55 protein-coding genes and 1 pseudogene (1 of these 56 only partly in view) are annotated in these 55,898 nt (G+C 64.5%); 33 read left to right on the top strand and 23 right to left on the bottom strand.

Annotated features, from left to right (window positions below; translation table 11 throughout):
* Positions 1–601: the 5' portion of a transketolase gene (locus ABCW42_RS17600; RefSeq protein ID WP_423182394.1), read on the bottom strand. Its footprint begins 305 nt before the window's first position; the window shows 601 of its 906 coding nt (coding positions 1–601); it begins with the start codon at positions 599–601; its stop codon lies beyond the left edge, outside the window.
* On the bottom strand, positions 601–1,938 hold the full coding sequence (locus tag ABCW42_RS17605) for an MFS transporter (RefSeq protein ID WP_423182395.1): 1,338 nt from the start codon (positions 1,936–1,938) through the stop codon (positions 601–603). The genes ABCW42_RS17600 and ABCW42_RS17605 overlap by 1 nt, the downstream gene beginning before the upstream one ends.
* Before the next feature lie 217 nt (positions 1,939–2,155).
* On the opposite strand from ABCW42_RS17605, the gene ABCW42_RS17610 reads away from it, so the two are divergent.
* From ABCW42_RS17610 to ABCW42_RS17630, 5 genes are all read left to right on the top strand, one after another.
* Entirely contained in the window at positions 2,156–2,980 is an 825-nt protein-coding gene (locus ABCW42_RS17610) for a sugar phosphate isomerase/epimerase family protein (protein ID WP_423182396.1), read from the top strand.
* Positions 2,981–3,018: 38 nt separating this feature from the next.
* Positions 3,019–3,792: an SDR family NAD(P)-dependent oxidoreductase gene (locus tag ABCW42_RS17615; protein ID WP_133203649.1), complete on the top strand. Its 774-nt coding sequence runs from the start codon at positions 3,019–3,021 to the stop codon at positions 3,790–3,792.
* 32 nt (positions 3,793–3,824) lie between these two features.
* Positions 3,825–5,591: a dihydroxyacetone kinase family protein gene (locus ABCW42_RS17620; RefSeq protein WP_423182397.1), complete on the top strand. Its 1,767-nt coding sequence runs from the start codon at positions 3,825–3,827 to the stop codon at positions 5,589–5,591.
* Positions 5,588–6,079, top strand: coding sequence for an RpiB/LacA/LacB family sugar-phosphate isomerase (locus ABCW42_RS17625; RefSeq protein WP_423182398.1), 492 nt, complete (start codon positions 5,588–5,590; stop codon positions 6,077–6,079). Before ABCW42_RS17620 ends, ABCW42_RS17625 begins: the two co-directional genes overlap by 4 nt.
* Positions 6,080–6,461: 382 nt before the next feature.
* On the top strand, positions 6,462–6,674 hold the full coding sequence (locus tag ABCW42_RS17630; RefSeq protein ID WP_423182399.1) for a hypothetical protein: 213 nt from the start codon (positions 6,462–6,464) through the stop codon (positions 6,672–6,674).
* 73 nt (positions 6,675–6,747) lie between these two features.
* On the opposite strand, the gene ABCW42_RS17635 is transcribed toward ABCW42_RS17630, so the two are convergent.
* The 4 genes from ABCW42_RS17635 to ABCW42_RS17650 all read right to left on the bottom strand — a co-directional run bounded on the left by ABCW42_RS17635 (position 6,748) and on the right by ABCW42_RS17650 (position 12,857).
* Positions 6,748–7,761 (bottom strand): TolB family protein, encoded by a 1,014-nt coding sequence (locus ABCW42_RS17635; RefSeq protein ID WP_423182400.1) that lies wholly within the window; start codon positions 7,759–7,761, stop codon positions 6,748–6,750.
* A complete protein-coding gene (locus ABCW42_RS17640) occupies positions 7,758–9,020 on the bottom strand; it encodes an MFS transporter (RefSeq protein ID WP_423182401.1) in 1,263 nt (420 codons plus the stop codon). Before ABCW42_RS17640 ends, ABCW42_RS17635 begins: the two co-directional genes overlap by 4 nt.
* 142 nt (positions 9,021–9,162) lie before the next feature.
* Entirely contained in the window at positions 9,163–11,127 is a 1,965-nt protein-coding gene (locus ABCW42_RS17645; RefSeq protein ID WP_423182402.1) for an ABC transporter ATP-binding protein, read from the bottom strand.
* A complete protein-coding gene (locus tag ABCW42_RS17650) occupies positions 11,124–12,857 on the bottom strand; it encodes an ABC transporter ATP-binding protein (RefSeq protein ID WP_423182403.1) in 1,734 nt (577 codons plus the stop codon). The genes ABCW42_RS17645 and ABCW42_RS17650 overlap by 4 nt, the downstream gene beginning before the upstream one ends.
* A 129-nt stretch (positions 12,858–12,986) precedes the next feature.
* Between ABCW42_RS17650 and ABCW42_RS17655 the strand changes: the two genes are divergently transcribed.
* Positions 12,987–13,823, top strand: coding sequence for an alpha/beta fold hydrolase (locus tag ABCW42_RS17655; protein ID WP_423182404.1), 837 nt, complete (start codon positions 12,987–12,989; stop codon positions 13,821–13,823).
* Positions 13,824–14,034: 211 nt separating this feature from the next.
* Positions 14,035–14,508, top strand: coding sequence for a sensor histidine kinase (locus ABCW42_RS17660; RefSeq protein WP_423182405.1), 474 nt, complete (start codon positions 14,035–14,037; stop codon positions 14,506–14,508).
* Between the two features lie 22 nt (positions 14,509–14,530).
* On the opposite strand, the gene ABCW42_RS17665 is transcribed toward ABCW42_RS17660, so the two are convergent.
* Entirely contained in the window at positions 14,531–15,862 is a 1,332-nt protein-coding gene (locus ABCW42_RS17665; RefSeq protein WP_423182406.1) for a formimidoylglutamate deiminase, read from the bottom strand.
* A gap of 113 nt (positions 15,863–15,975) precedes the next feature.
* Between ABCW42_RS17665 and ABCW42_RS17670 the strand changes: the two genes are divergently transcribed.
* A complete protein-coding gene (locus ABCW42_RS17670; RefSeq protein WP_423182407.1) occupies positions 15,976–16,857 on the top strand; it encodes a hypothetical protein in 882 nt (293 codons plus the stop codon).
* Positions 16,858–17,110: 253 nt separating this feature from the next.
* Here ABCW42_RS17670 and ABCW42_RS17675 read toward each other — a convergent pair whose 3' ends face one another.
* Together ABCW42_RS17675 and ABCW42_RS17680 are read right to left on the bottom strand one after the other, a co-directional pair.
* Positions 17,111–18,139, bottom strand: a complete 1,029-nt coding sequence (locus tag ABCW42_RS17675) for a serine hydrolase (protein ID WP_423182408.1) — start codon at positions 18,137–18,139, stop codon at positions 17,111–17,113.
* 68 nt (positions 18,140–18,207) lie between these two features.
* Positions 18,208–18,948: a glutamine amidotransferase gene (locus tag ABCW42_RS17680; protein ID WP_423182409.1), complete on the bottom strand. Its 741-nt coding sequence runs from the start codon at positions 18,946–18,948 to the stop codon at positions 18,208–18,210.
* A 359-nt stretch (positions 18,949–19,307) separates the two neighbouring features.
* On the opposite strand from ABCW42_RS17680, the gene ABCW42_RS17685 reads away from it, so the two are divergent.
* From ABCW42_RS17685 to ABCW42_RS17700, 4 genes are all read left to right on the top strand, one after another.
* Entirely contained in the window at positions 19,308–20,660 is a 1,353-nt protein-coding gene (locus ABCW42_RS17685) for an ammonium transporter (RefSeq protein ID WP_423182410.1), read from the top strand.
* 46 nt (positions 20,661–20,706) lie between these two features.
* The gene (locus ABCW42_RS17690) at positions 20,707–21,030 is read left to right on the top strand and encodes a DUF6221 family protein (RefSeq protein ID WP_423182411.1); all 324 of its coding nucleotides are present in this window, start codon (positions 20,707–20,709) and stop codon (positions 21,028–21,030) included.
* Positions 21,031–21,225: 195 nt separating this feature from the next.
* Positions 21,226–21,423 (top strand): helix-turn-helix transcriptional regulator, encoded by a 198-nt coding sequence (locus ABCW42_RS17695; RefSeq protein ID WP_423182412.1) that lies wholly within the window; start codon positions 21,226–21,228, stop codon positions 21,421–21,423.
* The gene (locus ABCW42_RS17700) at positions 21,423–22,613 is read left to right on the top strand and encodes a type II toxin-antitoxin system HipA family toxin (protein ID WP_423182413.1); all 1,191 of its coding nucleotides are present in this window, start codon (positions 21,423–21,425) and stop codon (positions 22,611–22,613) included. The genes ABCW42_RS17695 and ABCW42_RS17700 overlap by 1 nt, the downstream gene beginning before the upstream one ends.
* On the opposite strand, the gene ABCW42_RS17705 is transcribed toward ABCW42_RS17700, so the two are convergent.
* From ABCW42_RS17705 to ABCW42_RS17720, 4 genes are all read right to left on the bottom strand, one after another.
* Positions 22,610–23,404 (bottom strand): alpha/beta fold hydrolase, encoded by a 795-nt coding sequence (locus ABCW42_RS17705; RefSeq protein WP_423182414.1) that lies wholly within the window; start codon positions 23,402–23,404, stop codon positions 22,610–22,612. The two genes, ABCW42_RS17700 and ABCW42_RS17705, sit on opposite strands and share 4 nt — an antisense overlap.
* Before the next feature lie 109 nt (positions 23,405–23,513).
* Positions 23,514–24,041: a cysteine hydrolase family protein gene (locus ABCW42_RS17710; RefSeq protein ID WP_423182415.1), complete on the bottom strand. Its 528-nt coding sequence runs from the start codon at positions 24,039–24,041 to the stop codon at positions 23,514–23,516.
* Between the two features lie 17 nt (positions 24,042–24,058).
* Positions 24,059–25,492 (bottom strand): purine-cytosine permease family protein, encoded by a 1,434-nt coding sequence (locus ABCW42_RS17715; RefSeq protein ID WP_423182416.1) that lies wholly within the window; start codon positions 25,490–25,492, stop codon positions 24,059–24,061.
* Between the two features lie 102 nt (positions 25,493–25,594).
* The gene (locus tag ABCW42_RS17720; RefSeq protein ID WP_423182417.1) at positions 25,595–26,533 is read right to left on the bottom strand and encodes a flavin reductase; all 939 of its coding nucleotides are present in this window, start codon (positions 26,531–26,533) and stop codon (positions 25,595–25,597) included.
* Positions 26,534–26,674: 141 nt separating this feature from the next.
* On the opposite strand from ABCW42_RS17720, the gene ABCW42_RS17725 reads away from it, so the two are divergent.
* The 7 genes from ABCW42_RS17725 to ABCW42_RS17755 are packed head-to-tail and all read left to right on the top strand — an operon-like array spanning position 26,675 to position 32,067.
* Positions 26,675–27,352, top strand: coding sequence for a GntR family transcriptional regulator (locus ABCW42_RS17725; protein WP_423182418.1), 678 nt, complete (start codon positions 26,675–26,677; stop codon positions 27,350–27,352).
* Positions 27,349–27,957 (top strand): amino acid synthesis family protein, encoded by a 609-nt coding sequence (locus ABCW42_RS17730; protein ID WP_423182419.1) that lies wholly within the window; start codon positions 27,349–27,351, stop codon positions 27,955–27,957. The genes ABCW42_RS17725 and ABCW42_RS17730 overlap by 4 nt, the downstream gene beginning before the upstream one ends.
* Positions 27,954–28,508 (top strand): amino acid synthesis family protein, encoded by a 555-nt coding sequence (locus ABCW42_RS17735; protein ID WP_423182420.1) that lies wholly within the window; start codon positions 27,954–27,956, stop codon positions 28,506–28,508. The genes ABCW42_RS17730 and ABCW42_RS17735 overlap by 4 nt, the downstream gene beginning before the upstream one ends.
* A gap of 12 nt (positions 28,509–28,520) precedes the next feature.
* Entirely contained in the window at positions 28,521–29,258 is a 738-nt protein-coding gene (locus ABCW42_RS17740) for an alpha/beta fold hydrolase (protein WP_423182421.1), read from the top strand.
* Positions 29,248–30,735: an aldehyde dehydrogenase gene (locus ABCW42_RS17745; RefSeq protein ID WP_423182422.1), complete on the top strand. Its 1,488-nt coding sequence runs from the start codon at positions 29,248–29,250 to the stop codon at positions 30,733–30,735. Before ABCW42_RS17740 ends, ABCW42_RS17745 begins: the two co-directional genes overlap by 11 nt.
* A gap of 4 nt (positions 30,736–30,739) precedes the next feature.
* The gene (locus tag ABCW42_RS17750; RefSeq protein WP_423182423.1) at positions 30,740–31,000 is read left to right on the top strand and encodes a tautomerase family protein; all 261 of its coding nucleotides are present in this window, start codon (positions 30,740–30,742) and stop codon (positions 30,998–31,000) included.
* Positions 31,000–32,067, top strand: coding sequence for an LLM class flavin-dependent oxidoreductase (locus ABCW42_RS17755; RefSeq protein ID WP_423182424.1), 1,068 nt, complete (start codon positions 31,000–31,002; stop codon positions 32,065–32,067). The genes ABCW42_RS17750 and ABCW42_RS17755 overlap by 1 nt, the downstream gene beginning before the upstream one ends.
* A gap of 69 nt (positions 32,068–32,136) precedes the next feature.
* Here the strand turns inward: ABCW42_RS17755 and ABCW42_RS17760 are convergent, their stop codons facing one another.
* The 5 genes from ABCW42_RS17760 to glnT form a co-directional block, all read right to left on the bottom strand.
* The gene (locus ABCW42_RS17760) at positions 32,137–32,706 is read right to left on the bottom strand and encodes a helix-turn-helix domain-containing protein (RefSeq protein WP_423182425.1); all 570 of its coding nucleotides are present in this window, start codon (positions 32,704–32,706) and stop codon (positions 32,137–32,139) included.
* Between the two features lie 66 nt (positions 32,707–32,772).
* Positions 32,773–34,092: an FMN-binding glutamate synthase family protein gene (locus ABCW42_RS17765; protein ID WP_423182426.1), complete on the bottom strand. Its 1,320-nt coding sequence runs from the start codon at positions 34,090–34,092 to the stop codon at positions 32,773–32,775.
* 10 nt (positions 34,093–34,102) lie between these two features.
* The gene (locus ABCW42_RS17770; RefSeq protein WP_423182427.1) at positions 34,103–34,801 is read right to left on the bottom strand and encodes a protein glxC; all 699 of its coding nucleotides are present in this window, start codon (positions 34,799–34,801) and stop codon (positions 34,103–34,105) included.
* Positions 34,789–35,697 carry a glutamine amidotransferase gene (locus tag ABCW42_RS17775; RefSeq protein WP_423182428.1) on the bottom strand — a complete coding sequence of 303 codons (909 nt, stop codon included), beginning with the start codon at positions 35,695–35,697 and terminating at the stop codon, positions 34,789–34,791. Before ABCW42_RS17775 ends, ABCW42_RS17770 begins: the two co-directional genes overlap by 13 nt.
* Positions 35,698–35,732: 35 nt before the next feature.
* A complete protein-coding gene (gene glnT, locus ABCW42_RS17780; RefSeq protein ID WP_423182429.1) occupies positions 35,733–37,106 on the bottom strand; it encodes a type III glutamate--ammonia ligase in 1,374 nt (457 codons plus the stop codon).
* A gap of 293 nt (positions 37,107–37,399) precedes the next feature.
* On the opposite strand from glnT, the gene ABCW42_RS17785 reads away from it, so the two are divergent.
* On the top strand, positions 37,400–38,689 hold the full coding sequence (locus ABCW42_RS17785) for an ammonium transporter (protein WP_423182430.1): 1,290 nt from the start codon (positions 37,400–37,402) through the stop codon (positions 38,687–38,689).
* A 44-nt stretch (positions 38,690–38,733) separates the two neighbouring features.
* Positions 38,734–38,961, top strand: a complete 228-nt coding sequence (locus ABCW42_RS17790) for a hypothetical protein (RefSeq protein WP_423182431.1) — start codon at positions 38,734–38,736, stop codon at positions 38,959–38,961.
* 6 nt (positions 38,962–38,967) lie between these two features.
* On the opposite strand, the gene ABCW42_RS17795 is transcribed toward ABCW42_RS17790, so the two are convergent.
* On the bottom strand, positions 38,968–39,075 hold the full coding sequence (locus tag ABCW42_RS17795) for a type II toxin-antitoxin system RelE family toxin (protein WP_423182432.1): 108 nt from the start codon (positions 39,073–39,075) through the stop codon (positions 38,968–38,970).
* A 38-nt stretch (positions 39,076–39,113) separates the two neighbouring features.
* On the bottom strand, positions 39,114–40,586 hold the full coding sequence (locus ABCW42_RS17800) for an aminotransferase class I/II-fold pyridoxal phosphate-dependent enzyme (RefSeq protein ID WP_423182433.1): 1,473 nt from the start codon (positions 40,584–40,586) through the stop codon (positions 39,114–39,116).
* A 170-nt stretch (positions 40,587–40,756) separates the two neighbouring features.
* Here ABCW42_RS17800 and ABCW42_RS17805 point away from each other — a divergent pair, with 170 nt between their 5' ends.
* The 3 genes from ABCW42_RS17805 (at position 40,757) to mctP (ending at position 43,866) form a co-directional block, all read left to right on the top strand.
* Positions 40,757–41,734 (top strand): SDR family oxidoreductase, encoded by a 978-nt coding sequence (locus tag ABCW42_RS17805; protein ID WP_423182434.1) that lies wholly within the window; start codon positions 40,757–40,759, stop codon positions 41,732–41,734.
* 156 nt (positions 41,735–41,890) lie between these two features.
* Positions 41,891–42,172, top strand: coding sequence for a DUF3311 domain-containing protein (locus ABCW42_RS17810; protein ID WP_423182435.1), 282 nt, complete (start codon positions 41,891–41,893; stop codon positions 42,170–42,172).
* Complete coding sequence (gene mctP, locus ABCW42_RS17815) at positions 42,169–43,866, top strand: monocarboxylate uptake permease MctP (protein WP_423182436.1); 1,698 nt, start codon at positions 42,169–42,171, stop codon at positions 43,864–43,866. The genes ABCW42_RS17810 and mctP overlap by 4 nt, the downstream gene beginning before the upstream one ends.
* Positions 43,867–43,920: 54 nt before the next feature.
* Here mctP and ABCW42_RS17820 read toward each other — a convergent pair whose 3' ends face one another.
* Together ABCW42_RS17820 and ABCW42_RS17825 are read right to left on the bottom strand one after the other, a co-directional pair.
* On the bottom strand, positions 43,921–44,469 hold the full coding sequence (locus ABCW42_RS17820; protein ID WP_423182437.1) for a PRC-barrel domain-containing protein: 549 nt from the start codon (positions 44,467–44,469) through the stop codon (positions 43,921–43,923).
* Positions 44,470–44,494: 25 nt separating this feature from the next.
* Positions 44,495–45,694, bottom strand: a complete 1,200-nt coding sequence (locus tag ABCW42_RS17825; RefSeq protein ID WP_423182438.1) for an SLC13 family permease — start codon at positions 45,692–45,694, stop codon at positions 44,495–44,497.
* A gap of 72 nt (positions 45,695–45,766) precedes the next feature.
* Between ABCW42_RS17825 and ABCW42_RS17830 the strand changes: the two genes are divergently transcribed.
* From ABCW42_RS17830 to ABCW42_RS17845, 4 genes are all read left to right on the top strand, one after another.
* On the top strand, positions 45,767–46,663 hold the full coding sequence (locus ABCW42_RS17830; protein WP_423182439.1) for a LysR family transcriptional regulator: 897 nt from the start codon (positions 45,767–45,769) through the stop codon (positions 46,661–46,663).
* A 117-nt stretch (positions 46,664–46,780) separates the two neighbouring features.
* Complete coding sequence (locus ABCW42_RS17835) at positions 46,781–47,878, top strand: tartrate dehydrogenase (protein WP_423182440.1); 1,098 nt, start codon at positions 46,781–46,783, stop codon at positions 47,876–47,878.
* Positions 47,879–47,919: 41 nt separating this feature from the next.
* Entirely contained in the window at positions 47,920–49,350 is a 1,431-nt protein-coding gene (gene dctA, locus ABCW42_RS17840) for a C4-dicarboxylate transporter DctA (protein WP_423182441.1), read from the top strand.
* Between the two features lies 1 nt (position 49,351).
* Positions 49,352–50,536, top strand: a complete 1,185-nt coding sequence (locus tag ABCW42_RS17845; protein WP_423182442.1) for a glycerate kinase — start codon at positions 49,352–49,354, stop codon at positions 50,534–50,536.
* 20 nt (positions 50,537–50,556) lie between these two features.
* Here the strand turns inward: ABCW42_RS17845 and ABCW42_RS17850 are convergent.
* Positions 50,557–50,634 (bottom strand): annotated as a pseudogene (locus ABCW42_RS17850) (plasmid stabilization protein); the annotation flags it as partial.
* A gap of 139 nt (positions 50,635–50,773) precedes the next feature.
* On the opposite strand from ABCW42_RS17850, the gene ABCW42_RS17855 reads away from it, so the two are divergent.
* From ABCW42_RS17855 to ABCW42_RS17875, 5 genes are all read left to right on the top strand, one after another.
* Positions 50,774–51,712, top strand: coding sequence for an ATP-binding cassette domain-containing protein (locus ABCW42_RS17855; RefSeq protein ID WP_423182443.1), 939 nt, complete (start codon positions 50,774–50,776; stop codon positions 51,710–51,712).
* Positions 51,709–52,818 carry an ABC transporter permease gene (locus ABCW42_RS17860; RefSeq protein WP_423182444.1) on the top strand — a complete coding sequence of 370 codons (1,110 nt, stop codon included), beginning with the start codon at positions 51,709–51,711 and terminating at the stop codon, positions 52,816–52,818. The genes ABCW42_RS17855 and ABCW42_RS17860 overlap by 4 nt, the downstream gene beginning before the upstream one ends.
* Entirely contained in the window at positions 52,778–53,932 is a 1,155-nt protein-coding gene (locus tag ABCW42_RS17865; protein ID WP_423182445.1) for an ABC transporter permease, read from the top strand. Before ABCW42_RS17860 ends, ABCW42_RS17865 begins: the two co-directional genes overlap by 41 nt.
* A gap of 40 nt (positions 53,933–53,972) precedes the next feature.
* Complete coding sequence (locus ABCW42_RS17870; RefSeq protein WP_423182446.1) at positions 53,973–54,776, top strand: hypothetical protein; 804 nt, start codon at positions 53,973–53,975, stop codon at positions 54,774–54,776.
* Between the two features lie 129 nt (positions 54,777–54,905).
* Positions 54,906–55,802, top strand: a complete 897-nt coding sequence (locus ABCW42_RS17875) for an NmrA family NAD(P)-binding protein (RefSeq protein ID WP_423182447.1) — start codon at positions 54,906–54,908, stop codon at positions 55,800–55,802.
* Positions 55,803–55,898 lie beyond the last annotated feature (96 nt).

Here is a 55,898-nt window from a genome sequence, read left to right on the forward strand (position 1 = left end):
CGGCCTGGAGCGCATTGATGTCCACCATCGCGGTCAGCATGCCCAACTGGTGGTGGTGCGCGCCCATGGCGGCTTCCCACGTGGAGCCTTCGTCGAGTTCGCCGTCGGAAAGGAAATTGAACACCCGCGCCGTGGAGCCTTGCTGCCGGAGGCCGAGGGCCATTCCGACGGCGATCGCGAGTCCGTGGCCAAGCGATCCGCCGGAGATTTCCATGCCCGGGGTGTAGGTGGACATTCCGGACATCGGGAGCCTGGAATCGTCCGAGCCGTAGCTTTCGAGTTCCTCGACCGGAACGATTCCGGCTTCGGCGAGGGCTGCGTAGTGGCCGATCGCGTAGTGGCCCGTGGAGAGCAGGAAGCGGTCGCGTTCCTCCCAGGCGGGATCGTCTGCGCGGAACCGGAGCTGGTCCGAGTAGACAGTGGCGAGGATATCCGCGGCTCCCAAGGCCTGGCCTACGTAGCCTTGGCCCTGGACCTCGCCCATGTTGAGGGCGTGGTGCCTGATCCGGTGGGCGGCCGCGCTGACGCGGTCGATGCGTTCCATCGTGGTTTCTCCGAGCTTTCGTGTGGCGATTTCCGGGGCGGCTGTGGCGGGACCCATCAGGCGGTTACGGACTGGGGAGTGCTTTTGGTGGCCTCATCGGCCAGTTCACGCTCGCGCTTGCCCCAGGTTTCCTTCGTGGCAATAGCTGCCCAGAGGCCGATCAGGGCGTAGGCGCCGAAGAGCAGTGCCGGGCCCACCCAGCCGAAGGCGACGAACAGGAGGGTGGTGATGAAGGGGGTGAATCCGGAGATCATGGCCGAGATCTGGTAGGCCAGGCTGGCGCCGGAAGCGCGGGTCTTGGCCTGGAATAGCTCGGGGAACCAGGCGCCTTGGGCTCCGGCGAGGGAGTTCTGGCAGATCGCGTAGGAGACGACGATCGTGGCGATGACGAAGAAGAACAGGCCTGTGTTGACCAGCAGGAACATCGGAATCGCGAAGAGGACGGCGAAGGCGCAGGACCAGATGTACACCGGGCGGCGGCCGATCCGGTCCGTGAGCGCTCCCCAGGCCTGGGTTGCGAAGATGCCGATGGCGGATGCGATGCACAGGGCGACGAGTGTCTGGGTCTTGTCCGCGAGGTGCTGGCTGTTGAGGTAGGAAATCATGTACGTGATGGACACGGCGTAGCCGGCGGTCTCGGCGATGCGGAGGCCGATGCCCTTCACGATGTTGCGCCAGTCGGTCTTGAGGACCTCAACGATGGGAGCCTTCACGATGTCGCCGGATTCCTTGACTTCGTCGAAGACCGGGGATTCCGGGACCTTGGAACGGATGATGAGGCCGACGATCACCAGGAAGATGCTCGCGAGGAACGGGATGCGCCACGCCAGTTCGCTGCCCAGCTGGACGCTGAAGAGGAAGACGAGGTTGGCCAGCAAGAGTCCCACCGGGAAGCCTGCCTGGACGATGCCCGTGAACTTGCCCTTGGATTTCCAAGGAGCATGCTCGTAGCTCATGAGGATCGCCCCGCCCCACTCAGCGCCGAAAGCAAGGCCCTGGACAATGCGGACGAACACCAGCAGCGCCGGCGCTAACAATCCCACCATCGCGTAGGTGGGGAGCAGGCCGATGGCGAATGTGGCCAGGCCCATGAGGATCAGCGAGGTGACCAGGACGGGCTTGCGGCCCACCTTGTCCCCAAGGTGCCCGCCGATGATGCCGCCAAGGGGGCGCGCCGCGAAACCGACGCCGAGGGTGGCGAAGGAAGCAAGCGTGCCGGTCACGGGGTCTGTTCCCGGGAAGAACGCGTGGCCGAAGTACAGCGCGGCCGCCGTACCGAAGCCGATGAAGTCGTAGGTCTCGATAACCGCGCCGACTCCGGAGCCGATTGCGACCCGCTTGGCGTCTTTGGTGCCGTGGACCGGCCCGCGCATTGTCAGAGCTTCGTTGCTCATGGGTGAATCCCTTTCGAAGAGCGACCGGAGCTTGGCACCCCGGCACTGTCGACTGTTAACAAATGATACGCCAGTGTGACCTGAATCATCCACATCTGTCAACAGTCAACTTCAAGGGTTGACTGTTGACAGTTAACTTTCGTACTGTGGTTGTCATCACTACAGCCCACCCGGGCATGAACCACTGCCCACAGGGCATGACTGGAGGTCAACGAAGATGTTCAACTCCCGACTCGGTTGCTCGTCCATCAGCTTCCGTCACCAGGACCTGCCCACCGCCCTGCGCACCATCGGTGGACTGGGCTTCGAGGAGATCGACCTCGGCGCGCTGCCGGGCGTTTGCGACCACGTTCCTTACGAACTCGACGCCGACGCCGTCACCGCAGTTACCGCCCAGGTCATCGCTTCCGGACTGGCGGTCCGTTCGGTCAACGGCGACATCGGGGACCTCAACGCAGTGCTCGACGCCGACCAGCAGGCCAGCCGCGCACGGCACCTTGACGCCCTGCTCACCTTGACCGCCAACATCGGCGCCAAGGCACTTGTCCTCCCCTGTGGGGCGTTGTCCCACGAACCCGTCCGCAGCCTGGAAGAGGACCTGGACACGGTCGCGGCCCAGCTCATTGCCGCCGGGAAGCGCGCCGCGGAGTTCGGCGTCGAACTCTGGACCGAATCCCTGCACTTCCTCCGGTTCTGCTGGAACCTGGACCGCGCGGAACAGCTGGCCGCACGGCTGGCGGGATCCGGCGTCGGGATCGTCATGGACTTCAGCCACATCGTCGCCGCGGGCGAAGACCCCTTGGAGTACATCGCCCGGCACGAAGGCCGCATCTCCCATGTCCACCTCCGGGACGCCGTGCCCGGAAACATCAACCTCAGCATCGGCAACGGCCAGGCGGACTTCGCCGGCGGACTCCGCGCACTCGCGGCGAGCGGCTACGGCGGCCACTTCTCGCTCGAGCTGGAAACCCGCGACGTCACGCACGACGAACGCCCGGCAGCCACCGCAAAGGCCGCCAGCTTCATCAGCGACCTCATCTGAACTACCCCACCACCGCAAAGAACCCTAGGAGCACCAACATGACCACCATCCAGCGCACTGCCGTCCTCACCGGCGCTACCTCGGACCGCGGCATCGGCATGACCACCGCACGCCGCTACGCCAGCCAGGGCTGGGCCATCGCGATCCTGGACCTCGACGGCGAGAAGTCCGCCAAGGTCGCGGCCGAAATCGGCAACGAATTCAACGTCCCCGCCTTCGGTTACCAGATCGACGTCGCCAACGAAGGCTCCGTCAACGCCGCCTACCAGGCAGTAGCCGCCGAAGTCAGCGCGGGCAACCTTCCCGCCGTCGGAGCCCTCGCCAACATCGCAGGCATCACCTCGCCGGTACCGTTCCTCGAAACCACGCTGGAACTCTGGCACAAGGTCATGGACGTCAACGCCACCGGCACCTACCTCGTCACCAAAGCATTCCTCCCGGACATGATCGCCAACGGCTGGGGCCGGATCGTGAACATGTCCTCCGTTTCCGCCCAGCGCGGCGGCGGCGTCTTCGGCAAGGTCCCCTACTCCGCCGCGAAGGCCGCCATCCTGGGCTTCACCAAGGCCCTGGCACGCGAAATCGGCGAAACCGGCGTCACCGTCAACGCCATCACCCCGGGCGCCGTGGACACCAACATCCGCGTCGGCAGCACTGACGAGCAGGAAGCTGCCATCAACGCCGGCATCCCGCTGGGCCGCAACGCCACCACCGAGGAAGTGGCCGCGGTCATCACCTTCCTGTCCTCGGAAGAGTCCGCCTACCTGACTGGCACCACCATCGACATCAACGGTGGAAGCCACATCCACTAGCACTCGCCGCAACGTAGCCGAAAGAGCCCACGATGACCCGTATCTTCAATGATCCAGCCGACTTCGCCGACGAAGCCCTCGCCGGTTTCTGCGACCTCCACGCGGGCCTGGTGCGCCAGGTTCCCGGCGGGGCCGTGCGTCGCCACCGTCCCAGCCAACCCAAGGTCGCAGTACTGGCCGGCGGCGGATCCGGACACTACCCGGCGTTTGCTGGCCTGATCGGTGCCGGACTGGCCGACGGCGCCGTGGTGGGCAACATCTTCACCTCGCCGTCCGCCCAGCAGGCCTATTCCGTCGCCAAGGCCGCCGAGTCCGGCGCCGGGGTGGTATTCACCTACGGCAACTACGCCGGGGATGTCCTGAACTTCGGAATGGCCAGCGAGCGCCTGGCGAACGAGGGCATCGCAGTGGAGAACGTCCTGGTGACGGACGACATCGCCAGCGCCACGCCGTCGGAAGCGGACAAGCGCCGAGGCATCGCGGGCGACTTCACGGTCTTCAAGGTCATGGGTGCCGCAGCGGAGCGCGGCGACAACCTGGCCGACGTCGTGCGCTTGGGCCGCAAGGCCAACAGCATGACCCGGACCATCGGCAGCGCCTTCCACGGTTGCACCTTCCCGGGCGCGGAAGCTCCGTTGTTCACGCTCAAGGACCGGCAGATGGGACTCGGCCTCGGCATCCACGGCGAGCCCGGACTGCTGGACACCGAACTTCCGCCGGCGAAGGAACTCGGGCAGGAACTCGTGGCGCGGCTCCTGGCCGAAACGCCCGCCGGTGCGGGGAACCGGATCGCGGTGATCCTCAACGGACTCGGTTCCACCAAGCACGAGGAATTGTTCGTCCTGTGGCTCACGGTCGCACCGCTGTTGCGCGCCGCGGGCTACACCCTGGTCATGCCAGAGGTCGGCGAATTGGTCACGAGCCTGGACATGTCCGGTGTTTCGCTCACCATCACCTGGCTCGACGAGGAACTCGAACCGCTCTGGACCGCTCCCGCCGAGACTCCCGCCTACCGGCGCGGCAACGCCGCCCTGGCGAGCGGCGGACAAAGCGTTGATGAAGAGTCCGACGGCGGCATCGACGTTGTCGAGTTCGCTGCCACTGCCGCTTCGCGCGAGTACGCGGCCCGTTGTGCTGCAGCGCTGGATGCCGCACAGGAGACCATTCACGACGCCGAATCGCGGCTTGGCGACATGGACGCGATCGCCGGCGACGGCGACCACGGCCGGGGCATGGTCAGGGGAATCGACGCAGCGGTTGCCGCGGCGGCGAAGGCCCTTGGCGACGGCGCCGGAGCGGGCGACGTTCTGGGTGCGGCGGGCGATGCCTGGGCCGACAAGGCCGGCGGAACCTCCGGTGTCCTCTGGGGCGCGGGCCTCCGGGCCTTCGGCGAATCCATCGGCAACGAGGACGCGCCTTCGCAGGAGGAACTCGCGGCCGGAGTGACCGCGTTCGCTACGCGCATCACCACGCTCGGCAAGGCCGAAGTGGGCGACAAGACGATGGTGGATGCGCTGCTCCCCTTCGCGGAAACCTTCGCCAAGCTCGTTTCCTCGGGAACCGCTGCCGAAGCAGCATGGGCCGAAGCGGCTGCGGCTGCGACCTCGGCAGCGGAAGCCACGGCATCCCTCCGCCCGCTCAAGGGCCGCGCACGGCCGCTCGCCGAGAAGAGCCTCGGCACTCCCGATCCCGGGGCAACCTCCCTCGCAATGGTCTTCACCGTCATGGGTCCGTACTTCGCGGCCAGCCAGGCTGTCGCCGGAACCGGTGCCGCAAATGAGGCTGGAGCCATCGCATGACCACGAAAGGACAAACCATGGGCATCAGGCTCGTGTTGGGCGCCGACGAAGCAGGCGTGGACTACAAAGACCGCATCCTCAAAGACTTGGGCAACGATCCGCGGATCAGCGAAATCATCGATATCGGCGTGAACCGCAGCGATGCACCGGAAGACTTCACCAAGCCGTACCCGTACGTCGGGATCAAGGCCGGCGAACTCATCCGGGACGGCAAGGCGGACAGGGCCATCCTGTTCTGCGGCACCGGCATCGGCGTGGCAATCGCGGCCAACAAGGTGGACGGCATCCGCGCCACAACGGCCCACGATTCCTTCTCCGTTGAACGTTCCATCCTGTCCAACGATTGCCAGGTCCTCACGATGGGCCAGCGCGTTGTAGGCGTGGAACTCGCCAGCAGGCTGGCCAAGGAATGGCTCGGCTACGTGTTCGATCCGACGTCCGCATCAGCGGAGAAGGTCAAGGTCCTCACGGACTTCGAGGGCTGCTAAGGGCAGTTCCGTCAGTACCTCGTCGATGACCCGGACCCTCCACGCGCTCCGGGTCATCGACGAGGTGGTTCCGGCTGCTCATTCCCAGCCCAGGTCAGCGATAGGTACGTTAATGTCCCCGAAGACAGCGGACCTGTGATGAGATTCACGGGCAATAAAAGGCCTTGTAGCTTGAGACGTCCGGCCCAAGCTGTGCACCATGGAAAGACTTGGCAGGGGCTTCCCCGGCCGAGTTGCCCAAGCTGGTGGACGCAATGAGGCCGAACCGGTGAGCTCTCAGAGCCGCCTGGATGAGTCTCAGGCGTTCATGGATTGGTCAATAAACGGCTTCGCATAGGCGCGATGGCCGCACAACCGGATTCATGAATGGAAGGACTAAACAATGACGTTTGAAACCGCCGACTCAGTAACCTTGAAGATTTGGGACCGCGCGAACGCGCACCACACGCTGGATGCGCTCGTGCACGACTTCTCGCTGCGCCACAACACCTCCAAGGCCAGCATCGATGTCACCTACGCGGGCCCCAACACCTACACCGTGAGCCTGGCCGGAAGCGCGGCCAAGGCCGCCGCTTTCGACACGCACTCGCTGTAGCAACGGCTCCCGCACCAAACAGGGGACGACGGCGGAAGGCACCTTCCGCCGTCGTCCCCTGTTTTAACTCCACTTACTGCCGGACGACGGACGGCGACCACGCGTGTTCGATGAAGAGGGTGGGCTTGCCGCTTCCGTCAGCCGGAACGGACCAGATGTCGCTGTCCCCCGCGGGAGCGCCGCGGGCCAGCCCGTAGAGGACGGTGTTGTCGTTGAGCCACTCGGCCTGGTCGTCGACGTTACGGCCCTCGGCGAGCGTGGTGACCTTGCCGGTGGCCAAATCGAGGACGGCCAGGATCCTGGTCTTCTGTTCGTTGGGGTCGGCGGGCTTGATCTTGAAGGCGATGCGGGTTCCGTCCGGGGAGAGCGAAGGACATTCGACGCCAGTATTGATGGCAGTGAGCGTCCGTTGCTTGATGCTGCCTCGGACCAGCCAGTTACGGTCTCCGGAGCCAACCGTGGCGTAGAAGGTGTCGCCGTCGTGGGCGAAGGTCACGCCCCAGACGTTGCGCTCCGCCGCGGTCAAGGTGACGCCGGGGATGTTGATGGTGAAGTTCTCAAGGTTGCCGAAGCTTTGCCCGTCGGAGGCGGAGATCTCGGTGGCGGTGGAGAAGCCGCCAAGGTAGCTGGTACCGGCGACGAACACCGTGGAGGCGGCCAATGTCCCGTCCGCGGAAAGCCGTGCCCGGTTGGGCGCCCCGTCAAGGGTGCGGGTGCGCAGGAGGTGCCAATCGGCGTCGAGGATCTCTTCGTCCGTGGTGTTGGCAAGGCCGATCTTGGCGTGCAGGCAAATGCGGCGGTCGGCCGCGACATAGATCCTGTCGCACGCCTGGTTCGTCAGTGTCCTGGGACCTTGCGGGTCCCCGACCGGGACTGTTGCTACCAGGCCTTGGCCCTGTCCGGACGCTGTATTGCGGAAATAGATCAAGGGCCCCGCGGCGGCAGCGGAAGCGATGGAGGCCTCGGACGGTGCCCGCGACTGCTCCTGCTGGCGGGCGTAGGCCCACGCGCCGTAGCCTCCCGCGCCACCGAGGGCCAGGAGGACGACGACGACGAGGAGCACAAGGCTCCGGGCCTTCGTGTTCACGCCGTGGCTTGCTTGGCCGTGCGCAGCAAGCCGGCCGCCGCCGGCAAGGCAATCGCGAGCAACAGTGCGACGACGCCCATGGCGGCCTGGCTGCCGATCGCGAACCACAGGAGGCCGAAGCCCGTCGAAGCGGCCAGACGGGCCACTGCCACCACGGTCTGTGCGGCGGAGATTCCGGTCGCCGCGCCTTGGCGGGGCGAGAGGAGGCCGGCGAGGGCGGCGAGCACCCCGTCCGTGGCGGCGTAGAAAACACCTAGGAGGACGAGAGTCCCGACGGCGGTCAGCGGACCTCCCCAGGACGTCATGACGCAAACATATGCCGTGAGGAGGGCCACGTGCCCGGCGATGAATACCCGGGTCCGGCCCCACTTGTCCGCGAGCCGCCCCATGGGGATCGCCAGGAGCAAGTAGGCGATGTTGGTTCCGACGTACAGGAGCGGGAACCATTCGGGAGCGAAGGCCGTTCGTGCCTGGAGCACCAGGTAGAGGAACCCGTCCCCCACAGTCAGCAAGCCAAGCACGCCGGCGACAAGGAGGAGGCGGCGCATCCCGGGCGTGTTGACGTCGCGGAACCGCAGGCGCGGAGCGGCCGGCTTGGGGTCGCGGACCGTGACGACGGCGGAACGTCGCCGCTCGTTGGGGACGAACAGTCCCAGGACCGCCAAGCCGATGAACGCGAACGCGAGCGAGGCGATGAAGACTACGTGGTATCCGTTCGGAATGGCCAGGAGGATCACGAACGCCAGCAATGGCCCAAGAGCCGCCCCGACAGTGTCGAGCATGCGGTGGACGCCGAAGGACCGGCCAATGTGCTCGGGTTGCGCGGCGAACCTGATCATGGCATCGCGCGGTGCGGTGCGGATACCTTTGCCGAACCGGTCGACGGCGATGACGGTCGCGAGCGAGGAGAAGCCGTCGGCCGCGAGCAGCCCGATCCTGGCAACCGCCGAAAGGCCGTAGCCGAGGAACGCGACCCACTTCGGAATGCCGACGCGGTCTGCTGTCCAGCCCGCGGCTATGCGCACGGTGGCGCTGATGCCTTGGTAGATCCCGTCCACGAACCCGTACGCGATCGTGGACAATCCCAAAGACGCGGTGATGTACAGGGGCAGGACGGCGGCAACGGACTCGGACGAGACATCCGTCAGCAGGCTCACGATCCCCAAAGCGAGGATGGTGGGGGCCAGCTTGAACGGCGGAACGGACCCGGGGTCCGAGTCGACCTTGCGACTGCGCCAGTCCGAGAGGGACAGATACATGACTGCTCCGATCGCTGCCATCACACGTGGCCCCGCCCCAGGCCGGCCCTGGGGCGGGTGCGTCAAGCCTCCCAATCAGCGCTAGGCGAAGGCAACGCGTGTCCCTACTCGAATTCGGGGCCGCAGGAGCGAGTGGCGGCGCTCAGACCTCGGCCACCGGGGCTGCGAACTGTGCCTCGTAAAGCCTCGAGTAGGCTCCGCCGGCCGCCAGGAGCTCGGTGTGTGTCCCTTGTTCCACGATTTGTCCGGACTCCATGACCAGGATGAGGTCGGCATCGCGGATGGTGGATAGGCGGTGGGCGATTACGAAGCTCGTCCGGTCCGTGCGCAAGGCATTCATGGCCTTCTGCACGAGCACCTCGGTCCGGGTATCAACCGAGCTGGTGGCTTCGTCGAGGATCAGGACCGAGGGACGGGCAAGGAATGCCCGGGCGATCGTGAGCAATTGCTTCTCGCCCGCCGAGATGTTGCTGCCTTCGTCATCGAGCACGGTGTCGTAGCCGTCGGGCAGGGAGTGGACGAAGCGGTCCACGTAGGTCGCCTGCGCCGCTTCCAGGATCTCGGCTTCGGTGGCCTCCGGACGGCCGTAGGCGATGTTGTCCCGGATGGTGCCGCCGAACAGCCACGTATCCTGCAGCACCATGCCCATCCGCGAGCGCAGTTCGTAGCGGGACATCGAGGCGATATCCACGCCGTCGAGGGTTATCCGCCCTGCGTCCAGCTCGTAGAAGCGCATCATGAGGTTCACGAGCGTGGTCTTGCCGGCTCCGGTGGGTCCGACGATCGCCACGGACTGGCCGGGTTCGGCCACGAGGCTCAGGTCCTTGATGAGCGGCTTGTCCGGCGAGTAGGAGAAGGAAATGTTCTCGAACGCGAGGCGGCCGCGCGTCATGTCCGGGACGGCAGCGGGTACGGGGTCGGGGCTTTGCTCCTCGGTGTCGAGCAGCGCGAACACGCGTTCGGCCGACGCAACGCCGGATTGGAGCAGGTTGGCCATGGAACCGAGCTGGGCCAGCGGCTGGGTGAACTGCCGGGAGTACTGGATGAAGGCCTGGACGTCGCCCAACTGCATGGCGCCCGAGGCCACCTGCAGGCCGCCCACCACGGCGATGCCCACGTAGACGAGGTTTCCGATGAACGTCAGGGACGGCATGATCAAGCCGCTGATGAACTGCGCCCCGAAGCTCGCCGCGAACAACTCGGCGTTCTTGTCGCGGAAGCGCTGCTCCACTTCGCGCTGGCGGCCGAAGACCTTCACGAGGGCGTGCCCGGTGTAGGTCTCCTCGATTTGCCCGTTCAGCTCGCCCGTGTTCTTCCATTGGGCCACGAAGAGTTTCTGCGAGCGCTTGGCGATCATCATTGTGGTCACCAGTGTCAGCGGAATCGTCACCAAGGTGATGACCGCGAGGATGGGCGAAAGCAGGAACATCATGAAGATGACGCCCACCACGGTCAGCAGGGACGTCACGGCCTGGCTGATCGATTGCTGGAGGCTTTGCGAGATGTTGTCTACGTCGTTGGTGACGCGGCTCAGCAGCTCGCCGCGCTGCACCGAGTCGAAGTAGCGCAACGGCAGCCGGTTGATTTTCGCTTCGATCTGCTCGCGGAGCCTGTACACGGTGCGTTGCACGACGCCGTTGAGCACGTAGGCCTGGATCCAGCCGAACGATGACGCCAGGACGTAGAGGACCAGGACCCAGATGAGGATCGAGGCCAGAGCACCGAAATCGATCCCGACGCCGGGCGTCAGGTCCATTCCTTTGAGCATGTCCGCTTTGGATCCTTGGCCGGAAGCGCGCAGGCCGTCGATGAGCTGCTGCTTGCTCACGCCCGCGGGAAGTTGCTTGGAGACAACGCCGGCGAAGATCAGGTTGGTGCCTTCGCCAAGAAGCCGGGGTCCGATCACGGACAGGGTCACGCTGGCAACCGCCAGGACGAGGACCAGGACCAGCCACAAGCGCTCGGGCCGCAAGGTGCCCAGCAGCCGCTTCGCCGATGGCAGGAAGTTCATTGCCTTTTCGGCCGGGACGTTCATTCCCGCGAAGGGGCCTCCGCGGCCCGGGCCCATGCCGGGGCGGGGTGGGCGGTTGGGGCTTGCCGTGCTCATGCCGCCTCCTCAGCTGCCAGTTGGGAAGAAACGATTTCCCGGTACGTTTCGGAGGTTTCCAACAGCTCGTCGTGGGTTCCGCGCCCCACCAGCCGCCCGTCGTCGAGCACCAGGATCTGTTCCGCGTCAGCGATGCTGGAGACGCGCTGCGCGATGATGACCATCGTGGCGCCGGAGGTGTGCCGCTTGAGTGCCTGGCGCAGCCTCGCGTCGGTCGCCGTGTCCAGCGACGAGAACGAATCGTCGAAGATGTAGAGCTCGGGTTGCTTCACGAGTGCCCGGGCGATCGCGAGGCGCTGCCGCTGGCCACCGGAGACGTTGGTGCCGCCTTGCGAGATCGGCGCGTCGAGCCCGCCGTCCATTTGCTCCACGAAGTCCTGCGCTTGCGCGATGGCGAGCGCCTGCCACAATTCTTCTTCGCTCGCGTCGGGCTTGCCGTAGAGCAGGTTGCTGCGGACCGTGCCGGAGAACAGGTAGGGCTTCTGCGGCACCAACCCGATGTGGCCCCACAATAGGTCCGGGTGCAGCTCGCGGACGTCGACGCCGTCGATCCTCACCGAGCCGCTGCTCGCGTCGAAGAGCCGCGGCAGCAGGTTCACCAGGGTGGTCTTGCCGGCGCCGGTGCTGCCGATGATCGCGGTCGTCTGGCCTGCGCGCGCCTGGAAGCTGATGCCGCTGAGCACCGGCTGTTCGGCACCCGGGTAGGCGAATCCGACGTCGAGCAGTTCCAGTTCGCCGCGGCCCGCCGTGGACGTCACGGGGTTCAACGGAGGCGTGACGCTCGATTCGGTTGCCAGGACCTCGCCGATGCGGTCGGCGGATACGGATGCGCGCGGGATCATGACCGCCATGAAGGTGGCCATCATCACGGACATGAGGATCTGCATGAGGTAGCTCAAGAAGGCGATCAGGGTGCCCACTTGCATGGAGCCGTCGTCGATCCTGAAGGAGCCGAACCAGATGACGGCCACGCTGGAGACGTTCAGGACCAGCATGACCACGGGGAACATGAGGGCCATGAGCCGCCCGGCCCGCAGCGCCATTTCGGTGACGTCCTGGTTGGCCGCGGCGAACCGTTCGGTCTCCATGCCCTCGCGCACGAACGCGCGCACAACCCGGATGCCGGCCAACTGCTCGCGGAGGACCCGGTTCACGGTATCGATCCGGACCTGCATCTTGCGGAACAACGGAACCATCCGGGTGACAATGAGGCCCACGGCGATGAGCAGCACGGGAACACTGACGGCGATCAGCCAGGACAATTGCACATCCTGCCTGATGGCCATGATCACTCCGCCGATGCTGAGCATGGGAGCCGCGACCATGAGGGTGCAGGACATCAGGACGAGCTGCTGGACTTGCTGCACGTCATTCGTGGAGCGGGTGATGAGCGAGGGCGCACCGAAGCGCGTGACTTCCTGCTCGGAGAACTCCCCCACTCGCGTGAAAATCGCCCCGCGAAGGTCCCGCCCCAAGCCCATGGCTGCCTTCGCGCCGAAGTACACCGCGGTCACCGAACATGCGATCTGCAGAAGGGTGATGAACAGCATGAGGCTACCCGTTCCGAGGATGTAGCCGGTGTCCCCCTTGGCCACGCCTTCGTCGATGATGTCCGCGTTCAGTGTGGGCAGGTACAGCGACGCAATGGACTGCGCCAGTTGGAAAATGACGACGGCCACCAGCAACCGCCGGTGTGGTCGCAGGTATTCAACGAGAAGTTTCCAGAGCATCGGTCTCCAAGGCGCGTAGTGATTCGAAGGCCAGTTTACGACTGGTTGCTGGGGGCAACTAGGGGGTTTCCTCAGGGCTTAGCTAGGCTGGGAACGCTCGAGAAGAACAGCTACGAAAGGACCGTGGTCATGGCTTTCATCACCGTCGGAAATGAGAACAGCACCGAGATCGAGATCTACTACGAAGACCACGGAACGGGCCAGCCAGTGGTCCTCATCCATGGCTATCCCCTGGACGGCTCATCCTGGGAAAAGCAGACCGCCGCGCTGCTCGATGCCGGCTATCGCGTGATCACCTACGACCGCCGCGGCTTCGGAAAATCCAGCAAGCCGACGGCCGGCTACGACTACGACACCTTCGCGGCAGACCTCAACACGCTGCTCGAGACGATCGACGTGAACGACGCCGTCCTGGTCGGATTCTCGATGGGCACCGGCGAAGTAGCCCGCTACATCAGCACCTACGGCTCCGCCCGCGTGGCGAAGGCCGTGTTCCTCGGATCGCTCGAGCCCTTCGTGTTGCAAACCGACGACAACCCGGGAGGCGTCCCGCAGTCCGTGTTCGACGGCCTCGGAGAAGCCGTCAAGGCGGACCGCTACGCGTTCTTCACCGAGTTCTTCAAGAACTTCTACAACACCGATACCTTCCTTGGAACTCCGCGCTTGAGCGAAGAAGCCTTGCGGGCAAGCTGGAGCCTCGCGGCAGGGTCCGGCGCGTTCGCGTCGGTGGCCGCACAGCCCACGTGGCTCACCGATTTCCGTGCCGACATCCCCAAGATCGACGTTCCCGCCTTGATCGTTCACGGCACCGCGGACAACATCCTTCCGATCGACGTCACCGGACGCCGTTTCGCCGAGGCGCTGCCGGGCGCCGAATACAAAGAGCTCGACGGCGCCCCGCACGGCATGCTGTGGACCCACAGCGCGGAGATCAACGAGGCCCTGTTGGGCTTCCTCGGCCAGTAGCGCCACTGGAGCGGACGACGGCGGCCCGCACCCGCCGTCGTCCGCCCAGCCGGTTGGCAGGCCAACCTTGAAAATTCCTTAAAAGAACTTAAGGGGAAACTTACAAAATCTGACGGGATCCTTAAACCTGCGGGCACATCCTTGTTCCAAGCACACGGCGCAGCACTAAGCCAGTGAAGCGTCGAAGCTGCCAGGGGAAGCAGGATAGGCCATGAAGACAACACCAGCGTTGAACGAGGTAATCGCCGTCAACGGCGTAATCACCGACCGGCAGCCCGTTGACTTTTACGCTTTGGGGCTAGCTGGCTGCATCGACCGCCTGGCCGCGCCGCTTCGCCGCGAAGGAACCGAAATCCATTGGGAGACCCCGCATCACGGCATCGACATCCCACCAAGCTCAGCGTCGCTGCTCTACCAATCAGCCAAAGAAGCGCTCAGCAACGCGTTGAAATACGCGCACGCCCATGACATCACCGTCCGGCTCGCCGCCGTGTACCACGGGGTTCGGCTAACGGTCATGGACAACGGCGACGGCTTCGACAGCCACGCCGAACCCGCCGGAGACCACCACGGCTACGGACTCCTCTTGATGTCGATCGCGGTCAGCGAGGTGGGCGGCGAGGTTTCCGTGGTCTCCACCCCGGGCAACGGTACGTCCATCACCGTGACCTTGCCGCTCGACTGAACCCACCGGGTCAACGGCAAACTTAGGAAAACTCCTTGAGCGCGTCCGCCAGGAGCCTGCCCGGCCGCCCGAGCCTTGCGTGTTCACCGTGCGAGGCCACCAGTTCTCCGGCGATTACGACGGCGGTGACGTCGCCGGCCGTCGCGCTGAACACTAACTGGAGCGGCTTGGATCCGGCAGTGCGCACGGACTCCGGATCGACGGCCACCAGGTCACATACCGCACCGGCCTGCAATACGGTGGCGATCGGCGTCGCCATGGCGGCCGTCGCGCCCACGGTTGCGGCCCGGAGCAACTCCTGCGGCCGGAAACGTCCCCGCTGGCCGGAACCGAGCCGCTCTCCGTACTCCAAGGTACGCATTTCAAGCCAAGGATCGATGGATGCGTGTTGGTCCGTGCCAAGCGCAAGGTTCGCTCCGGCGTCGGACAGTTCGCGGGCCGGACCAATGCCGTCGGCGAGGTCGGCCTCGGTGCTGGGGCACAGCACCGCGGTTGCTCCGGCCGCCCCAAGCAAATGGACGTCCTCGGGCGTCACATGGGTCGCATGGACGGCGGCGAGCCGTCCGGACAGCAAGCCGTGGCGGGAAAGCAGGCCCGTGGGAGTGACGCCATAGGCCTCAAGGCAGGCTTCGTTTTCGGCCGGTTGCTCACTCACGTGGACGTGGAGCGGAATATCGGCAGGCAAGTGCATGGCAATGGCGGCCAGCGCTTCCTCCGGCACGGCCCGTACGGAATGCAGGGCTGCGCCAACCCCGGCCATTTCCGGGGGGAACTGCTTCGCAACCACATCCCTCAGGGATGCGAGACGCTCCAGCCAGGCTTGGGCATTCGCGTCGCCGAACCGCAACTGCTCGGGACCGAGCGGCGCTCCGATGCCTCCCGCAAGGTAGAGCGTGTCCAGCAAAGTGAGGCGGATCCCGGCAGTTGCGGCCGCTCGGACCAATGCCAATTCCATCGCGTGCGGCTCGGAGTACGGCATTCCTCCGGGCTGGTGGTGGACATAGTGGAACTCTGCGACGCTACTGAATCCGGCCACCACCATTTCGGCGAAAACCGCCGTTGCGAGCCTTTCGTACTTCGCCGGTGTGAGTTCCGCGGCGGCGCGGTACATGTGTTCCCGCCAAACCCAGAAGTCGCCGAGCCCCTCATGCGTCCGGCCGCGGAGGATCCGGTGGAAAGCGTGCGAATGGGCGTTCGCCGCCGCCGGGAAGACCACACCGGCCAAGATCCGGTCAGTACTTTGAGGCTGAACGCCAGTGGCAACCGCAGTGATCCTTCCGTCGTGTGTTTCCAGACGCACACGGTTCACCGCTTCGGCGCCGACGAGCGCCGTTTCGCACCAGAAATCGCTCATAGCCCGCTCCCGTCCATGAAGACTGCCACCGTCACATGTTCCCACCATCAGCCTCTGGACGGCTCCAAAACGGGGGCGTACCGTGTGTTCCAACACCGCACTGGGGAGGTGAAGTGTTGGCCGGCTATTTGGCGCGCCATGGCATCGTCTTCGTGCGCCCGTTTTTGCTTGCTGCGTTCGGTATTGTCGCGTGGGTCTTGTGGAATGGCGGCCCGTCGAACGCCAGCGACCTCCTCCCGTCAGCTCCGGCCATCCCGACGCCGGTCCCGGTACCCGTTGTTTCGGTGCCCGCGGTTCCCGTGCCGGATCCAGCCAGCCTCCTGAAGCAACTGTCAGGCACCGCCGTGAAGCCTCTTACGGGAACCGTGGCGCCGGTCGTCAATGCAGCCACGCCCCTTATTAACACAGTGCCCCGTGTAAACCCAGTGCCCCTTGTAAACCCGGCACCCGTTATAGACACAGTGCCGCCCACCGTCGACCACACCATCGGCGCGCTGCCGGATTTACTGAAGCTCCCCGGCTTGCCGGTCCTCCCGCTGCCCGCGGTACCCGTTCCGCCACCCATCGCTGGAACTCTGCCTCCGCCGTCGAACCGCCCAGGTGAAGTGCCGCCCGCCCTAGTTCCCTCGGCTGTGCAGTCAGCAACGCATCCGCTTCCCACCACCAATGCCCCTGCCGCACCGTCCCGCCTGGTAACCGCCGTCGGAAGCGTCATCTTTGAACCGCAGCTTGCGTTCGCCACGCCCGCCGCGTCGTTGGCGGTCACCGGCTCGACGGGCCGTGCGACGCACCCGGCACCGAAGCCGTTCACTCCAGTGGCACCGGCAAGCGGGGCGGGCTCGATGTCGGCACCGCAAACCAGCTCCGTCCAGGGCGCCGCCGACCTCCCGGACCAACGGGCACTTGCCCCGCCGCTCGTCGGTGGCCCGGCCATCGATGCAAGGCAAAGTCCACCGGCTGAGCCCGCATTCGACCCCGGCTCCTCCCCCGACTGAACCGGGCCGTCCTGCCTTCGAGGCAGGCACGGCCGCCTGCGCCATACCGCGCAGGAACAGGACTTTCAGTCAGGAGAAGGAAAATGCAGGACCACACCCAAACACAGCAAATTGGAAACTGGCCCGATCCCATGCGGAAGGCAGGAGGTAACCGGTAATTCGAAGGGCAGACGAGTGCCCGCAACAACAAACGACGCCGGCCGCACATCTGGGTGTGCGGCCGGCGTCGTAGTGAGGACGGAGAGCGGACCCGTTAGAACAGGCTGTTCACCACCGCTTGCGTGAGTTGGTGGAACACGTCGGTGCGGGCCGGGATATCGCTCTCGTCCTGGCCTTTCGTGTAGATCACGAACGCGTAGGAGCTGGAGCCATTGGTGAGGATGCTGGCATCGTGGAGTTCGTCGTCGAGCAGTCCGTACTTGTGGTAGACGGTGATCCCGGCGGGGACCGCCGCGGGGATCAGGGATTCGTAGTTGGTGTTTTGCATGTAGGACAGGAGCTGCGTGGTGTCTTCCTGGTTGAGGAGCTTCCCCGTGTATAGCTGCGCCAGGATGCTTGCCATCTCGCTGGGAGAAAGCGCGTTGTCGTTGGGATCGTAAGTGACGCCGATTGATGAGGCGTAGTCCTGCAATTGGGAGAAGCCCTCAGCATTCATGATCAGGGACCACGAGTCGTTGTCGCTGTCCTGGATCATTTCCTTGATCTGGAATCCAGCGTTGTACTGGCCGAGCGAGTCGTCCAGGGAAGCGGCACCGGTCTCCACCAAGTGGTAGTAGTCGGCGGCGGCGAGAACCTTGGCTGTGCTGGCTGCCTCGAACGGCGCCTGGACACCGTATTGGTGGCTCGATCCGTTGGACAGGTCCACCAAAGTGACGCCGATCTGGTACTGGCTGTTGGCATTGATGATGGAGTTTACCTGGGCGTCGAGGGCGGGAGTGATCCCCGAACCCTGGGCCGGGGCTGCCGGTGCCGCCGCGGCCGGGGCGGCCACTGCGGGGGCCGTGGGCGTTGCCGAAGCGTCCGACGACGGCGAGCCGCCCGCCGCTGCTGGATCGCCCGCCGCCGGGGTTGCCGGCGCGGTCGGCTGGGCGACCCCTGAGACAAACTGGGCGGTTGAGCCGTGGGCGTGGGCAGCCGAGAAGACCGTTCCTGAGGCTCCGACAGCCAACACCACCGCACCTGCGATGAGCAAGGCCGCCCGGTATCGGGGAATGCCGGCGTTCAGCCGGTTTCCTTGCTTCCCGGGCCGGGGACCGGGTCTCGGGGGCTCTTGCTCTTCCATAGTGACTAAAGGTAGCTAAGCCAGCTTTGTAAGAGCTATGAAAACTCTGTTTGTCAGCATCGTGTCTTCTAGGAAAACATTCGTGCGTACCGGCGGACGAAGTTCCTCACGATCTTCATCGGCTCGGTGGAAGTGAACTTGCGGGCTTCCACCACGAGTTGTTCTGCGGCGTCCGGCGGGAAATACCCGGCATGCCGGTATGTGCGGATCCGGGTGACCAGGCCTTCCGCGTCCAGTTCCGGATGGAACTGGGTGGCGTACAGGTTCTGCTTGATCCGAAACATCTGCACCGGGCACGCAGCCGAGCCCGCCAGCAATACGGCATGCCCAGGCAGGACAGTGCAGGCTTCCTTGTGGCCGGTGAAAGCAACAAAGCGTTCGGACAGGCCTTCGAGGAGCGGGTCTTGAAGTCCTTCAGCCGTAAGTTTGATGGTCACGCCCCCGAGGCCTTCGCCATAAGTCCGGTCGATCACGGCGCCTTGATGCAGGCCAAGGGTCCCGACCCCGTAGCAGGCCCCCAGGAAGGGAAAGTCGGCAGCAACCACCTTGTCCAACAGCGAGGAGAGTTCCTTCTCAACCCGCTGTTGAACAAGGGTTTTATCGTTGGGAGGATCGCTGGAGGTGAACGGGCTGCCGCCCACAATCACGCCTGAGTAGTCGGAGAGGTCGAGCTCCGGCAAGGGTGCCGCCTCCATGCGGACGCGTACCAACTGCTCGGGAGCCAGCCCGCCAAAGCGAAGATAGGCCCCGTATTCTTCGTCGGCGGCGGCGTCTTCGGCACGGGACGCGAGGAGGAGAAACGGCTTCACACGCTAAGTTTGCGCGCGCTTGGGGTGCCGCGCCAGCGTTCGTTCAAAGGGTTCTGTCAGCGCAGTGAGGCGGTGTTCACACGGACGAAATCCCACTATTTTGCCGGTGGCGGGCCGACTTCACCGGTGGCACCGCTCGAATCCCCGGAAACTCAACGTTCCCGGGGGACAACTGCTCCGGAAACCAGCAACCGCGTGGGGTTGCGTTTACATCCCTGAAACACGCACGTCATGCGTTCTTCACGCCAAGTCCGTTTCTGTAACGTCCCGGCAATTTTTCCTCGCATTTCCCGAAACACGAACCCGCGAATATTGATCGGGGGAAAGAACCGGGACTCCGATGAGAAGGGAACACGCACGTGAATATCACTGCGGACAACGTTTGGGTGATGGTGTCAGCGGCACTCGCACTGCTCATGACGCCGGCACTCGGCCTCTTCTACAGCGGCATGACGCGCGCCAAGGCTTCCCTCAACATGATCATGATGAGCTTCATCTCGGCGGGCATCGTCGGTGCCGTGTGGGTCTTGTGGGGATACTCGATGATCAGCGGCAAGAGCGTCATGGGAATCTTCGGCAACCCGTTCAGCAGCTTCGGCTCGGCCGACCTCGTCGGTTCCACCGACCTCATCAAGCTTGGCTTCAGCGCCACCTTCGCCATTGTCACCGTCGCCTTGATCAGCGGTGCCATCGCCGACCGCGCCAAATTCACGTCCTGGGTGGTTTTCGTTCCCATCTGGATCACCTTGGTCTACTGCCCGCTGGCCTTCATGGTCTGGGGCGGCGGCCTCCTGAGTCCGGGCGGAGCCATCAGCTCGGTCTTCGGCCAGGTCATCGACTTCGCGGGCGGCACCGTGGTGGAAATCAGCTCCGGCGCTGCCGCCTTCGTCCTCGCATTGATCCTGGGCAAGCGCCACGGCTTCGGAAAGGACCCGAGCCACCGGCCGCACAACCTCCCGCTCATCATGCTCGGCGCCGGCCTTCTCTGGTTCGGTTGGTTCGGCTTCAACGCCGGCGCAGCCACCACGGCCGAACAGGCCGGCCTGATCTGGGTCAATACCCTTGTTGCCCCGGCTGGCGCGATGCTGAGCTGGCTGGTCGCTGAGAAGATCCGCCACGGCCACCCCACCTCCCTCGGTGCCGCGTCCGGCGTCGTTGCGGGCCTTGTAGCCATCACCCCGGCTTGCGCCAACATCGCCCCTGGCGCCGCCCTCGCGCTGGGACTCGTGGCCGGTGCGGCTTGCGCCGTGTTCGTTGACCTCAAGCACAAGTTCGGCTTCGATGACTCCCTCGACGTCGTCGGTGTCCACCTCGGCGGCGGCCTGATCGGCACCCTCGCCCTCGGCTTCATCGCAATGCCCGTCAACGGCAAGGGCGGGGGACTCTTCTACGGTGGCGGCCTCCAGCAGCTCATTGCGCAGATCGTTGCCGTCCTCGTGACGCTCGCGGTGTCCGGAGTGCTTACGGCCATCATTGGCCTGGTCATCCACAAGACCCTCGGTTTCCGCGTCAGCCACGAGTCCGAACTTGCGGGCGTGGACCTGTCCGAGCATGCTGAGACCGCCTACGAATTCGGCGGAATGACCCGCAGCCACTTCCTCCCGCACGTCCACCTCCCGGTCGCCACGGGTTCGGTCCACAGTGCCGCCGGGTCCTCCCACGCCGCCACCGCCGTCGAAACCCGGTCCGAAAAGCACGACGGCGCCGCCTGAGCGGGCGGGCATTTCCGCCACCGCGCGGGTCGCGTACGCTCAATGAGTGGACATCGTCGATTTCCTGTCCGAGCGCCTGGACGAGGACGAAGCTGCGTCATTGAGGCTCCTCGGGGACCGCACGGTATCCGAAGCGGGCAAATGGTACGAGCGGCGGCTGCTCCTGGAATGCGAATCAAAACGGCGTCTGCTCAAAATCGTTGAATCCGCACGGCAGGCTGCCTTGACGGCGATGCTGGGCAACACCCCGGGGCAAGACGGGCGATGGATTCCGGAACTGATCGCCTGGACCACGAAATCCTTGAACGCCCTGGCGCTCCCCTATTCGGACCATCCGGACTTTGAGGAAGAGTGGCTCGCGGACGCCTAGTTCGGAAACCTCCGACGTTTCGGGAACCACCTATCCATTACCGGCAGTATCCTGCCGAAACCTAATCCCAGACGCTTCCCCGGGAACCGGGAGGCCCAATTTCGGCAGCATCTTGCCGATTTTGTCAAAATACCCCAGACTGAGACATGTAAATAAACAAAATCGGCAACATACTGCCGGATCTGGGGAAGTGCAATGAATGACCTCGAGAGCATCGCAGGCGCCATACGGAAGGCACGCAAAGAGGTTGGAATCACCCAAGCGGACCTTGCCGACCTCGCCGGAACCTCTGAGCGGACGGTTCGGGCCATTGAGACGGCCACGGGTAATCCGTCGCTCGCTGCGGTAGTGGCGACCGCAAACGCCGTCGGCCTTCGCGTGGCTGCCAGCTAATGGACGATCTCCAGGACCTGAAGTTTGTCCGTACCGCCGATGTCTACAAGGGCGGCATGCTGGCCGGCCACCTTGCCAGGGACCACGGCGGGATCGTGTTTTCCTACACGGAGGAGCACCTGGCGAACGATCGGCCGGCGGAGGCGAGTTCACTGCCTTTGGTGGAGTCCGCCGTCGAAACTCCGGCCGGTGCGCTTCCACCATTCTTCGCTGGCCTGCTCCCGGAAGGCCACCGCCTCAGCGTGCTGAGGGATGCGACCAAGACCAGCCTCGATGACGAGCTGACCCTCCTGCTTGCGGTCGGGGCCGACGCCCCCGGCGATGTACAAGTCGTTCCGTACGGGGAAGTCCCGAATGAACCGCCCACAGCAGCCGACACCTCACACCCTTCGGAGTTGGACTTCGCCGCCCTTGCCGACGCGGTGGACCGTCACGCCATCCCGGGTGTCCAGGACAAGGCGAGCGCCTCCATGCTGACCACGCCGCCGTCCCTCAGCGGGCAACGGTACCTGCTCAAACTTGATCCGCCGATGCATTCGCATCTGGTGGTAAACGAGTCCGCGCATCTGGCAGCAGCGAGGTCGCTCAAGATCCCGGTAGCAAAGCACCGGGTCATCTCGGACATGCATGGCCGGCCCGGCCTCCTTGTGGAACGGTTCGACCGCGTGCGGGACGCAGGCCGTACGTGGGTCAGGCTCCCGATGGAGGACGGAACACAGGTCCTTGGGCTACCCCCGGCGTCCAAGTATTCGGTGGCCTCTGAAGAAGTTGCCACGGCGTTGGCCGGGATATGCAAGGCCTCCCTCGTTGCAAGCCGCAACCTGTACCTCCAGTTCGTCTTCGCGTGGCTGACCGGCAATGGCGACCTCCATGCGAAAAACCTCTCGATCCTCGGCAGCACGGACGGCGTCTTTGCCATGTCCCCGGTCTACGACATTCCGTGCACCTTGCTGTATGGCGACGACTCGCTCGCGTTGCCGGTCTCGGGAAAAACGAAAAACCTCAAGGCACGGCATTGGGCTGAATTCGCCGGTTCCATCGGGTTGCCTCCACGTGCTGCGAACGCGGCGAACGCATTGGCATTGGCGGCGTCCGCGCGGGTCAAGCTGGAGGACCTGCCCTTTTCCGGTTCCCCTTTGCGGGGGGCGATGCGCGAATTGCGCTTCCGGCGGGCTGAGCTGGAAGCTTAGTGGACGCTCGCCAGGAACAAGGCGGCGTCCTCGGCAACCAGCTCCGGGACCTCCCACAACACCAGGTGCCCTACGCCCGGATAAATCTTCAGCCTCGAGTCTGCAATCCGGTCGGCGAGCTTTTCCTGGCTTGATCGAGGCAGGATCGGGTCGAGGGCGCCCCACAGGATAAGCGTCGGCGCCTGAATCAGCCCGGTTTCCGTAGGCGGCACGGCAGCACAGAGGCCCTCGAAAACCCCCGACCAAGCCCTGGCCGGTATCCGGACGCCGTCGCGGACCCTGTCCTCGATGAACCACGTGGGGACCCGGCGCTCCAACGGGAACCAAGCCAAGGATGAGCGCACCCACGACTCACTCACAGGGTCCGTCAGGCGGGCCAGTTCGTCGGCAAAGTCGGGCCGTTCGGTAAGGCTCAGCGGTGTTCCCAGCAGCACCAGGGCGGCCACACGTTCCGGAAACGAGACCGCAAGTTGCTGCGCGACGTAGCCGCCGCTTGATGAGCCAAGGACGAATGCCCGGGCAACGTGCAACGCATCCAGGAGGGCAACCACGTCGGCGGCCTGCTCGGAAAGGGAGTAGCCGCCGTCGGGCTTGTCCGCCTCCCCATGCCCGCGCAGGTCCGGCACAATCAGCCTGAAGCCGGGAAGGGCGGGCACCAGCCTGTCGAAAGTCCGGCGCGACTCACCCCAGGGGTGCAAGAGGAGCAAAGGGACATCCCGGTGCGGGCCGGTCAGCAGCACGGGCAGCGTGACTCCCGTGCGAAGGGCTACGCGCCGGACCTCAGTCTCCACAGCGTCAGCGTACGCCTTGGCCTGCCGCTCGGACACACCTCAGGCCGGACAAACGCAAGGGGCGGTTCTCCAGGAGAACCGCCCCTTGCGGAACGTGCTGAACCCGTTGCTACAGAAGCTCCGCCAGCGTGGCTACATCGCACATCGGGGAAAGCATCTGCATCAGGGCCAATGCCTGATCGTGCACCTCGTCGTTGGTTCCGGCGCAGGCATCCGACACGACAGTGACGTATCGGCCTGCGTCGACGGCGCCCAACGCTGTGGAGAGGACACAGCAGTCGGTGGAAACGCCCGTGAGGATCATGCGTTCGCCCTCCGGAATGAGCGATGCGAGTTCCGGCCCCCATTTGGTGAACGTAGGTGCGTCCAGGACCTCAGCGCCTTCCGGCACGTCCACAACCAAGTCCCATGCCGCTGCTTCGGAAGGGAGCCGCATCCCGTTCCATCGGTCATAGTAGGACCGCCAGGATCCGGCCTCGGCTTCGTCCCGGACGAACCTCGTGTAGACGGGTGCGGAGGGGAACACTTCCTTCAGCTTGTCGATGGCGGCCGCGGCTTCGTCGAAGCGCGGAACATGCCACTCGGTCTCGTCCCGGAAGGCCCGCTGCATGTCGATCACCACGAGTCGGCCGTTCATCGTCGGGTCTCCTTGCCTCAAAGCGTCCGCCCGGCAGCGGTGCGGTCGAGCATCGCGTGTCCGGACAAGCGCCCGAGCCGGTGGGTGGCGAAATACACTCCGGCGGCGACCACTGCGCCGACGTAGTAGGAGAGGTCACCGATCTGCGGCAAGGCCTTGGCGATGGGGCCGGTGTAGATGGACGACATCCAGAACGGAGAGGAGAGCACGACGCCGGCAGCCCAGGCCACGAATCCCCACTCGAACTTGCGGCTCTTGTCGAAGAGTTCGCGCAGGCCGCGCTCGGTGCGGCGTCCGCCGAACAAGTAGTCGCACACGAGGACTGCGACGTAGGGGGCGATGCAGTAGGCGGTCAGGTTGAGGAACGCGGTGAAGCCTTCATTGAAGCCGCCCTGGCCCCAAAGAGCCACAAGGTAGGAAGCGGCGCAGATGAAGATGACGCCGGTGTGGCGCTTGACGGGAACGCCCATGGTTTGGATGGAGATGGCGCCGCCGTAGACGTTCAGGAAGTTCTGGGTGAAGGAAGACAAAGCGACCACGCCAAGGCCGATGGGGGCCCAGGGACCCATGAGTTCCTTGAGCGCGCCGATGCTGTCCGTCGCGGTCGCGGTGGAACCCAGGAGGGTACCGAGGATGCCCATCCAGATCATGGTGACGGCGTTGCCGAGCATCGTTGCCCAGCCGGCGCCGCGCCGGTTGCCTGGCGTGTTGGGGAGGTAGCGGGAGTAATCGGACGCGAACGGCATCCACGCCACGATGAAGGAGAAGAACCAGCCGAAGAAAATGATCCAGCCCCCGACGCCGTCAAAGCCTTTCGCGGCAGTGTTGACTTCGTTGACCACGTGTCCGTTCGCTGCCGCGACAACCGTGATGAACACGAAGCCGACGACGAGCACGAAGGAAAGGATCCGCTGGAGGAAGTGGATCAGGTTGTACCCGATGACGGCGACGCCAAGCTGGATGCCCATCAGGACGAGCGAGGAAAGCCAGAACGGAATGTCCGTGAGGAGGGCGATCGCCTTGCCGCCGAGGATGACCGTGACGGCGGCCCAACCGATCCCAGCGAACACGTTGACGTAGGCCACGGGGAACAAGTTGCCAATGAATCCGAGGGGACCGCGGCCTTGCATTTGCTGGGGTACGCCCAAGCGGACGCCCATCGCGGAAAGGTATCCCATTCCGGCCGAGGAGGTCACGCCTGCGAGGATGATCGCCAACGCGGCGGCCCAGAACGGCAAGCCGAAGTAGGCTGCGCTGAAGCCGAGGACGACGATGGGGAAGTTCATGCCGGCGGCGAACCAGAGGAAGAACTGCGAACGCGGCTTTCCGTGGCGTTCGACGTCGGGGATGTGCTCAATGCCGTACGGCTCGATCTTGGTGAGGCTGTCGCGGTAGCCGCGGTCTTCGGCAATGCTGTCTTCGGAGACGGTGCTCATGATGTCTGGGCTCATTATTTGTCCTATGGTGGAATGCGCACCTAGGTGCGCTGCTTGAGAGCAGATTGTGGCGGTGCGGCTGGTTTCCTGTGCGAGGCTGATCAGCCGCATCGACACTTAAAGTTCGGCGAGGTTCCCGCCGTCGAAGAAGTGCCCGGCCTTGTAGACAATCGGCGCGGACTCGTCGATTTCGGCATGCCGGACTCGACAGATAAATACCGTGTGCGTTTTGGCTTGGAACCGCTCCTGGATCTCGGCTTCCAGGGAGGCTGGAGACCCGTCGAGGAGCGGGCTTCCCTTCGGACCCTCATGCCAATCGATTTCCGCGAACTTGTCCGGGGACTTCGATGCGAAAACCCGGACCGTCTCGCGCTGTTCCGTTCCCAGGATGTTGATTCCCAGGTGGCTCGAGGAAAAGAGCGCAGGGTAGGTGCTGGACGTCTTCTGGACGCAGACCAACACCAGCGGCGGCTCAAGGGAAACGGAGCAGTAGGCGTTGGCGGCAAGGCCCTTGGGCTTGTCACCGTCCTTGGTGGTAATGACAGTGACTCCGGTGATGAATTGGCGGTTGAAAGCCTTCATCAAGTCCAACTCAAGCTCAGCTGCGTCGGCGCTTTCCGGAACCTCGGGGGTCGCGATCCCCCGCAGCGGACGGATCCCGAGGCCGGCCAGCAGTTCGCTTCCGTCCCACGTCACGGTTTCCTTCAGGATCTTTCCGTCCTGGAGGACCAGGATGTTCGAACCACGGGTCTGCACGGTGAGCCCCGTTGCCGGAACACCGAGGTACTCATGCGTGTGGGTGCCGGTGGAGGTCCAGAAGACGGCGACCGTTCCTTCACCCTCAACGACGTCGTCGACTGTTGTGCGCAGGTCCGGGAACGCTTCACGCACTGCTTCGATTTCCGACTTGAGGCCGGCGAGGTCGACAGTTGCGCCTGTCGCCTTGCTGGTACGCGTGTAGCCGTCCGCCATCAAACGGTCCAAGGCGCTGAGGTCGCCTTTGTCCCAAGCGTCGAGCCAAGCAGATGTGATGAGTGGTTCAAGAGTCTGTTGCATACAAACGACGGTAATCCAGCTCACACGTAAAGGTCAATACTCCCTAGCAAATTCGATGAGTAAGCCGAGATTTAGCGCAATTCGCTCATCGGACAGTCAGGCCCTTGACGACCCTCATGCATGCAACCTAAGCTGGCTTGCATGCAAGACGATCTGATGGTCATCCCTGAAACGGTTGGACAAGAAGGCCTGCTGGAAAGGATCCGGCGGCTCGTCCTCGGCGGCGACTTCCCCCCGGGAGCGCTCCTGCCGGAGGCGTACCTGGCCCAGGAATTCGATGTCAGCCGCACGCCCGTACGGGAAGCGCTCAAGCAGCTCCAACACGAAGGACTGGTGGAGATCCGCCCGAAGGTGGGAACCTTCGTCCGGGAACCCACGCGGCGGGAGATCATCGAACTCTTCCAGCTCAAGGAGTCCCTCGAAGGCCTCGCCGCCTCGCTCCTTGCCCGCCGTGGGGAAGTACCGGAGTTGTCGGTACTTCGCCGCAACCTGGAGGACTCCGACGAGGCAGTGCTTGCGGGAGACACCGAGGCATACGCGCGGCTGGTGCACGAGTTCCACTGGACGATCGTCCGCGGATCAGACAACTACAAGCTCTTCGAACACTACGAGCGGCTCATGAACCAACTGGCCTACCAGCGGCTGGTCTTGCGCACAGTTGAGCACCCGGGACGAATTGCCGCTTCCACCGGGGAGCACCACGCAGTCCTGGAAATGATCGAACACAAAGACCCGTTCGGTGCGGAGTCCGCCATGAGGAACCACGTTTACGCGTCCTCCCGCGAGGCCCTGGTCACCGAGCCCGAAAGGAAGCCATGAGCCCTGACAACTTGGGGATCCGCAAAATCGTTTTCTATAGCGAGGAAATCCTGAGCGAAAACGGCCAGGCACCGGCGGTGACGGCCGTACGCGCCACCGCTGCCGCCGTCGTCGCCAATCCTTGGGTGGGAGGAACACCGAGCGATGACCTCTCCCCGGAAGTCATGAAACTCGCCCCCGTCCTCGCCCGCAAACTGACCAACGTCCTTGCCGCCGAGCTTGGCGGCGTCGACGCCATCCAGGCCTTCGGAAAGGCCGCGATCGTGGGAACCGCGGGGGAAATCGAGCACGGTGCGGCGCTCATCCACACCCCGTTCTTCGGAAACCTCGTCCGCGAATTCTTCGAAGGCGAATCGATCATCTGCTTCGCTGACGATCGGGGCGACGCCGGCAGCAACCTCGTGGTTCCGCTCTGGCACAAGAACGCCGCGGCAACCCGGACCCATTACCAAACCATTTCCACGCGGGTCGGTGACGCTCCCCTGCCGGGCGAGATCGTCGTCGTCCTCGGTGCGTCCACCGGACCCCGCCCGCATTCACGCATCGGCGACCGCCTCACGGACCCCGCCGTCAAAGCAGACACCATAGGAGAACTGATTTCATGAGCATCCGCAAGATCGTCACCTTCACCGAAGACGTCCTCATCGAAGGAGGCCGGGAAGTCAGCCCCGCCGCGAGGGTGGCCGTCGTCGCCGCGATCGTCAAGAACCCGTGGGCCGGCCAAGGCTTCGTGGAAGACCTCAGCGAGGGCATCGACGCCAACGCATCGGACCTTGGCGCACTGCTGGCGCCGCGCGTACTGAAGGCGCTCGGTTCGCCCGCGGAAGCCTACGGCAAAGCGGCCATCGTGGGCTTGAACGGAGAAATCGAGCACGGCTCGGGGCTCATCCACACGCTCGCATTCGGCAACCACTTCCGCGACGCGGCCAACGCGACCACCCTGTTGCCCGCTGTCGAAAAGCGCGGTCCGGCCGGTGTTGTGTTCGACATTCCGCTCAAGCACATCACCGACGCCACCATCCGTTCGCACCACCAGAGCATCGAGGTCCGGATCAACGATGCACCCCACCCGGATGAAATCGTGATCGCCCTCGCCGCGGCGGCCCAGGGACGCCCGCAGCAGCGGCTCGCCGATTTCTCCACCGAGTCCAAGTAGGCGGGTGAACCGGTGAGTCGTGTCCGCATCGCCCTGATTCACGGCGTCGGCCTCGACGGGTCGATGTGGGGTCCCTTGCGTGAATTGCTCGAGCCGGAGTTCGAGGTCCAGGTCCTCGAACTCCTGGGGCACGGGAACCGTCCGTCCGCCCCGGACGGAGTGACGCTGGCGGACCTCGCCGGGGACGTTGCGGACCGGCTCCAGCCGGGAACACACCTGGTGGGATTCTCGCTCGGCGCCCTCGTCTCGCAATACCTGGCGAGGTTCCGGCCCGAGCTGGTGGAAACGCTCGTCTCGGTCGGCTCGGTCTGCGCGCGGACCCCGGACGAGCAAGCCTCCGTCCTGGCCCGGCTCGCTTCCGCCGAAGCGGACTTCGGCCAGACCGTGGAAGCCTCCATCCGCCGCTGGTACCCCGACGGTTCCGCCGTTCCGGCCGAACTCGTCGAGCAGACCCGCGAAGTCCTGGAACACAACGATCCCCGGTCCTTCCTGGCGTGCTACCGGGTGTTCGCTACCGCGGACGCGGAAATCGCCCCCGAACTGGGCAAGATCGGCGTCCCGTCGCTCGCCGTCACCGGCGAATTCGATCCGGGTTCGACGCCGGAAATGAGCGCCCGCCTGGCCGCCGCCATTCCGGACTGCGGCTATTCCGTCGTCGCCGGCGCACGGCACATGATGCCCGTGGAACGCCCGCACGAACTCGCCACCCTCCTCACCGCTTTCATCAAGGAGCACTCGAATGCCGACTAACCGCCGTTACGAACACTTCATCAACGGAGAGTTCGTTCCGCCATCCAGCGGAGAATATTTCGAAAGCACCAATCCGGCGACCCTCGACGTCCTGTACCAGGCCGCGCGCGGTAACGACGCCGACGTCGACAGGGCCGTTTCCGCCGCCGCCGCGGCTTTCGAGAATCCGGCTTGGCGGAACCTGAGCCAAACCAAGCGCGGGCACCTGCTCCGCCGCTTGGGCGACCTCATCGGCGAGCACGCGGAAGAGCTCGCCCGGATGGAAACCGAGGACAACGGCAAGCTCCTGCGGGAAATGCGCGGCCAGTTGGCCACGATGCCGGAGTACTACTATTACTACGCCGGCCTTGCGGACAAGATCCAAGGCGACACCATCCCGGCGTCGAACCCCGCGATCCTCAACTACACCCTCCGGGAACCCCTCGGAGTCGTAGGTGCCATCACGCCGTGGAACTCGCCCCTGACCCTGACCACCAGCAAGCTGGCACCGGCCCTCGCAACCGGCAACACCATCGTCATCAAGCCATCGGAATACACCTCCGCCACGGTGCTTCGCCTGGCCGCCTTGGCGGACGAGGCAGGCTTCCCGGCCGGCGTCATCAACGTCGTCACCGGCTTTGGCGCTGAAGCCGGCGCCGCTTTGGTGGCCGACACGCGTTTGGCAAAGGTCTCCTTCACGGGAAGCACGGCCACCGGGGCGCGGATCGCTTCCTCCACGGCTTCGCGATTCATCGGATCCACGTTGGAGCTTGGCGGCAAATCGCCGAACATCGTTTTCGAGGACGCCGACGTCGCCAACGCCTCCATGGGCGTCGTAGCCGGCATCTTCGCCGCGGCCGGGCAGACGTGCATCGCCGGCAGCCGGGTCTTCGCGCACAAGTCGGTCTACGACGAACTGCTCGAACGCGTGGCGAACCGGGCCCGGAGCATCGTCATCGGTGACCCGCTGCTCAACGAGACCGAGCTTGGCCCATTGGCCTTCCAGGACCAGCGCGACAAGGTGGCCAGCTACGTGGACCTCGGCGTCTCGGAAGGCGCCACGGTCCTCACAGGGGGCGGACGGCCCAACATCCCGCTCGGCGGCTACTTCTTCGAACCCACCGTGCTGACCGACGTCGACAACTCCATGCGCGTGGTGCGCGAGGAAATCTTCGGACCGGTCGCGGCGATCATGCCGTTCGAAACGGAAGACGAGGTCCTCCGACTGGCCAACGACACCACGTACGGCCTGGCCGCCGGCATCTGGACGAACAACCTCTCGCGGGCCCACCGCATGGCCTCGCACCTGGAAGCCGGCACCGTGTGGGTCAACACCTACCGGGCGATGTCGCCGTCGTCACCCCGCGAAGGTTTCAAGACCAGCGGCGTGGGCGTGGAGCACGGAATCGAAAGCATCCGCGAGTACACCCGCCTCAAGAGCGTCTGGATCAACACCGACGAATCCCCGCTCGCCGATCCCTTTGTGATGAGGAGCTGACACCATGCCGCTGATCGAAGTCTCCATCGCCAGGGGCCGGAGTCCCGAACAGCTCCGCTCGCTCATCTCCGCCCTTCACCGCGCAGCCGAAGAAACCGTCGGCGCGGTGCCGGAAAACACCACCGTCATCATCCGCGAAATCGAACACGAACACTGGTCCCGCGGCGACCAGACCATTGCCGAACGCAACGCGGCGGCCGCCACGAATGCAACGCCCACCGGCCAAGCAACGGCCGACGACGCCGCAGATCAAAGGAGTCAGTAATGCGCTTTTCCCTCTTCGTCCACATGGAGCGCTGGGACGAGTCCGTCTCGCACCGCGAGTGCTTCGAGAACCTCACGGAACTTGCGCTCATCGCGGAGGCCGGAGGCTTCAGCACCGTGTGGATCGGTGAACACCACTCGATGGAATACACCATTTCCCCCAGCCCCATGCCCCAGCTCGCCTACTTGGCGGCGCGGACTTCCCGCATCCGCCTCGGTGCCGGAACCATCATCGCGCCTTTCTGGAACCCGCTCCGGGTAGCCGGCGAAACCGCCCTTTTGGACGTCATCAGCAACGGCCGGATGGAGGTCGGGCTGGCCCGCGGTGCGTACCAGTTCGAATTCGACCGCCTCATGGGCGGCATGTCAGCCGTCGACGGCGGCAAGCACCTTCGCGAAATGGTGCCCGCCGTGCGCGCGCTGTGGGAAGGCGACTACGCGCACGACGGCGAAGTGTGGCAGTTCCCGACCTCCACGAGCGTCCCCAAGCCCATCCAGAAGCCGACGCCGCCCATGTGGATCGCCGCCCGCGATATCTCGTCCCACGAGTTCGCGGTGGCCAACGGATGCAACGTGATGGTCACGCCCCTCATGAAGGGCGACGAGGAAGTGGAAGACCTCGCCCGCAAGTTCGATACAGCCGTGGAGAACAATCCGACCGTCCCGCGCCCGGACCTCATGGTGCTCCGCCACACCCACGTACACTCCGCCGACGATCCCGAGGGATGGCGCCGTCCCGCCGAGGGCATCCAGAAGTTCTACCGGACGTTCGACGCCTGGTTCGGCAACAAGGCCACTCCCAAGAACGGCTTCCTCGAGCCCAGCCCTGCCGGGAAGTTCGCGGAGCGTCCGGAGTTCACGCCCGAGTCCCTCCACCGGACCGCGATGATCGGAACGCCCGAGGAAGTGATCGAACGCCTGCGCCACTACGAGGCACTCGGCGTCACCGAGTTCAGCCTGTGGTCGGACAACAGCCTCACGCATGAGGAAAAGAAGCGTTCGCTCGAGCTCTTCATTGAGCACGTCGTCCCGGCTTTCCAACAACAGCCCGCAACCACCGCCCACTAAGCCCGGCCCACTAAAGCCGCCGCGCACCGCCGTCGGGCGCCTTGACCACGGACCCCCGGTCCGCTCGAGCTACTTCGCCGAGACCGCCAGGAAGCGGATCGGCAATTGAAGGAGTTCCAGCGGACCGTGGGGTCCTTCGCCGTCGAGGAGGAGCGAGTCGCCGGCCTCCATGGTGTATTCGTAGGCGCCGTGGCCGTAGACCATCTTTCCCGAGAGCATGTAGATGAACTCCGTTCCCGGGTGCTGGAACAAAGGGAAGACGTCGGAAGCGTCGGTCAGCGTGACCAGCGTCGGTTCGATCGCGTCAGGGCGTCCCTTGAGGGTCCCGAGGACGCGGTATTCGTGGCCGTGCTGGGTTCCGCTCCGGACGGTCATGCTGCCTTCGCCGCTTTTGGTGAACGTCGCGTCGCGGTCGGTATCCGCGCCGCGGAACAGGGCCGTCACGGGGACTTTCAAGCCGTCGGCCAGCCGCTGGAGGCTCGTCAAGGAACAGGACGTGCTGGCCGTCTCGATCTTCGAGATCATCGCTTTTGACATACCCGTTATGGCCGCGAGTTCCGCCGACGACAAGTTGTTCGCCGTCCGGTAATGCCGTACCTGGGCGGCGATGATCTGTTCCAGCTTCCCGGGGTTGGTCATGGACCCCATCTTATGGGTGCCGGAAAGGCCGCCAGTACAAAGCGGGCGGCCCTTCCTGTTCGAATGTCACATCGCCCCTGGAATCCAAGTGGTCCCTGCAAGCGGCACCCTGGCCATGGCTGCGGATTCAATCGTCAATGCCACCAGGTCCTCGGGCTCGAGGTTGTGCAGGTGCGATTTTCCGCATGCCCGGGCGATGGTCTGGGCTTCCATTGTCAGTACCCGCAGGTAGTTCGCCAGGCGCCGGCCACCCTCAATGGGGTCCAGCCTTGCGGCAAGTTCCGGGTCCTGCGTAGTGATTCCGGCGGGGTCCCGCCCGTCCTGGAAGTCGTCGTAGAAGCCAGCGGCCGATCCGAGCGCGGCATATTCGGCGGAGTATCGGGGATCATTGTCGCCCAGCGCGATCAACGCGGCCGTTCCGATGGCGACGGCGTCGGCTCCGAGTGCCATGGCCTTGGCCACATCGGCTCCGGTACGGATTCCGCCGGACACGATGAGCTGCACTTTCCTGTGCATGCCGAGTTCCTGGAGCGCCTGCACGGCTTGCGGAATGGCGGCCAACGTGGGGATGCCGACGTTCTCGATGAACACTTGTTGGGTCGCTGCGGTACCGCCCTGCATGCCGTCCAACACCACGACGTCGGCCCCGGACTTCACGGCGAGCGCTGTGTCGTAGTACGGCCGGGACGCGCCGACCTTCACGTAGATGGGCTTCTTCCAGTCGGTGAGTTCACGCAGTTCGCCGATCTTGATTTCGAGGTCGTCCGGTCCGGTCCAGTCCGGGTGCCGGCTCGCCGAGCGCTGGTCGATGCCGACGGGAAGGGTCCGCATTCCGGCAACGCGTTCGGTGATCTTCTGGCCCAGGAGCATCCCGCCGCCACCCGGTTTCGCGCCCTGCCCGAGCACGATTTCGATAGCGTCGGCCTTGCTGAGGTCGTCCGGGTTCATGCCGTAGCGCGAAGGCAGGTATTGGTACACAAGGTGCTCGGACTGGCCGCGCTCCTCAGGCGTCATGCCGCCGTCGCCCGTTGTGGTGGACGTCCCGACTTCGCTGGCACCGCGCCCCAGCGCTTCCTTCGCGTTGGCGGACAATGCGCCGAAACTCATGCCCGCGATCGTCACCGGAGTCTTGAGGTGCAGCGGCTCCGCTGCGTAACGGTCGCCGAGGACGACGTCGGTACCGCACTTTTCGCGGTAGCCCTCCAGCGGATAGCGCGACATGGAGGCGCCGAGGAAAAGGAGGTCGTCGAAGTGCGGGACCTGGCGTTTGGCCCCCCAGCCGCGGATGTCATAGACGCCGGTTGCGGCGGCGCGCTGGATGTCGGCAATGGTGGCGCGGTCGAACGTGGCCGATTCGCGCAGGCCAAGCTCAGGGATGGTGGTCATGGTTCGTCCTTTAGTACGACGCCGAGTTGCCGACGTGGAAGTGGTAGAGATTCCGGGCCGAGCCGTAGCGGGTGAAGTCGGCGGGGTTGTCGTCGCGTCCGGCGGCGAAGAGAAGTCCGGCGAGTTCGTCGAGGTGTTCGGCTTTCATCGGCTTCTCGATGCAGTCAGCGCCCAACGAGGCGACGGTTCCTTTGACGTAGATCCGCGCTTCGTAGATGGAGTCACCGAGTGCTTCGCCCGCGTCTCCGCAGACAACCAGCCTGCCCGCCTGGGCCATGAAAGCGGACATGTGCCCGATGTTGCCGCCAACCACGATGTCCACGCCTTTCATGGAGATCCCGCAGCGCGCGCCCGCGTTGCCGTCGATCACCACGAGTCCGCCGTGGCCGGTGGCTGCCGCGGATTGGGAGGCGTCGCCTTTCACGTGGACCCGTCCGGACATGATGTTCTCGGCGAGCCCGACGCCGGCATTGCCGTTGATGGTCACGTCGCCTTTTTGGTGCATCCCGGCCGCGTAGTAGCCGGTGTGTCCGTTCAGCGTCACGGTGATGTCCGCATCGATTCCGACCGCGAGGCTGTGCTTGCCGCCGGGGTTTTCAACGGTCCAGCTTTGCCCGTCCACCGCGGAATGGAGGGACTGGTTGAGCTCACGCACCGTGCTGGTGGACAAATCGGCGACGGTGGACATTTCGGCTGTCAGAGTGACCATGTGTAGACCTTCCCGGGTTCGGGTTCAAAGATGCGGGCTGTTTCAATGCCCGGCAGCGAGGCCAGGGCACGGTATTCGGAGGCCATGGCCACGTAGTCTTCGTGTTCGGCGATGATGGCGGGCTTGCAGGCAATCGGATCGCGGACCACGGCCATGCTGTCCGCCGTCGTGACCACCAAGGTGTAGAAGCCGTCGAAGACCTTGCCCAGGTTGGTGAGCGCGGTTTCGAGGTCGTCGCCTTGCTGCAGGCGGGAGGCCACGTAGCGGGCGCCCACCTCGGTGTCGTTGTCCGAGTCGAACACCACGCCTTGGCGCTTGAGTTCGCGCCGGATGGTGGCGTGGTTGGAGAACGATCCGTTGTGGACGAGGCACAGATCGTCCGCGACCGAGAAGGGGTGCGAGCCACCTGCCGTCACCGCCGACTCGGTGGCCATGCGGGTATGGGACAAGCCCTGGGTTCCGGCCATCGATTCAAGCCCGTGGTCGGCGGCGATGCGCATCGGATGGCCGACGCTTTTCATTACGGCCACGTGCTCGCCGCGGCCGATGATCGTGGACGCGGGCAGCGTTTCCGTAATGGCTTTGGCCAGGAGGCCGGTCCCGACGGCGGCAGTCACCAGGGTGGTGTCGCCCAGGACCCTGACCAGGGCATTCGCCGTCGAAGGGAGCATCTCGCCAAGCGACGCCTCGATGGCTTCCGGGACGATGCCTTGGTCCTTGCCGAGGAGGCTGAACGTGGACGTGCCTGCCGAGACGAGGCCCGGGGTGTTGTAGACGGCCAAGCCGGCGGAATCGGGTCCGCGGTCCACGATCTGGCACATCATGGAGGACAGTAGCCTGCCCATCTTGGGATGCAGCGAAGGGTTGCGCAGCTGCAGCGCGGCAATTCCGCACATTGTTTTCCTTATTATTTGTGGGTTGGCGGGGTTTGTCAGATCGATGTGAGGTAGTTGCGGATTTCCCAATCGCTCACCTGGTTATGCCAGGTGAGGAACTCTTCTTCCTTGGCGGCTGCGTAGTAGCGGCCTATTTCTTCGTCGCAGCTGAGGCTCGCGAGGACCACGGGATCTTCGCGCAGCGCCTCCACGGCATGCAACAACGTGGCGGGGAGCTTATGGGCGTCGGCGCGGGACTCCCCCGGCGCAGAGGGCAACCCGGGGTCGATGTTCGTTCCCACCCCGTCCATCCCTGCCTCGATAGCGGTCGCGATTGCGAGGTAGGGGTTGGCGGATCCGTCGCCCGAGCGGAGCTCGATGCGCTTGTTGTCCGGCACCCGGATCATGTGGGTTCGGTCGTTACCGCCGAAGGATGCCTTGCGTGGCGACCAGGTTGCCCCGGACGAACTCGTGGTTGCTCCGGTCCGCTTATAGGAGTTGACGGTCGGGGCGAGGAAGGCCTGGAGCGCGGGCGCGTGCTGCAGGAGTCCGCCGATGAAGGAGTAGGCGAGCTCGGACAGCCCGAGTCCTTTGGGGTCGTTTTCGCCTGGAAACAGCGGCTCTGGGCCAGACCAAAGTGAAAGGTGCAGGTGAAGGCCGGTGCCAGTCCTGTCCATGAATGGTTTTGGCATGAAGGTCACGGTCATGCCGCGTTGTTCGGCCAGGATGTTGAGGATGTACCGGAGGGTGACCACGCGGTCCGCCGTAGTGAGGGCGTCTGCGTAATTGAAGTTTTGCTCGAATTGCCCGGCGGCGTCCTCGTGGTCGTTGGCGTAGTTGCCCCAACCCAGGCTGTTCATCGCCTCGGAAATGGAGGTCAGGTGCTCATACATGCGGGTGACGCCGCGCGCGTCGTAGCAGGGGCGGGGCGAGTCGTCGTTCGCATCGGCGGTGCTGAGTGTGCCGTCCGGGTTCTTGGTGACAAGGAAGTACTCCACCTCGGCGCCGATCTTTGCTTGGATTCCTTTGTCCGCGAGTCTGGCGAGAGTGTTCTTCAGGATGACGCGGGGAGCATACGGCCATGGCTTGCCGTCAACATGCGGGTCGCAATGGATGATGGCCAGGCCCTCGCGGATGAAGGGGACCGGGGTGAACGAGGCGAGATCGGGCATGGCAACAAGGTCCGGGTCCTGGGGCTTTTGGCCAATGAGGCCTGCTGCGTAGCCGGCGAATCCCATCGAGCCGTTTTCGAGCTCTTCGGCGGCTTCGAGCGGCACCAGTTTCGCGCAGGGTTTCCCGGTCATGTCCACGAACGTGGCGAGCAGGAACCGGACATCGTGGGCTTTGGCGATGTCGGCCAGGGAAATGCCGCCGGCCTCGATCCGGGAGGTGGCGGGGTTTGTAACTTCCGGGGTTGCGACAGTTGTCATCGGAACAGTCCTGTTCGATCAGAGTTAGCTGCAGGGAAACGTCGTTGAACCACAGTAACCAAGGCGATATTACAGCCGCTTGCCCGCCTCGTTAAATCGGCGTTACGCAAACCCGCCAGCCGAAGCCTGGCGCCGCAACCGGAAATTTACGTCCCCGAAACCACAATCTGTCCACTGTTGGGAATCATGGTTTCATAGCAGTAGCCTTTTGCCGCTTCTGCGAACCGCCAACTCTTTGCCCCACGAGCACTGATCTGTCGCCGTGCGTCTGGGCCTACTGAATGGACATGGAAATGAACTCTGGAGATGTTGCCTGGATCCTCGCGGCCAGCGCTTTGCTGTGCATCATGATTCCCGGGCTTGCGCTGTTTTACGGCGGGATGGTGGGTTCCCGCCGCATCCTGAACATGATGATGATGTGTTTCGGCGGCATGAGTATCGTCGCCGTCCTGTGGGCAGTATTCGGCTACTCGCTGGTCTTTGGAAACTCCGTGGCGGGTGCGGGAATCATCGGCGACGTCACTGAGTACCTGGGCCTGGACAAGCTGCTCGCGGCAGATCCCGCCGCGGCCCTCCCCGGAGCACTGTTTGCCGCCTTCCAACTCTTCTTCGCGGGAATTACGACGGCGATCATCGCCGGCGCGGCAGCGGGCAGGATGAAATTCGGGGCATGGATGGCCTTTTCCGCTTTGTGGGCGACCCTCGTATATTTCCCGGTCGCCCACTGGGTCTTCGCGTTCAGCTCATCGGATGGCTCCGTGGTGGGCGGGTGGATCGTCAACAACCTCAAGGCCATCGACTTCGCCGGCGGGACCGCAGTCCACATGAATGCCGGAATTGCGTCCCTCGCCCTTGCGATCGTCCTCGGTCGCAGCGCCGGCTGGCCCAAGAGCGAACACACCAAGCCGCACAGCCGTCCGCTGGTCCTTGTCGGCGCCGGACTTCTCTGGGCCGGATGGTTCGGCTTCAACGCCGGGTCGGCACTCACCGCGGGACAGTCCGCCTCAGTGGTCTTCCTCAACACCGCGGTCGCAGGCGCCGCCGGATTGCTCGCCTGGGCCGCCGTCGAACGCGTGCGGCTCGGTAGCGCCAGCAGCATGGGCGCCGCATCGGGCCTCATCGCAGCACTTGTTGCCATCACTCCCGCCTGTGGCGCGGTCAGCCCCCTCGGCGCCCTCGCCATCGGAGCGATCGCGGGCGCGGTCTGCTCCTTGGCGATCGAATTGAAGTTCCGCCTCGGCTTCGACGATTCCCTCGACGTCGTCGGCGTCCACTTGGTGGGCGGAATCATCGGGACGCTCCTCATTGGATTCTTCGCCACCGCCGCCGCACCGAACAAGGTCAACGGCTTGTTCTACGGCGGAGGCTTCGGCCTCCTCGGCATCCAGTCGGTGGCCACTCTCGCCGTCCTCGGATACTCCTTCGTAGTGACATGGGTGATCGCGAAAATCCTGAACATCACCATGGGCCTGCGCATCCACGAGGCCGACGAGCTCCGCGGCATCGACATGGCCGCGCACGCCGAGGAGGCATACCTCTCGGACGAAGAGCCAGTGGAACTGGGGTCGCCGCACCGCGCCTAGCCTCGACCCTCGACACGTCCGGGCGGCCGGTCTACGTTGGGAAAATGAGCGCAGATTCAGCCCCGGACCACACCGACAACATTGTCCACGATGGAGTGCAGAACGAGCACCATCCAATCCCCCGGGACGCGGAACGCGCCCCGGCCCCGGAGGAGCCGGCCTCCGCAACACAGGATGCGGAAGCGCCGGCTCCTCCGGGGCCGGCGGAAATCAAGGACGATGCCACCCCGGATGACCGGGGACTCACTACGGAACCGGCCGCTAGTGACTAGGGTGCGTCAACGGTACGCATCGCGGCGATGCGTGATAGAGACAATCCCAATCAGGATGATGTCCTCCACGATCCGGTAAATGACCCGGTACTCACCTCGCCTGGCCGAATACAAAGGGAACAGCGGTTCCTGCCGGCTTCAGGAGATATACCCTAGCCAGATCGTCCCTCCTTGAGCACCCGGATGGTGGCCAGTGAAGGATCCGCGGGATCCGGAAGGACCATTCCCGCCTTCATTCCGGATGTCAGGTAGTCAAGGACGGCAGCATTGATTCGCTCACCCGGAACGATCGCGGGGATGCCGGGCGGGTACGGGGTGATCTGCTCGGCCGCGATTCTGCCAGCCGCCTGGGCCACAGGGATGCTCTCCGTGTGGCCGAAAAAGGCGTCGCGCGGGAGGACCACGGTTTCCAGTTCGAGTTCTCCGGGCGCCGGCAGGTCTACCTGGGCGGGCGGAGACAGGGTGGGCGCGGCTTCCACGAAGTCACGGAGCGCATTCACGAGCCGGGCGGCGGTGAGGTCGTCATCTGCCATCGACAACGTGGCCATGATGCGGCGGTGGTCGCTCAGTCCCATGTCGATCCTGCGGTTTTTCCGGAGCCAATCCGCGGCTTGGTAACCACTCACGCCGAGGCCGGAAAGGTCCATCAGGATCTGCATACGGTCAAGGTCGTGGGAAGCCTCGGCACTCAGCAATTCGTCTTCCAGGACGTGGATTCCCGGGATTTCCTCGATCTCGGAGCGGAGCCGGGCGGCCAAAGCCAAGGCATTGCCGAGCAGTTCCTTTCCCTGCTGGACCATCTGGCGACGCCAGCCATCCATGGCCGAATACAGGATGGCGTTCGGGCTTGTTGTCATCAGAAGGTCGGCGCAGGCTGACAAGTGCGCTTTGTCCACGAGGTCGCCCTGCAGGTGGTACACGGACCCCTGTTCAAAACCCGCACCCATTTTGTGCACGCTGACCACGCAGACATCAGCACCAGCGTCCATGGCCCAGGTGGGAAGGTCGGAGTGGAACGGCAAGTGCGCGCCCCAGGCCTCGTCGACAATCAGCGGTTTGCCGCGACCATGGCAGATCTCCGCAATGGCGGCGATATCCGCGCAGGTGCCATACGGCGTCGGACTGACGATCAGGCAACCCGCGGCGTCCGGATAGCGGCGCCACATCTCGTCGACGCCTCCAGGCGAGGGCGGATGGGCGAGGTGCAGTTCCGGATCCCATCGGGGCTGGATCCACCGCGGCTGGATGCCCGAGAATACCAAGCCGGCAACAATCGACTTGTGCGCATCCCGGCTGACCAGGAGGTCGCCCTTGCCGGCCGCTACCGCCAGGACAGCGGCCTTCACGGAGAGGGAACTGCCGCATGTTGAAAAGAAGGCCTGGTCCGCGCCAACAGCCTCCGCCATCAACTGCTCGGCTTTCTTCAAGTAGCCGCCGGAGGATGATCGGTCGTCCAATCCGTCGGAAACCAAGACGTCCGAACGGAAGGTCGATGAACCGATCACCGCACGGACCCTCGGATCGGCTCCGGCACCTTGTCGGTGCCCGGGAGGGTTGAATCCATAGCGGCCAAGGCGATGGTACTCCTCCAAAGCAGTTACTAAGGGGGCTTCATTTTGGTCCATGTTCCCGTTCTATCAGCAAGCTTTGCGCGAATAAAAGATAAGTATGCTGAGTATCTTGAACCTGCCGAGCAACCGACATAGCTTGGAAAGACCCCTCCAGCCGTCTTCGGACGGACGAAGGGAGGAACGGCCCGCCACTGGAAACCGCAAGGAACACTTGGAGGATCAGCATGACCGAGAGCAATGGCGAAGCAAACTCAACCGAACTGGATGAGGACATCGTGCGCGCCCTGGAAAACCAAGTAGTGGGCGACGCAAACGGGCCGACAGGCCTCAAAGACCCACGGAGCCTGTATCCACACGAAGAGTTCGAAGCCCAAGGCCAGGACTACCCAGGATGGACCGACGCGATGCACCCGCGTCCGGACCACGGAGAAAGCACGTACGTCGGCCACCACCGGATGACCGGGTTCAGGACGCTGGTTACCGGGGCCGACTCCGGAATCGGCCGCGCAGCCGCTATCGCTTTCGCGAGGGAAGGTGCCCACGTAGCCTTCACCTATCTGCCCGAAGAGGAACAAGACGCAGCGCACACAGTCCAATTGATCGAAGACGCGGGATCGAAGGCCTTGGCACTGCCCGGCGACCTCCAGGACGAACAGTTCTGCCAGGAAGTCATCGCCCAGACCGTCACCGAATTCGGAGGATTGGACGTCCTGGTCAATGACGCGGGCTTCCAAATGAGCACCAGCAAGGGCATCGAGGACCTGAGCACCGAACAGTTCGATCGGACGTTCAAGACCAACGTCTACGCGCTGTTCTGGCTCTGCAAGGCCGCCTTGCCCCACCTGCAGCCCGGCGCATCGATCATCAACGTCACCTCAATCCAGGGATACGAGCCCAGCCCTTCCCTCATCGACTACGCGGCCACGAAGGCCGCCATCGTCAACCTCACGTTCTCGCTCGCAGAATCCCTTGGCCCCCGCGGAATCCGGGTGAACGCAATAGCTCCCGGGCCGATCTGGACTCCGTTGCAGCCGCCCACCCAGCCAAGCGAGAAGATCGTCAAGTTCGGCCAAAACACCCCGCTCGGAAGGGCCGGGCAGCCGGCGGAGCTCGGGCCGACGTTCGTCTTGCTGGCAACAAACGAGGCGAGCTACATTTCCGGATCGGTCATTGGCATAACGGGCGGCAGGCACCTCTCCTAGGATCTCCGGCAGCGAAAAGTCCTGAACGCTTCCTCTGTCCGGGAGGAAAGCAAGAATCTATTCTGATCATGGACCGGTACGTGAACGGTCCACAGGTCGCCGGCACGTCCCGGGAACCCTTCCCGCTCCGGGGACCGTCTCGTTGAGGAGGCGTCTATGTCAACTCCCGATCTGCCCACCCGGGGACCAGCAAGGCCCGGACCATACATCATTTCCGGGATCCTGCTCGCCATCGCCATTGTGGTTCCGTTGTTCGTTCCGGCCTACTCGATCGACAAGCCACGGCTTGCGGGAATGCCGTTCTTCTACTGGTACCAAATGCTGTGGGTCCCCGTCACCGCGGTCATGATCGGCATCGCCTACCGGCTGGTCTCAAAGGAAGATCGACGACGTCGTGACGAAGTGAGGCGCGCGCGCACCCCTGAGGAGGAATCATGAGCGCGCTCACGGTTCCCCTGGCGACCATCCCGGAGCGGCCGGTGAGCGGCGTCGCCCTCACGGTGGTCATCGTCCTCTTCGTCTTGGTGGCCGTCATCGGATTCTTCGCCGCGCGGTGGCGCGCGGGCAAGGAAACAGGGCTGCACAGCCTGGATGAATGGGGTTTGGGAGGCCGTGGTTTCGGTTCGTGGGTGACGTGGTTCCTGCTGGGTGGCGACCTCTATACCGCTTACACCTTCGTGGCTGTTCCGGCGGCCATGTGGGCAACGGGCGCCGTGAGCGGGTTCTTCGCCGTGCCCTACACGATCGTGCTGTATCCAATCGTGTTCCTCCTGATGAGCCGCTTGTGGTCGGTCTCCCACCGGCATGGTTTCGTCACGCCAGCCGATTTCGTGGGAGGCAGGTACGGCAGCAAACCGCTGACAATTGCAGTCGCGATCACCGGCATCGTCGCCACGATGCCTTATATCGCCTTGCAGTTGGTGGGCATCAAGGCCGTGCTCACGGTGCTGGGACTCGGCAGCGCACAAAACGCGCTGCTGACGGACCTTCCGCTGATCATCGCGTTCGTTGTCCTCGCCGCATATACCTACACTTCGGGCCTGCGCGCCCCTGCGCTGATCGCCGTCGTCAAGGATCTCCTGATCTACCTCGCCGTGATCGTCGCGGTCATCTACCTGCCAATCAAGTTCGGGGGTTGGGACAACATCTTCGGTGCGGCGCAAACGAAGCTGGACGCCGTGAACCCCGCAACGGGCAAGGCGGCCGGCGTCTTCATTCCGGGAGCCGCGAGCTACTCGGCCTACTGGACGCTGGCGCTCGGCTCGGCCCTGGCGTTGTTCATGTACCCGCACTCGGTCACGGGCGTCCTCGCGACCAAGAGCCGGAACACCATCAGGAAGAACGCGGCGGTACTTCCGCTGTATTCGTTGATGCTCGGGTTCCTCGCGCTCCTTGGCTACGCTGCTATCTACGCGGGCACCAAACCCACGGACCTGAACGGTGCCGTCAATCCGCAACTCGTGGTTCCACAATTGTTCCTCGACCACTTCCCGGCCTGGTTCGCGGGCATCGCGCTTGCGGCCATCGCGATCGGTGCCCTTGTCCCCGCGGCGATCATGTCCATCGCGGCGGCCAACTTGTTCACTCGGAACATCTACCGCGACTTGATCCGGCCCGACGCCGACCCCAAGCAGGAAGCGAAAGTTTCCAAGATCGCCTCGCTCGTGGTGAAGTTCGGCGCCTTGATCTTCGTCATCGCTATGGACCAGTCGGCAGCAATCAACATGCAGCTCCTCGGCGGCATTTGGATCCTGCAGACCTTCCCCTCGATCGTCGCGGGCCTCTACACGCGGTGGTTCCACCGCTGGGCCCTCTTCGTCGGGTGGGCCGTCGGAATCATTTACGGGACCGTCGCGGCGTACAACGTAGTGAATCCGGTGACGAAGGCCAACTTCGGTGGGTCAATTGCCGCGATTCCCGGCACCAACGTGCAGGTCTACATCGCCGTGGCGGCGTTCGCCCTGAACCTGATTGTCGCAGCCGTCCTGACGCTGGTATTCCGCGCGATGAAGCTCCCTGAAGGGAAGGACATCACACGGAAATCAGACTACGGCGCCGATGAGGACGACCCCAAGGTAGCCGAGCTCGAGCGGGAATATCCGTTCACTGGAACCGGAGGGGCCAACCTTTGACCGGTATCGACTCCCAGGCGGTTCGGGACTGAACGGTTCGACGACGACGGCGAGCTACCGCCGTCGTCGTTCCGTCTCCGGCGGTGGTCCCGGCGGCCGATGGCCTGGCGGTGGTCCCGGCGGCCGGTGACCCGGGGCGGGCGGCGGAGGGCCGTGCCCCGGCGGGGGCGGTCCGGGGATATGCCGCAGGAGGTGGTGAGGCGGTGGTGGCGGCGGGCCTGTAGGCGGTTCCGCGCCAGCCGAACCGCCCTTGGCGGAGCTGTCAGCTTGAGTCGAATCGTCGGCCGCGATGCCGAAGTAGCGGTAAAGCTCCTCCTCTTGGTCCGAGGTGATAACGCCGCGGTGACTGTCGATCCGAGGACCGTTTTTCACTGTTTCCTTGCCGAACGCCACCCTGATGGTTGATTCGTCGAGCACGGCGTCGGCGAGTGGGACGAACGACTCGGACATGCCGAAGAATCCTGTCCGCACGGTGACGAACACGGGATCTCCGGAGTCGCCGTTGGTGAAGATTTGTTCAACGGAGCCGATCTTCTCGCCGTTGGCATCAACCACGATGCCACCGTTGAGGACAATGCCGTCAATGTCCTGCAGGCTCAGCATGCCAATACCCTCCTCCAGCCAGGATTCACCGTCCGGTTGCCGCCAGCGCCAAAGCGGCGAGCAGTACCGTTAACGGCGCCACGATCAGCCCGAAGACAGCGTAGCCCTTCCATGTAATCATGACGTTCATCCGGGCGAGCCGGTCATGCCAAAGCAAGGTGGCCAGGGATGCCCACGGGGTAATCAACGGCCCCGCATTGACGCCGATCAATAGCGCCGCGAGGCGCCCGGGTGTTCCGGCGACGGGTTCGGCCAGCAAATAGGCGGGCAGGTTGTTCAGCAGGTTCGACGCCAAACCGCCCGATGCCGCCAAGCGGACCAGGTCCCCCGTGCCTTCGCCCTCCCCCGCCAGCGCGGCAAACAGGAGCGGAGCGCCCAAGTGGCGCGCCGTTTCCATCACCACGAACAGCCCGGCGGCAAACAGCAGCAAGGACCAGGGAACAAGCGAGATTTTGAGTACCCGCGGTCGCCTGACGGCGAACGCCGCAAGGAGAACGACGGCGGCCCCCGTGGCGGGGATCCACACCACCACCCCGGAAACCAGCGCCGGCAGCAGGAGGGCCAACACGGCCGCGGCAACCACCAGCAGCGTGCGGTCGCCCAAACCACGGCTCTCCTCCCCCATGGCGTGCCGATCGGACCTGATCCGGTTCACGGGGATCCGTGGATACCGCTTGCGGAGATCCCGGCGGAAGACGATGCAGATAAAAACCAGCGGCACAAGGGCTGCCACTAAGGACGGGGCCCACATGAGGGCGGCGAAACCGGCCGGGCTAATGCTGCCAAGGCTGTGCTGGGCCAAAAGGTTGCTCAGGTTGGAAATGGGCAGCAGCAGGCTTGCCGTGTTGGCCAGCCACACGGTGGTCAAAGCGAAGGGCAACACCGGCAGCCCTGCTTGGCGGGTCACGCTGACCACAACGGGCGTCAGCAGCACCACCGTCGTGTCCAAGGACAGGAAGATGGTGCAGAGAGCCGCGGACGCGGCCACGAGCAACCACAAAACGAGGCTGTATCCGCGGCCCCAATGCCGGAGCCGCCGCGCGATCCACAGAAAGACCCCGGCCTCGCTGGCGAGCTCCGTCACCACTGTCATCGCCACGACGAAGGCCAGGATCGGAGCCGTCCGGTCAACGAGCGCCATCACATCCGCGACGGGCAGGGCCTCCACGGCAACCGCTACGATTCCGGCCACCAGCAAGACGGCCCCGACGATCGCCAGACGCATGATCGGATTGTATCCCGGGCGGGGAGAACTCCGGACAAACACACGCCTTGCGATCGGCATAGGCTATCGACCGTGGACACGCGCAAATTGAAGTACTTCCTGGCCGTCGTCGACCACGACGGATTCAACCGCGCCGCGGAACACCTGCTCATCGCCCAGCCATCGCTGTCCCAAACGATCGCCAGCCTGGAGAAGGAACTCGGGGTACCGCTTTTCCACCGGATCGGACGCAAGGCGGTTCTCAGCGAGGCCGGCAAGGAGCTGGTAGGTCCGGCGAGGCTGGTGATGCGCGACCTCGACGCCGCGCAGTCGGCGGTTCAATCCCTCCGTGGTGTCCGCAGCGGCCGGCTCGACATCATCACGATGCCTTCGCCGGGCATCGAACCCCTCACGTCCATGATCGCGGCGTTCACCACGCTCCACCCTTCAGTAAGGCTCAACGTCAGCGCCGCCTTCACACCGGAGGAAGTCATCGAGTCCGTCCGAAGCGGCAGCACCGAAATCGGACTGGCAGGCTCGCCCACTCCCATCCGGGTCCCCGGAGTCCAAGTCCTCGAATTAGAGCAACAACCGCTTATCCTCATCGTCAATCCCCGCACAGACACCTTCGACCCCGGGAAGGGCGCCATCCAAAGGGAAGACCTGGGCGGCCACCGAATCATCGCGAGCCAGCGCGGTTCCCTCATGCGATGGCTCGTCGACGACGCGTTGGCGAGCGGCATCAAGGTGGAGATCGTGGTCGAAGTCGCCCACCGGACTTCCATCCTGCCCCTGGTCCTGGCGGGCGTCGGGCACGCGGTGATGCCGTCGTCGTGGGCTCCTACGGCGCACAAAGCCGGACTCCGCACGGTACTGATCGAACCGGTGAGCCACCTGGACGTCGCGGTTCTGAGCCGCAAGGAAAACCTCACCCCGGCGGCCCGCGCCTTCCTCGAAGTCGCCGGAGAGCACACGCAAACAACAGATTGATAGGCCGCACCTATCAGGCGTATCGAAACTAAGTCTTGGACGCCGCCTAGCGGCTGCCCGTCTACTTGAAGAGGAAGGCAGTGTGACTCTGCTAACAAACTCAACGAGGAGGTAGGCATGAGCGCCACCCAAAAATTCAGCATCGCATCCATTCCCGCAGATGGAGTAGGCAAGGAAGTCGTCGCCGCCGGTCGCCGGGTCCTGGACGCCCTCGCGGAAAACTCCAACGGCAAGTTCGCTTTCGATTGGACCGAGTTCCCCTGGGGTTCGGAGTACTACGCCAAGACCGGCCTCATGATGGATCCAAACGGCCTGGAAGCCCTCAAAGATTTCGACGCGATCTACTTCGGGGCCGTCGGTTGGGAAAATGTCCCCGACCACATCAGCCTGTGGGGGCTGCGCCTCAACATCACCCAGAATTTCGACCAATGGGCCAATATCCGCCCGGTGAAGTTTCTCCCGGGCGTCGAGTCACCTTTGCGCAAAGCGGACTCCGCTGAGCTCGACTGGATCGTGGTCCGCGAAAACAGCGAAGGCGAATACGCAGGCCTCGGCGGCCGCAACCTGAGCGGGCGCGGGCCGGGCAACGAGGTCGCCCTGCAGACCGCGCTCTTCACGGAGAAGGGCTGCGAGCGCATCATGCGCTTTGCCTTCGACCTTGCCCGGACCCGCACGGTGAAGAAGGTTTCCTCCGTCACAAAGTCGAACGCACAGCAGTACGGCATGGTCCTCTGGGACGAAACCTTCAAGCGCGTCGCCCTCGACTACCCGGATGTACAGACCGAGAGCGTCCTGGTGGATGCCATGAGCGCCAAGTTCATCCTCAAGCCCGAGGACCTGTCAGTCGTGGTGGCATCGAATTTGAATGCCGACATCCTCTCCGACCTCGGCTCTGCCCTCGCCGGCAGCCTCGGCCTGGCCGCGAGCGCTAACCTGAACCCGGAGCGCCGCTTCCCCAGCATGTTCGAGCCGGTCCACGGCTCCGCTCCGGACATCGCCGGGAAGGGCATCAGCAACCCGATCGGCGCCATCGCCAGCGCCGCCCTCATGCTGGACCATTTCGGCCTCCACGAGGAAGCCCGCTTGGTCGAAGCCGCCATCGAGCAGGCCACAGGCTCGGGCCACTTGACGCGCGACGTCGGCGGCGAAGCCACCACGAACGACGTCACCGAAGCGATCGTCACGGCACTCACCCGCAACCTGGCCGCCGTCTAACCAACACATCTCCAGTGACATTCCACAATGAGGTAGGAATCATGGGACACACACCACTTGCCGGTCACGCGACGCCGGCCCCCAAGAAGCGCTGGTACCGGCAACTTTATTTTTGGGTACTCACAGCCATTCTGATCGGCATCCTCGTGGGCTGGCTCGCCCCCGGCGCCGGGGTCGCGATGGAGCCGATCGGAACCACCTTCGTCAACGCGATGAAGATGCTCATCGGCCCGATCGTCTTCCTCACGATCGTCGGAGGAATCGCCAGCGTGGCGGACTTGAAGCGGGTGGGCATGACGGGCCTCAAGGCCCTGACCTACTTCCAGGTCGGGACAATTTGCGCCCTGGTTTTCGGCTTGGTTGCGATCAACATCTTCCGCCTGGGCGAGGGCGTCAACGCCAACGCCAGCACCATCAAGACGACGGACGCCGCCGCCAAGCTCATCGCCTCCGGATCGCACGAGCAATGGTGGCAGTTCCTGACAGACATCATCCCCACCAGCGTCATCCAGCCCTTCGTCGAGGGCGACATCCTGCAGATCATCTTCATCGCGGTAGTTTTCGGCATCGCGTTGAACGCCTTGGGCAAGGTGGGCGCCCCTGTCCTGGACGGGGTGCAACGGCTGACCGGGGTGATGTTCAAGATCCTTGGCTTCATCATGAAAGCGGCTCCACTGGGCGCCTTCGGCGCGATGGCCTTCGCCGTGGGCAAGTACGGCGTTTCCTCGCTCACCAGCATGGGCGGCTTGATCGCGCTGTTCTACGCGACGTCCATCCTTTTCGTGGTGGTGGTCCTTGGGTCCGTCATGGCCTTCCTGAAATTGAATATCTTCACGATGATCCGGCACCTCAAGGAGGAATACCTGCTTATCCTCGGGACGTCGACCGCCGAACCCGCGTTGCCAGGCCTGATGCGCAAGCTGGAACATGCCGGGGTGAAGAAGGAAACCGTAGGCCTCGTGGTTCCCACGGGCTACAGCTTCAACCTCGACGGCGCCGCGATCTACTTGTCCCTTGCCGCGTTGTACATAGCGCAAGCCACCAACACGCACCTGACCATTGGCCAGCAACTCGGACTGCTTGCTGTCATGCTGCTGACCTCCAAGGGCGCGGCTGGCGTCGCGGGCGGCGGTTTCATCGCCCTCACAGCCACCCTTACCACCCTCGGAACCGTTCCCGCGGCTGGAATCATGCTCATCTTCGGAATCGACAAGTTCATGTCCGAGTGCCGCGCACTGGTGAACTTCACGGGCAACGCCGTGGCCACGCTGTTCATCGCGCGGTGGGACCGGACCCTCGATGTCGACCGCGTCCGGCGTGTCTTCGCCGGGGAGGTCGTGGATACCCTGCCGGGCGAGGACGCGGCGGCCACCCGCCCCGGCAACCCGGGGGACAACGCTCCCGGGCGACCCGCCGACGTCGAACCCGCCTTGACCGCCAGTCGCCGCCCCGCCTACTCGGAACCCGTCTGACATGACCAACGCAACCGCCCCGAAGACCGTCCTCATCGCACCCGACAAGTTCAAGGGCAGCCTCACCGCCGCCGAGGTAGCGGATGCCCTGGCCGCGGGGCTTCGCTCCGCCGGGACGTCCGGCAACGCAGAGGATACGGTCCGGTGCGAGATCCTTCCCCTCGCGGACGGAGGCGACGGCAGCGTGGATGCCGCCGTCGCCTCCGGCTTCACCCGACACCACAGCAACGTCGCAGGTCCCACCGGGTTGCCCGTCCGGGCTGGCATAGCGTTCGACGGCGTCACGGCAGTCGTGGAGGTCGCGAACACGTGCGGACTCGCATTGCTGCCGTCCGGTCACTTGGACGCGTTTGGCGCCTCCAGCCGTGGTTTTGGCGAGGCCATCCTGTTCGCGTTGTCGCTGAAACCCGGGCGGATTGTGCTGGCGCTTGGCGGAAGCGCGAGCACCGACGGCGGCATGGGCATGCTCAGCGCGCTCGGCTTCCATTTCCTGGACTCTGCCGGGCGGGAACTGGCGGGCAACGGCCGGAACCTGGGCCTGGTCCGCTCGGTGTCAGGCCGGGCGGTTCCCGGACTCGCCGACGTCGAGCTCATCCTGGCGAGCGACGTCCGCAACCCGCTCCACGGTCCGCAGGGCGCCGCTGCGGTATTCGGTCCGCAGAAAGGGGCTTCTCCGGAGGACGTGGATGTGCTCGACGCCGGGCTTCGGCATTTTGTTTCCGCGCTGGTTTCCGCCGGGTTTAGTGACGCGACGGCCCTGGCCGAGCATCCCGGTGCTGGCAGTGCCGGGGGAATAGGTTTTGCCTGCATGCTGCTCGGCGCGACCCAGGTTTCCGGAGCGGATTATTTCCTGGATTTGCTGGACTTCGATTCCCGCAAGGAAGGCTGTTGCCTTGTTGTCACCGGCGAGGGAAGCCTTGACGAGCAGACCCTCGACGGAAAGCTGCCGGCCGCCGTCGCCCGCCGTTCCGGCACCCGCCCGGTGATCGCCGTCGCGGGCCGCTCCCTGCTTCCCCGCGAGCGCTGGTCCGAGATGCCGCTCGCGCAGGTTTACGCGTTGGCCGACTACACGGACCGCGACTCGTCGAAGGACCCGGCGTTGTCTGCGGAGCTGTTGCGGTGGATCGGGAGGGAGATCGGGGAAGCGACGACGAGGTCGGTGAGAACGTTGCCGCGGATTTCGTAGATGATCCGGTAATCACCGGTCCGCACACGCCATTCCCCATCGCCCCCGACAAGCTTTTCCGCTCCAGGGGGCCGTGGATTGTCGGACAGCAGTTCAATGGCTGCGGCGACACCCGATTAGTCCCTCCCCTCCTTGTGCATTAGCCGCCGCAGTCGCATCATGGAGCCGTGACCCGCCGGTACGCGGGGAACACCGCGGGCCTACAGTTTCCCCGCGCGGACAAGCCAGGGGTGCGGCATGACGGAACCCGCCATCGAACTTACAGGCCTGACCAAACGGTTCGGTTCCTTCACCGCCGTCGACGGCCTCAGCCTCAGCGTGGAACGCGGGGAGATCTTCGGTTTGCTCGGGCCGAACGGTTCCGGCAAGACCACCACCATCGACATGATCAGCGGACTAAGCCGACCCACGGCGGGTTCCATCACGGTCCTCGGCACCGACGTGCTCACCGATCCCCGCAAGATCCGGCGCTCGCTCGGAACCGTGCCCCAGGAGAACGCGCTCTACGAGGAACTCACGGCCGAGGCCAACTTGAAGTTCCACGCCGATCTCTTCGATGTGCCAAGGAAAGGCCTGGACCGGAAGATCACCGCCCTGCTTGAGCTTGCCCAGTTGCAGGAGCGCCGGAAAAGTCGCGTATCAACTTTCTCCGGCGGCATGAAACGACGCCTGGCCCTCGTCCGGGCGATGCTTCATGAACCCGAACTGCTCTACTTCGACGAACCAACGCTCGGCGTGGACGTCCAAAGCAGGCACGATCTGTGGGACCGGATCCTTGAACTCAAGGCTCGCGGCACCACGGTCCTGATCACCAGCAACTACCTCGAAGAGGCGAACGCCCTGTGCGACCGCCTGGCAATTATCGACCGTGGCCGGCTTGTGGCACTCGATTCACCGTCCAGGCTCCGCCACAGTTTTGGCGACACGGTCCTTGAAATGCGCACGCACCCCTCGCCCGGTGAAGACATCGTCCGGAGGGTCACCGCCCTCCCCGGGGTCGTCTCCGCGATTGCCTCCGACGGTTCCTTGAAGGTCACTGTGGAAGGCGGTTCGGATGTCACCGGCAAGGTGGTCACCGAGGTGGTCGGCTGGACGAGCCTCCAGGAGATCCAGAGTCGCGAGCCAAGCCTGGACGAAGTCTTCCTCAGCCTGACGGGCAAGGAGCTCAGGGAATGAGCGTCCGCCATAACCTGCGCGTCGTTCGTGCCGTGGCCGCCGCGGACATCCGCCTCACCCTTCGCGAACCGCTCTTCGCAATCATCGGGATCCTCATCCCGATCAACTTCCTGCTGCTGTTCCTTCTTTTCGCGCTCAGCGGCGGCCAGGCGCCGATCGCCGTCGTGATGAATGACCGCGGACCGCTCGCGGAACAGTTCGTCCAAGCGATGGGCAACTCGTCGTCGTTCATCATCCATCCGGCGTCGGCCGCCGACGCCGAACGCGAGATCCGCGCCGGCAGCATTGTCGCCGTCGTCACCGTGCCGCAAGGGTTCGACGCCGCCCTGGCCGCCAAAGAGCCGATCGACATTCCCGTGGAAGTCAACAACCTGAACGTCGACTTCACGAACGACATCCGGCGGGCCATCCCGCTCTCGATCACGTCCTTTTACGCGAACGCCTTTCCCCAACAGGTGGTGGTGACCGCGCGCGAATCCGATGTCCAGCCGCAGGACACGGGCTATATTCCCTATCTCGCCGTGAGCATCATGGTGGCTGGCCTCATGCTCGCGTCCCTTCTCCAGGGCAGCGTGAACACGGCGCGGGACTACGAGCTCGGGACGGCCAAGGAACTTGCCTTGGCTCCGGTGAGCCGGCTGACAATCGGGGTCGGCAAGGTGCTGGGTGCCGCCGCCCTGGCAACCGCGTCAGCCTTGCTGCTCCTCGTCGTCGTGGTCCTCTTCATCGGAGTGCGTCCTCTCCATCCGCTCGAGGTCCTGGGCTTCGGGCTGTTGATCCTCGCGGCTTTCCTCGCCATCGGCGTCCTGGTCGGGACGCTCGTCCGACGGCGGCAGCAAGCCATTCCCCTGTCCATCGCCGCAGTGCTCCCGCTGTTTTTCCTGAGCGGGCCGTTCGGTCCGGCGAATTGGTTGGGCACAGTCCCCGGCGCTATCGCGGCGGCGTCGCCCCTCACCTACGCGATCGCCGCTTTCCAGCATGCGTTCCACGGCTACCAGACCGCGCCCCAAGGCTTGACCGCGGACGCGATCGTGCTCGCCGCCTTCTCGGTGGTGGCGGTAGGGCTTGCCGCTTTCGCTTTCGGTCGGCGGGGAGCGCGGCAATGACGGGGGCGAACTGATGGCCGCGCGACGCGCGGTGACCGCCATCGCCGCGAAAGATATCCTGACGTGGTTCCGGACGCCGTCAGCCATTGTCGCGAGCCTGCTGCCGCCTGTGGCGTTCCTCCTGATCATCTTCGTCGTGGCGGGCGCGGTGGGCCGCAACCCGGTGGCCCTCGTGGTCGAGGACAACGGGCCGCAGGCACAGCGCCTCGTCTCGGTCCTTGAGGATTCGGACGCGTTCCGTGTCCGGAGGACAACGCCCGACGACGCCACGCACCTGCTGGACACGCTGCAGGTTGCGGGCGTGATCACCGTTCCCGCCTCGTTCGACGACGACTTCCGCGCGCACCGGCCCGACCCCGTCAGCGTCCGCATCAACAACCTGAACCTGGACTTCACCAACGACCTGCGCCGATCCGTTCCCGCGGCCATCACCGAGTTCTACGCGGGGCAAGCGGAGACCCCCATCACCGTCGGCGTCGCCGAATTGGACCTGCGGCCGCACGACGTCGACCTCGTCCAGTTCGAACTCGTCCCCATCCTCGTGCTCCTGCTCACCATCATGGGCGTAGTCAACGGAGGTTTGGCCGCCGCCCGGGAGTTCGAGGAACTGACCATCAAGGCGCTGTTGCTCTCGCCCATCAGCCGAGCAACGCTGATCGCCGGGAAAATCCTCGCATGCTGGGTAACCACCATGATGGTGGCGACGCTGGTGCTGATCCTGTCGTACGCATTCGGCGTCCTTCAACCAGCCGGATGGTATTGGTTACCGGCAATCGCGGCGATCGGACTGATCGCCCTGGCCGGAGCAGGCCTTGGAACAGCCCTCGGAGGAGCGCTTCGCCGTTTTTCGGCTGTCGCCGGAGCCGGGATCAACCTTTCGATCTACCTCTTCTTCCTCAGCGGCGGAATCGGCGTCGCTGCGTTCCTGCCCGCGTGGATCCAAGCCGTCGCCCACTTCACGCCAACGTTCTACGGCGTCGACGCATTGGAAGCCGCCATTTTCTACCAATCGACGGACAACCTCGGACGGGACCTCACGGTCCTCCTGGCGACTGCCGCCGTCGGACTCGGTTTGGGAATCGTGAGCCTTCGACGGCGGCTGGTCGCCTCCTAGCACGCGGGTAACGTTCAGGTTTCTCTGGGAGGATCCCGCCATGACTGAACCGGTTCGCGAACAGACCCAGCCCAGCCTCCCCCTTCAATCCCGCGCATCATTCGTGGCGAGCAAAGTTCCGGAGGTAACCGCGTACTTCTGGATCACGAAAATCCTCACCACGGGGATGGGTGAGACCACCTCGGACTTCCTCGTGACATCGATGGACCCTGCAATCGCCGTCGCGCTTGGGTTTGTTGGATTAGTCGTCGCACTTGTGCTACAGTTCGCCGTCCGCCGATACGTCCCGTGGATCTATTGGTCCGCCGTCGTAATGGTCAGCGTGTTCGGCACCATGGCGGCCGACGTCCTGCATGTTGGCCTTGGAGTGCCATACGCGATTTCGACGGCGTTCTTCACCGTAGCCCTCGGCGTCGTGTTCTTCTTGTGGCACCGCATCGAACGGACGCTGTCGATCCACAGCATCCACACCCGCAGGCGAGAGCTCTTCTATTGGGCAACCGTCCTCACCACCTTCGCCCTCGGCACGGCCGCGGGCGACTGGACTGCCATGACTTTGAACCTCGGCTACTTCCCGTCAGCCGTGTTGTTCGCAGTGATCATCGCCATCCCGGCATTGGCATACAAGCGCCTTGGCCTCAATGCGGTGGCCGGCTTCTGGTTCGCCTACATCGCCACCCGGCCCCTTGGCGCGTCGATCGCCGACTGGATGGCAGTGAGCCCCGCGCGAGGAGGCCTGGGATGGGGTTCCGGGCCGGTCAGCCTGGCGTGGAGCGCGCTGATCCTGGGGTTTGTCGTCTACCTTGCGGTGACGGGGAAGGATGTTGAAAAGGAGGGACGGTGACCGTGTTCAGCTCTCGCCGGGCGACCCGCTGAGCGCTATATTCGGAGGGTCTCGAACTAAGCTGTAAGACCTTGTCGCCGGACTGGCTGAGCTTGGCTAGGTCTTCGTCCCTGCACGAAGGAGCGTTCCATGACTGACACCCAACCTGTCCTCGTCGTCGGCGGCACTGGCCACGTCGGCGGCAAGGTGGTCGACGAACTTCTCGCACGTGGCAAGGCCGTTCGGGCCTTGGTGAGGCCCGGTTCCGACGCCGGAAAGCTTGAAGCCAAGGGCGTTGAGATTGCCCGCGGTGACATGCTTGACTTGGATTCGCTCATTGCGGCAATGACCGGGGCCGACGCCGCCATCACGTCGGCGGCCGGCTACACTCGGCGGGACAAACGGGCTTTGGAGATCGACACCGTCGGCAACACCAACCTCGCCATAGCCGCCAGCCACACGGGCATCCGACGGTTCGTCCTGGTCAGCATCCTCACCTCGGACCAAACCCCGGACGTCCCGCACTTCTGGCAAAAGAAGCTCACGGAGGACAAGCTGGAGGCGTTGCGCGTCCCGTTCGTCGCGCTTCGCCCGGGCGCATTCCTTGATCAGGTGACCCGGATGGGCGGCGACCCCTTCGAGAAGAAGCGCCTCACCTGGTTTGGTACCAAGACCGTCCCTCTGACCTTTGTCCTCACCTCCGACCTTGCCGCCTATCTCGCAGCCGCTGTCGATGCCGATGTCGCCGATAACGAACGGATCGATATCGGCTGGGACCGCCCAGTGAGCATGCAGGACATTGCGGATATCGCCTCGACTATCGCGGGCGAGGAAATCAGCGTCCGTTCCGTTCCCGCCGGGTTTGTCAGCGCCCTCGGCACCGTGGTTGGGCCGTTCGTCCCGATGGTCAAAGACATGAGTTCCATGCTCGCCTGGTTCGAGACAGGCAAATACGTCGCGGACACTACTCGCCAAGCCCAGGTTTTCGGACCGGTCCCGACGGCGGAAGACGCCATCGCGCGATTCGCCCGGGAGCTGGGGCACTAGGAGGAGTTCCATCTATTTGGTCGTCGGAAGCTGACTTGTTCTTGCTTCCTCAGCGTCCGCGTAGAGGGCGACGGTTGCGACGAAAGTCGTCCCGAG

Source organism: Arthrobacter sp. NyZ413, assembly GCF_049390645.1.
Lineage (GTDB): Bacteria > Actinomycetota > Actinomycetes > Actinomycetales > Micrococcaceae > Arthrobacter.

Bases quoted from the DNA above. Each gene is read 5' to 3' on its own strand.
- ABCW42_RS17605 (WP_423182395.1), bottom strand. From the start codon at position 1,938: ATGAGCAACGAAGCTCTGACAATGCGCGGGCCGGTCCACGGCACCAAA.
- ABCW42_RS17610 (WP_423182396.1), top strand. From the start codon at position 2,156: ATGTTCAACTCCCGACTCGGTTGCTCGTCCATCAGCTTCCGTCACCAG.
- ABCW42_RS17615 (WP_133203649.1), top strand. From the start codon at position 3,019: ATGACCACCATCCAGCGCACTGCCGTCCTCACCGGCGCTACCTCGGAC.
- ABCW42_RS17620 (WP_423182397.1), top strand. From the start codon at position 3,825: ATGACCCGTATCTTCAATGATCCAGCCGACTTCGCCGACGAAGCCCTC.
- ABCW42_RS17625 (WP_423182398.1), top strand. From the start codon at position 5,588: ATGACCACGAAAGGACAAACCATGGGCATCAGGCTCGTGTTGGGCGCC.
- ABCW42_RS17630 (WP_423182399.1), top strand. From the start codon at position 6,462: ATGACGTTTGAAACCGCCGACTCAGTAACCTTGAAGATTTGGGACCGC.
- ABCW42_RS17640 (WP_423182401.1), bottom strand. From the start codon at position 9,020: ATGTATCTGTCCCTCTCGGACTGGCGCAGTCGCAAGGTCGACTCGGAC.
- ABCW42_RS17645 (WP_423182402.1), bottom strand. From the start codon at position 11,127: ATGAGCACGGCAAGCCCCAACCGCCCACCCCGCCCCGGCATGGGCCCG.
- ABCW42_RS17650 (WP_423182403.1), bottom strand. From the start codon at position 12,857: ATGCTCTGGAAACTTCTCGTTGAATACCTGCGACCACACCGGCGGTTG.
- ABCW42_RS17655 (WP_423182404.1), top strand. From the start codon at position 12,987: ATGGCTTTCATCACCGTCGGAAATGAGAACAGCACCGAGATCGAGATC.
- ABCW42_RS17660 (WP_423182405.1), top strand. From the start codon at position 14,035: ATGAAGACAACACCAGCGTTGAACGAGGTAATCGCCGTCAACGGCGTA.
- ABCW42_RS17665 (WP_423182406.1), bottom strand. From the start codon at position 15,862: ATGAGCGATTTCTGGTGCGAAACGGCGCTCGTCGGCGCCGAAGCGGTG.
- ABCW42_RS17675 (WP_423182408.1), bottom strand. From the start codon at position 18,139: ATGGAAGAGCAAGAGCCCCCGAGACCCGGTCCCCGGCCCGGGAAGCAA.
- ABCW42_RS17695 (WP_423182412.1), top strand. From the start codon at position 21,226: ATGAATGACCTCGAGAGCATCGCAGGCGCCATACGGAAGGCACGCAAA.
- ABCW42_RS17700 (WP_423182413.1), top strand. From the start codon at position 21,423: ATGGACGATCTCCAGGACCTGAAGTTTGTCCGTACCGCCGATGTCTAC.
- ABCW42_RS17710 (WP_423182415.1), bottom strand. From the start codon at position 24,041: ATGAACGGCCGACTCGTGGTGATCGACATGCAGCGGGCCTTCCGGGAC.
- ABCW42_RS17715 (WP_423182416.1), bottom strand. From the start codon at position 25,492: ATGAGCCCAGACATCATGAGCACCGTCTCCGAAGACAGCATTGCCGAA.
- ABCW42_RS17720 (WP_423182417.1), bottom strand. From the start codon at position 26,533: ATGCAACAGACTCTTGAACCACTCATCACATCTGCTTGGCTCGACGCT.
- ABCW42_RS17725 (WP_423182418.1), top strand. From the start codon at position 26,675: ATGCAAGACGATCTGATGGTCATCCCTGAAACGGTTGGACAAGAAGGC.
- ABCW42_RS17730 (WP_423182419.1), top strand. From the start codon at position 27,349: ATGAGCCCTGACAACTTGGGGATCCGCAAAATCGTTTTCTATAGCGAG.
- ABCW42_RS17735 (WP_423182420.1), top strand. From the start codon at position 27,954: ATGAGCATCCGCAAGATCGTCACCTTCACCGAAGACGTCCTCATCGAA.
- ABCW42_RS17745 (WP_423182422.1), top strand. From the start codon at position 29,248: ATGCCGACTAACCGCCGTTACGAACACTTCATCAACGGAGAGTTCGTT.
- ABCW42_RS17750 (WP_423182423.1), top strand. From the start codon at position 30,740: ATGCCGCTGATCGAAGTCTCCATCGCCAGGGGCCGGAGTCCCGAACAG.
- ABCW42_RS17755 (WP_423182424.1), top strand. From the start codon at position 31,000: ATGCGCTTTTCCCTCTTCGTCCACATGGAGCGCTGGGACGAGTCCGTC.
- ABCW42_RS17760 (WP_423182425.1), bottom strand. From the start codon at position 32,706: ATGACCAACCCCGGGAAGCTGGAACAGATCATCGCCGCCCAGGTACGG.
- ABCW42_RS17765 (WP_423182426.1), bottom strand. From the start codon at position 34,092: ATGACCACCATCCCTGAGCTTGGCCTGCGCGAATCGGCCACGTTCGAC.
- ABCW42_RS17770 (WP_423182427.1), bottom strand. From the start codon at position 34,801: ATGGTCACTCTGACAGCCGAAATGTCCACCGTCGCCGATTTGTCCACC.
- ABCW42_RS17775 (WP_423182428.1), bottom strand. From the start codon at position 35,697: ATGTGCGGAATTGCCGCGCTGCAGCTGCGCAACCCTTCGCTGCATCCC.
- glnT (WP_423182429.1), bottom strand. From the start codon at position 37,106: ATGACAACTGTCGCAACCCCGGAAGTTACAAACCCCGCCACCTCCCGG.
- ABCW42_RS17785 (WP_423182430.1), top strand. From the start codon at position 37,400: ATGAACTCTGGAGATGTTGCCTGGATCCTCGCGGCCAGCGCTTTGCTG.
- ABCW42_RS17790 (WP_423182431.1), top strand. From the start codon at position 38,734: ATGAGCGCAGATTCAGCCCCGGACCACACCGACAACATTGTCCACGAT.
- ABCW42_RS17800 (WP_423182433.1), bottom strand. From the start codon at position 40,586: ATGGACCAAAATGAAGCCCCCTTAGTAACTGCTTTGGAGGAGTACCAT.
- ABCW42_RS17805 (WP_423182434.1), top strand. From the start codon at position 40,757: ATGACCGAGAGCAATGGCGAAGCAAACTCAACCGAACTGGATGAGGAC.
- ABCW42_RS17810 (WP_423182435.1), top strand. From the start codon at position 41,891: ATGTCAACTCCCGATCTGCCCACCCGGGGACCAGCAAGGCCCGGACCA.
- mctP (WP_423182436.1), top strand. From the start codon at position 42,169: ATGAGCGCGCTCACGGTTCCCCTGGCGACCATCCCGGAGCGGCCGGTG.
- ABCW42_RS17820 (WP_423182437.1), bottom strand. From the start codon at position 44,469: ATGCTGAGCCTGCAGGACATTGACGGCATTGTCCTCAACGGTGGCATC.
- ABCW42_RS17825 (WP_423182438.1), bottom strand. From the start codon at position 45,694: ATGCGTCTGGCGATCGTCGGGGCCGTCTTGCTGGTGGCCGGAATCGTA.
- ABCW42_RS17835 (WP_423182440.1), top strand. From the start codon at position 46,781: ATGAGCGCCACCCAAAAATTCAGCATCGCATCCATTCCCGCAGATGGA.
- dctA (WP_423182441.1), top strand. From the start codon at position 47,920: ATGGGACACACACCACTTGCCGGTCACGCGACGCCGGCCCCCAAGAAG.
- ABCW42_RS17845 (WP_423182442.1), top strand. From the start codon at position 49,352: ATGACCAACGCAACCGCCCCGAAGACCGTCCTCATCGCACCCGACAAG.
- ABCW42_RS17855 (WP_423182443.1), top strand. From the start codon at position 50,774: ATGACGGAACCCGCCATCGAACTTACAGGCCTGACCAAACGGTTCGGT.
- ABCW42_RS17860 (WP_423182444.1), top strand. From the start codon at position 51,709: ATGAGCGTCCGCCATAACCTGCGCGTCGTTCGTGCCGTGGCCGCCGCG.
- ABCW42_RS17870 (WP_423182446.1), top strand. From the start codon at position 53,973: ATGACTGAACCGGTTCGCGAACAGACCCAGCCCAGCCTCCCCCTTCAA.
- ABCW42_RS17875 (WP_423182447.1), top strand. From the start codon at position 54,906: ATGACTGACACCCAACCTGTCCTCGTCGTCGGCGGCACTGGCCACGTC.